Here is a 56,650-nt window from a genome sequence, read left to right on the forward strand (position 1 = left end):
GGACCAGGCCCTTCTTCCGGGCCCGGCGCGAAGCATTCCTGCCGAATTCGCTTCGTGCGGTCACCGCAATCTCGTGAACTGTGCTCATACAGTCTTCCTTTTCTTGTTTATGATTGGTTCAATGTTTTTCACATTTCATTGGCAGCTATTTTTCCGGCCGTGGGGCCGCCTCAATCCTTGGTATAGAACAGCGACGAAACCGATTTGCCCTCGTGAATCCGTTGGATCGCCTCGCCGAGCAATGGCGCGACGCTGACGACTTTGACTTTGCCGCCGAGATCGTCGTCAAACGGCACCGCATCGGTGCAGATCAGTTGCTCGATCGCCGGCGTTTCCAGAATCCGCTTTTTGCCTTCCTCGCTGAGCATGCAATGCGAAATGGCGCAATACACTTTGGCCGCGCCGTTCTGCTTCAGCAAATTGGCCGCCGCGCAAAGCGTACCGGCGGTGGAAGTCAAATCGTCGGTGATCACGCAGACTTTGTCCTTGACTTCGCCGACCAGATGCGAACTGGCGACGCTGGTGGCGCTCAAACGGCGCTTGGCGACGATGGCGAAGCCGCCGTGGAGCATGTCGCAATAGTACATCGCCATCTTGGCGCTGCCGGAGTCCGGCGCGACGACGACCGGATCCGGACCGAGGATGGTCTTCAGATACGGCACCAGCGCCGGGCGGGCATAGAGATGATCCACCGGGATATCGAAAAATCCCTGGATCTGCTGGGAATGGAAATCCATCGAGAGAACCCGGCTGGCGCCGGCAACCGTCAACAAATTGGCGACCAGCTTGGCGGTGATCGGCACTCTCGGCTTGTCTTTGCGGTCTTGGCGCGCATAGCCGAAAAACGGCAGCACGGCGGTGATCCGGGCGGCGGAAGCGCGTTTCGCCGCGTCGATCATGATCAGCAATTCCATCAGATTCTCATTCGGCGGCGAACAGGTCGGCTGAATGATGAAGACATCGGCGAGCCGGACGTTTTCACCGAACTGCACGAAAATCTCGCCATCAGGAAATTTGGTCAGATTGACTTTGCCGAGCGAAATGCCCAGGTAATCGGCAATCGCCTGCGACAACGCCGGATTGGCCGATCCGGAGTAGACGCAAATGTGTGTTGCTGCTTCCATTTTCTCTCTGTTGGTTTCAAGTTTTTAAGTGAAACCCGCCGCAACACTTTCCGGCAACGCCATCGTCCGGCTCCGGATTCGACCGGAACCGCCGTCGGCGATGCCTTGAAAACCTTGCGGGTCGCCGACCGGTCGGACGGCTGTGATCACTGCGCCAAACCGCGATGATCAAGGTTTCATTCGATCAATAAACAAATTGTCTTAAAACTCTTAAAAATACTCTCGATTCGGTTTTTTGCAAATTTTTCCGGGCCATTTTTTCATAAAATAAGTGTACAAATCCAATTTAACAGCTATATTAGATGACGCAAGCCGCCGGCTGCTGCTTTCGGGCCGCCGCCGGCAGAACCATATGTCATATAAATAACAGTACCGAAGTTATGCAGAAAATCATGTTGTCGGGCAAAATCCACACCGCGCGGCTGACCGCCTGCGAGCTGGATTATGAAGGCAGTCTTGAAATTGATCCGCTGCTGCTGGCGGAAGCCAATATCCTGCCCTATGAAAAAATCCTGGTCGTCAACCGCAACAACGGTGAACGGCTGGAAACTTACGCCATTCCCGGTCCGCCGGGCAGCCGGCGTTTTTGTTTGAACGGGCCGGCCGCCCACAAGGGCGCGGTCGGCGATGTCGTCACCATCATGGCTTTTTCGGTTTGTACGCCGGAAGAAGCCAGGGCGCTCAAGCCGCGGGTGATCATTTTGAATGACAAGAATGAGATCATCGAGCGCAAAGGCAATCTCAATTCGTAAAGGAGCCGACGCATGTGCCGTAAGTCCAATCCCCAATCCGGTCTGGCCGTTCTCGAGTACATCATCATCATCCTGGCGGTGATCGCCGTCGCTTTCGTGTTGCTGGCCTGGCTCGGGCCGCAGTTGCGTTCCGGCGCCAATCTGGCGGCCGATGCCGCGATGCCGGCGGCGGAAACGACGGTCCGCAAACCGGTGCCGACCCCGCCGGCCGCCGCCGAACCGGCTGAAGCCGAAAAAGCTGCGGAAGTTGCGGCGGACAAACCGGCGGATATCACGCCGCCGGCCGGACCGGCATCGGAAGCTGCGCAATAAACTGCCGCATTGTTTGACATTTTTTACAAAAAAAACTCACTTTTTATGCGTTAAAGTGAGTTTTTTCATATCTTATGTGATATAATTCCATTAGCAACGCTTTAATAATGGGAGATTTCATTATGGCTCGAACAATCTTACAACCGGTCAGAAGCTATTGGGAATTTTTCCGACGGGCGGGAGCCACCTTGCGAACGCATTGGCTGAAAGCATTCTTTTTTATGTTGTTCAGCGTTTTTATTTTCGGTTTGGCCTTTTCTGTATTCTGGAATCCCTTTTTTCATGGCAAATGGTTCGGCGGCGGCTTCTGGACGCTGGTCTCTCCTCTGTTGACGGTTGGCTTTTATCGTTTTTTCATCTGCCTGGACCGCGATCAGCCGGCTGGAGCCGGCAGTTTATTTTTCGGGTTCCGCCGGATCGGCACCATCCTGGGGGCTACTCTGCTTATCGGATTGATTGTGGTTATCGGCTTTATTCTGTTCATCATTCCGGGGATTGTCTTCGGCTTGAATTATGCGATGACCTTTTGCATCCTTGCCGACGACAAACCGATGACTGTTCTTCAGGCCATGCGCAAAAGCAAAGAGATGATGTACGGGCACCGCTGGCAGTTGATCGTATTAAGTGCGTTTCTGCTGTTTATTCTCCTGCTGTTTATTTTCCTGATGGCAGCCGGACTGATCCTGTTTGGGATTCTGCAGATGATTTCACTTTTTGTCTTGTTCTTCATACTGTTCTTCCTGGGAAGCATGTTGTTCTTTTATGCTTTTTCGGGGATGCTTTATGTTTCGTTCTATCATGCGATCCGGCCGGATGACCACAATCAGCCCGACGACGTTCCCTATCGCGGTATGAGAATCTTTCCGACGGTGCTGCTTTGCCTTTTGACCTTTCTGGTCGGCACAGCGCAACGGCTTGGGGTCGACGATTCTTCCGGGGTGACGAGCGTGCAGCAGTTGCGGAATGCCGAACTGGCTCGAATCAGAGACGTCATCCAGAAAGAATCATCCACTCTCCACCGTTATCCCACCGAAGCGGAATTAACCGCCTTATTCGGTCAAAACTGGCAGACCTACGATGTCACGCTGCTGCTGAGCGAACAAATTGTCTATCTGGGGGATTTAATTCCGGAAGATGCCCCGGGCGTCGCCCAAAATGCTCCCCTGCTGATCAGTTACCGAAAAATCGGCGATAAAACTCTGTTGCTGGTATTTCCCAGCGGCGGAAGGATGAGCCAATATGAATTTTCCAATGGCGGCCCCGCAGCGGTCGTCGACTGTTTGGAATATGATTTCCAGTGCACGCCGGCGATGCTCCAACGGGTTCGCGAGCAGTTGACGGGAGCTGCTGCTGCCGGCGTACCGGCCGTTCCGCCGCCATCTGAGCAGCCGGAGGAAAAGGCGCAATGAATATTCAGGAAGCTTTGATTTTCACGCTGGACCGCGGTGCTTCGGATTTGTTCATCACCGGCGGCAAACGGCCGTATGTCCGCCAGTTCGGCACGTTGCGCCCGATTGCCGAGCATCCGGTCGCCCCGGCGGAACTGGACGCTTTCCGCCGGCAGGTGCTCAGCCGGGAGGCGGAAGCGGAATTCCAGCGGACCGGCGGCGCCGACGCCGCCTGTGAGATTGACGAGCAGCATCGTTACCGGTTGAATTTCCTGACCGCCCAGGGGCAGCCCGGGTTGGTCGCCCGGCCGCTGCGCAGCGGCGACGGCCTTTATTTCGACCAACTGCATCTGCCGGCGGCGGTGCTGGAAAAACTGGCGGCGGCGCCGCGCGGCCTGATCCTGGTTTGCGGTTCCGCCGGCAGCGGCAAGTCGACGACGTTGAGTGCGCTGGTCAATTATATCAACGACCATTTCGAGCGCCATATCGTCATGATCGAAGATCCGATCGAATATCTTCACCACGACAAGACCAGCTTGATCACCCAGCGGGAGGTCAATACCGACACCAGCAGCTTCAGTGAGGCGCTGAAGCATGTCGTCCGTGAAAGTCCCGATGTCATCGTCATCGGTGAAATGCGCGACATGGCGACGATGCAGACCGCCATCTCGGCGGCGTTGACCGGCCACCTGGTGATCAGCACCATCCACACGGCAGACACGTCGTTGGCGATTGAGCGGATCATCAACTATTTTCCGGAACAGTTGCGGCAGATGGTTGCCGAAGATATCGCGCTGGCGCTGCAGGGCGTCCTGGCGCAGCGGCTGATTCCGTGCGCCGACGGCAGCGGCATGATTCCGGCGGTGGAGATTCTGCTCGGCACGCCGCTGGTGCGCCACCTGATCGCCCGGCGGGAATTCAACGATCTCGACGAGGCGCTGAAACGCGGCAAAGAGTCCGGCATGATCACCTTCAACCGGGCGATTTTCGAATTGGTCCGAGGCCGGCAGATCGCCTTGAACGAGGCGCTGCGCTTCGTGACCAACCGGGAGGAGTTCGAACTGCTGCAGCGCGGCATGGAGAGCGGCAACGACTCTTTCCGTCACAACTTCGAGGCGACGGAATTCGAAACGGCCGAACTGGATATGAAACAGCTGCTGAAAGCGGCGGTCGGCAACGGCGCCAGCGATCTGCTGCTGACGGTCGGCTCCCAGCCGATGCTGCGGGTCAACAGTTTCCTGCTGCCGCTGGATACCAACGTATTGCGCCCCTATGAAACCCAGCAGTTGCTGTACAGCATTCTGTCGCCGCGCCAGCGGGCGGAGTTCGAAGAACGGCGGGAAATCGATTTCGCGCTGACCATCAAACTGAAATCCAGCCGGGCTCCGGCCGACGCGCCGGCCGAGGCGTATCGCTTCCGGATCAACGGCTTTTTCCAGCGCGGCCATGTCGGGGCGGCGCTCCGGGTGATTCCCCGCCGGATTCCGACGCCGGAAGACCTGCTGATTCCCGCCTCGGTGGTCCGTTTCTGCGACAAGAAGAGCGGGCTGGTGCTGGTCACCGGCCCGACCGGCCACGGCAAGACCACGACGCTGGCCAGCCTCGTCGACTGCATCAATCATAAATATTCCTACCACATCGTCACCGTCGAAGATCCGATCGAATATGTCCATACCCACGACAAATCGATCATCGAGCAGCGCGAGCTGCACGCCGACACGCTCAGCTTCGCCAACGCGCTCAAATACGTGCTGCGCCAGGACCCGGATGTCATCATGGTCGGCGAAATGCGCGACGCCGAAACGATGGCGGCGGCGATCACTGCGGCGGAAACCGGCCATCTGGTGTTTGCCACGCTGCATACCAGCAATGCGCCGCAGAGCATCGACCGGATCGTCGATTCCTTTCCGCCGCATCAGCAGCCGCAAATCCGTATTCAGTTGGCCGGCACGCTGCTGGGGGTGATCGCCCAGCGGCTGATTCCGCGGCAGGACGGCAATGGCCGGGTCGCCGCTTTCGAAGTGATGGTCGGCACGCCGCCGATTGCCGCATTGATCCGCGACGGCAAGACCAGCCAGTTGGCTTCCATTCTGGAAACCAGCTTCAAGGACGGCATGATCACGATGGACAAAGCGTTGGATGAACTTTACGGCAAAGCGTTGATTAGCCGTGCCGACTACGACAGTCTGCGCCGGATTTACCGAACCGTCAAGGAGTATTGAATCATGTACCGCATCGGACAGGGGTATGATGTTCACCGGCTGGTTTCCGGCCGCAAATTGATTTTGTGCGGCGTGGAAATACCGCATGAATCCGGCTTGCTCGGCCACAGTGACGCCGATGTCGCCGCCCATGCGTTGATGGACGCGCTGCTGGGCGCGCTGGCGCTGGGCGACATCGGTAAATTTTTTCCGGACACCGATGAGCGTTACCGCGGCGCCGACAGTCTGCGTCTGCTGGCGGAGCTGTTGGCGCGGGAGCCGTTTGCGGCCTGGCAGATTGAAAATGTCGACCTTACCATCATGGCCCAGCGCCCCAAACTGGCCGGTTACATCGACGCGATGCGCCGGAAGCTGGCCGGGGTCATGCATCTGGCGCCGGACCGGGTGTCGGTCAAAGCGACGACGACGGAAAAACTCGGATTCTGCGGCCGCGAGGAAGGCATTGCCGCCAGTGCGGTTGCCTTGTTGCGGAGAAGGAGCGATCGCGACTGATGGAAAAAATGGAACCGGCGGAGCTCATTTATCGGGATGGCAGAGTGGAAGCCGCGCTGGTGCCGGCCGGCCGGGAGGAGGCGGCCGCCGAACTGGAAAAGACGGACCCGGCCAATCACCGGCGGCAGTCGGCGGCGCTTGGCGATATCGTTTATCTGCTGAAACGGCGCTTCCGCTCGGCCGGCGCGATTCGGCGGTCCTCGTTTGCCGGCCGGGAGCACACGATTGCGGTACTGAATACCCCGGTCCGGCCGGAGGTCATCAGGCGGGACGGCGCCGGCGCGCTGGTGCTTCACACGACGGAGTCGGTGATGCTGGTCAATTTGTGGTCGACGACCCAGTCGGTCTACCGGTTGCCGCTGGCGACGCTTCCGGTCAGGGTCGAAGCGGTCGGGGAATACGTTTTCATCGCCACTGCCGAACAGCTTGTCGTCTATACGCTGCCTCCGCGCCGTTTTCGATTCCTGGTTATGCTCCTGCTGTGGGGATATTATCGGGGCTGGCTGCCGGCCGGTGCCGTTCTGCGAAAAAAATTTTCCAATCGAACCGCCGGTCAGCGCAGATTGAATCCGGCTCAAACGTATGCCAAACCATTCTGGAGACTGTTCTGGATCAAATATGGCCTGCTGATCTATTTCGGCATGTTGGGCGTCGTTTTCGCCGTATATCTTCATACCGCCCGGCAGGTGACCGCTTCGCTGGCGTTCCAGCCGTACGTCCGGAACGTGGTGGAAAACCGTTTGCGGGGCACCTTCCGGACCGATGGCCGCCAACTGTTCATCACGCTCCGCAATCCCGGCGACGCGGCCGCCCAGACCCTGCTGCTGCCGCCGGACCGTTTCATCGCTCTGACCCCGCAGGCGATTGTTGCGCTGCCGCCGCCGGTGGACGCGGTGCAAACCGTTGAAATCGGGCCGGGCCGGACGATATCGTTCGTCTGCCCGCTGACCGAAAAAATTCCGGAGGATACCGAAAAACTGCTGCTCGACTTCGAGCACCAGGTCATTGCGCTGACCGCCGAATGGTAAGGCGGCCGGCTGGCGGTTACTGTCTGCCGCGCCGCAGCAGCCAGATGAAAAACGGTCCGCCCAGCAATGCGGTGATAACGCCGACCGGCAGTTCCTGGGCCGGATAGGCCAGCCGGGCCAGCGTATCGCAAAAGATCAGAAAAGCGCCGCCGCCCGCCATTCCGGCCGGAATCAGCAGACGGTGTTCGACGCCGAACAGACGGCGCAGGATGTGCGGCACGATCAAACCGATAAAACCGATGATGCCGGCCATCGCCACCGTTACCGCCGCCAGCAGCGAAGCGGCCAGCAGCAGCAGGCAACTGGCCCGGCGCGGCGGCAGGCCGAAATTATGGGCCAACTCGCTGCCGAGCGTCAGCAGGTCGACCGCCCGTCCGTACCAGGTCAGCAGCGCGGCTAAAATGATTACGGTCGTTCCGCCGAACCACAGCAGCGGCCAGTTGCCGCCCTGCAGATTGCCCAGCAGCCACCAGGTGATGCTGTTGAGTTCCCGCATGCCCAGCGTGCTGATGAAAAACATGATGCCGCTGGAGGCCAGCGAACTGACGATGACGCCGGCCAGCAGCGCGTTGTTGGAAAATTCCGGCGGTTCTCTGCCGGCAATCAGCCAGACGACCGCCAGCGCCAGCAGCGCCCCCCCCAGCGCCGCCGCCGGCAGCGCCCAGACCATCGTCAACGTCAGTCCGCTCCAGACCGCCGCCACCGCCGCCAGCCCGGCGCCGCCGGACACTCCCAGAACGAACGGTTCGGCCAGCGGATTGCGCAACACCGCCTGGTAAATCAACCCGGCCACGCTCAAAGCGCCGCCGACGATGAAGGCCGTTAGCGTCCGGCACAGCCGCAATTTCAACAGGATCGGGGCCAGCGGATTGTCCCGGTCGAAGACGGCCAGCCCTCCGGAGCCCAAACTCAAGCCGGCCGCAAACGCGACGACCGTCAGGCCCGACAACACCAGACCGATCCGGAAATTGGTCGATTTCATGACTGATTCAACCATCCGTTCCGGCCGGCGGCGCCTGTTTTTCAAATAATTCATAGATATTCAGATGGTCGGTTACACTGCCGGGCAGCAACTGCAGCGGGACCACTACGGTGGTCGGATAATCGAAATCCGGGCTGGCAACCGGCCGGTCGCGTTCACAGAACAAGGAGCCGGTCAGAAACGGCCGGGTCAGGTTGCGGACCCGCGAATTGGTCAGATGGACGCGGTGCTGCTGCGGGTAAAGTTTCCGGACCCGTAAATCCGCTTCGGACAGCATCTCGTCTTCAAAAATTACCAGCGGGACGTCACGGCAATAGCGCCGGGAACCGACTTCGTATTCAATATGGACCACCGTGTCCTTTTCCCAGTGGTTGAACAGCAGCAGGATATCCCAGTCGTCGCCGTCGTAGACCGGCGGCAGCATCGGCGGTATCAGCGCCTCGCCCCGCTCCACCGTGATCTTCAAACGGGCCGGCGGCTGGATGATCCGGGTGAGGTGGCGCATCATCGCGCCTTCGACATCGGCGGGCCGGACGACCACTTCGATCACTCCGCCGGTGATGAACGCCAGTTTGAACAGCGAAGAGGTAAACGGCGCTTCGCCGACCGCGACCGGAAAAATCCTGGCCTCGGGATGACTTTTCAGCAGCGGTTCCAGCCGGCCGCCGAACCAGTAACCGCCGTCGGTCAGGATGACGATAGAACGCCGCGCCGCCGGTAACGGCGGTATGCGATATACCGTTTCCAGCGCGCCGATCAGGTCATTGCCCCGCAGAAAGGTATGGTCCCCGACCGGAATTTGTTGCAGCAGAGCGGAGATATTATCCGGCGTCACCGGCACCGAATGCGGAAACAGCAATCTGGTTTCCCGGGCTATGCTCAGCACATTGAAGCTGTCCTGTTCGGTCAGGCTGGCAAGCATCTTATTGAGCGACTGAAACGCCAGTTGACGCCCTCTTTCGGTCATCGAACCGGATTGGTCCAGCATAAAGACAATTTCCTGCCGCCGGTTTTCCGCGACCAGCGATTCCAGCTCGATTGCCGGCCGGAAATACAACTGGGCGCGCAACTGGTCCGGCGTATTGTGAATGGCGTAGCAGAAATCCGGCATCCCGTCCCGCTTTTGCAGGCGGAGGATGAAATCCCGGTCCGGCGCACAGCGTTCCGTCAGTTCGACGACCGCTTTGTTCCCCTGGCGGGCAACCCGCAGCGCATGGGTCGTCGACTCGATCTGCAGGTCGTCGGCATTGGGCACTTCAAAACGCATCGAACAATCGTAACCGACTTTGCGGCAGAATTCGGGCGCCACCATCCTGAAATGCTCCGGCGTCACTTCGGAAGGCATATTGAACGGTACGATCGTCAGCGGCAATTGCAGCACCGAACGGCCGGAATGGTGCATCATCGCGCCGAACAGCTTGATTTCCACAATGATTTCACAACCGGGCTCCAGCCGCGAATGGCACAGCTCCCAGACATGATACGGATAACTGGTCAATTTGGCGGCCGGCCGGCCCTCTTCCAGCGCCTGCGCATACCGCCGGCCGGCTTCCAGGCGGGGCAGCAGGGACGCCTCCCGATGATCATTTGGCCGGTAAATTTTAAAATCATAGACATCCAATTGCGGGGTGCTGCGAAAAAAATAGACCATTTCATGGCTGACCCGGTCGCGGTTCACGAACGACAGCCGGACGGTGAGATCGACCGTTTTGGTCGTCAGAGTGCCGCTGAAATCGACGGAAGTCAGCAGGTGATTGAAGTCAGCCATTGCCGCCTCCCGCTTTCGCCGTCAGCAGTTGCTGGAAAAATCCGGCGATATCCAACAGTTCCGCTTCGTTGAAAAAATCCGGCGGATAATGCAGGGAAATTTCGTTGCTCAACAGCAGCCGTTCCTGGCGCAGCCTGGGCGGCAGGTCCAGTTTCGGCAGCAGGCCGGCGGCATCCTGGCCCTGTTCCACCTGGTCGAGGCAATATTTGATCCGGCTGAGCGGCACGCCTTTGCCGGCCAGTTCGACGACCAGCCGCAGGCGTTCCAGGTGATCTTCCGTATAATAGCTGCCGTTCGAACTGTTCAACGGCGGCGGCAGTACGCCGCGCTGGATATAATATCTGACGTCCCGTATCGTCGTACCGGCGGCTTCCGTCAAGGACTCCAGGTCGTACATGCCATATTTCCTTTTGTCTGTAAAAATTAGTAACCCCGAACTTAAAGTAATATTTCCGATAAAAAAAGCAATTTTAAAAACATGAATTTCCATCGTATCCGGAAAAAAATCCGCTGTGAATTTGATTTGTTCTCCGTTCTGTAAGATATTATACCGTTGTTCAATCGGGAGCGGTTTCCCGAAACCCGGTCCGAAAATACCGTGGAAAGCAGAAAAACCGCCGGACGGGTTGCGGAAAACTGCCCGTTCAATCCAACAGACAGAGGAGCATTGACCGATATGACCGCCCAACTTATTGACGGGAAACGAATCGCCGCGAAAATCAACCGGGAAACCGCCGATGCCTGCGCCCGGCTTTGTGAACATCATATCCAGCCCGGCCTGGCCGTCGTTTTGATCGGCGACGATCCGGCTTCCCGGATTTACGTCAACAGCAAGGAGAAGAGATGCCTGGAACTGGGCATTTACTCCGACAAGCGGGTGCTGCCCGCCGATGCCACGATGGACCAGGTGCTGCGCCTGATCGACGAGCTGAACCGCGATTCGCGCATCAACGGCATTCTGGTGCAATCGCCGCCGCCGCCGCAAATTGATGAGGAAGCGGTCATCGCCGCAATCCGGCCGGAAAAGGACGTCGACTGTTTCCATCCGGTCAATGTCGGCAAAATGCTGATCGGCAAAACCGACGGTTTCTTTCCCTGTACGCCGTATGGCGTCATGGTGCTGTTGCGGGAGTACGGGATTGATCCGGCCGGAAAACACGCGGTCATCCTCGGCCGTTCCAATATTGTCGGCAAACCGATGCTGGCGCTGCTGCTGCAGAAAGCGTCCGGCGCCAACGCGACGGTGACCTGCGTTCACTCCCGTACCCCGGATATCGGCAGTTTCACCCGGCAGGCTGACATCCTGATCGCCGCGATCGGCCGGCCGGAATTCGTCACCGCCGATATGGTCAAACCCGGCGCCGTGGTCGTCGACGTCGGCATCAACCGGGTCGCCGACGCCGGCGCCGCCAAAGGGTACCGGGTGGTCGGCGATGTCAAATTCGAGGCAGTTTCGCCGTTGGCGTCCTATATTACGCCGGTGCCCGGCGGCGTCGGTCCGATGACTATTGCCATGCTGATGGCCAACACCCTGAAGGCCTGCCGGCTGCAACATCGGCTCGGCGAATGATAAGATGAGCAGAAAAGATTTCATCAGCGACAACCTCGTCCACATGCGCGACCGTCTGCGGGAGCATGCGGAAGCGATGGCGGCCGCCCGCAACGCGCAAACGGAAACGGCGGCCGCTCCGGAAGAGATGGCGCCGCCGGAAGCAGTTCCTTCGCCGGAAAGTACGGGCCGGGCGGCAGATGCCGTTCAGCCGGAGGAGGAGCGATTGCCGACTTGGCCGGAACCGCCGGCGATTGAGGAACCGGTTCCTTCCCGGGCGGACGCGCCGCCGGTCGAGCCGGTTGCCGCTCCGGAAGCGGTGCCGCCCGTTCCTCCGCCGGCGGAGGAACAAAAAAAAGCGGTGCGGCAACGCATCGCCGAGATCAAACGAACCCGCCGGGACCTTCTGACCAGGCTGCACCGGGAGCATTCCGGACTGCAGACCGAACTCGAAAAACAGCGGGAGCAATACAAGGAAACCGAATTTTTCGCCGATTTTCTGACCTGCAAACTGGCGGAAATCGAAAACGGCGATTCGGAAATCACCCCGGAAAACCTGCGCAATTCGGCCAGAATGCTTGAAAATGTCCGGCTGGAATATCTGCGGGCGCTCAGCCGTTATGAACGCCTGCAAGGCCGGAACGCCGCGGCGGGCGGCGAAGCCGCCAACACCGCCGGCGTGCTGCCGGAATTGTTGTCGCTCTCTTTCGGGCAGCTGGTGCGTTTCGGGCTGGCGTTGTTCCTGCCGGTCGTCATCGCCGTTCTGCTGGGCGCCCTGCTGCTGACGCTCGGTTATTTTGCCGCAGTGCGTTGGTGAGGAAAATTATGTGGCGCCGTTTTACCGCGAAACGTCCTCGACGCAATTTAAGCCGCTATATCCATCCCGGCGGTTTTCACCGCCTGTCCGGCCGCCGGCGCGAACGGCGCGTCCGGAATTACGCCCGCAACCGGCTGATCTGGGCGGCTGTTTTCGCCGCCGTGGTGCTTGGCGGACTTTTCTTCGTGCTCTTCTGACCCGGTTTTTCTGGATAACTGAGAGGGACGGGCCGCGGTCCAGGCCGTTCCCGGCCGCGGCTGTATTTTTGATTCAGCGGCTGAAATGCAACTCGTTGAAGGAGGCGATTCCCTTGTCTGCGGCGATGCCGCCGCCCCATTCGAGGTACCCGTCGCGCACTTCGCCGTTGCTGCCGTTGACCAGCAGGGAAAAACCGAGCAGGTATTCCGGCCCGAAATGATCGGCGCCGATTGCCGTTTTATCAAGATCGATCACATACAGCCAGAGTCCGGGCGCCGGTTCCAGCAGTTGCAGTCTTGTGCCGTCATCGGCCAGGCCGGCCGGGGCGCCGATATGCCGGAACAGGTGCTCGCCGTCCTGTGACCGGGCGGCGGTGAATTCATGGTACGAGCTGTTCAGCAGCCCGCCGTGCGCTTCCCGCAACTGGACGGCAAACTGGACGGAATCGCCGTTCCAGGCGTCGCCGGCCGGGTAATTGCAACTGTGGATGCCATCTTCGACCAGCACTTGCAACTGCAGACGGTCGGCGGTGTACAATACCCGGAATTTTGCGGCGATGTTGCAGTCGATCAAACCGCCCTGCCAGCCGTGCCAGTCCACCTTGTCCAGTTCAATCCAGCCGTCGGCTGCGGCGAGCGAATCGGGATCGAACTGTTGGGTTGCCGGCGTCAGCGGCAGAATTTCGCCGCTCCGGCGTTCATTGGCGCGCAGGGAAATCGCCAGCGGCGTCGCGTTGCCGTTGCTGTCCGTCACCTGGAAATGGGTATAGGTGTTGGCGGGCAGCCGGTCGTTGATTTTGACCGTGAATTCGAAGGTCTGAGCGGCGGCGGGCGGCAGTTCGAATGGTGCCGAAGCGAAGGCGACCGCTTCGATGCCTTCCGGCAACTGCAGTGCCGGCGCAACCATGACGGAGCAGTCCGAGAAATTATTGAATTTCAGGCGGAACGTCATCGGTTTTTCGCGTACCACATCGTAGCCGTAACAGGTGTAGAACTGGCCGGCAAGTTCATAATCCGGCTGGATGACGACCGCTTTGGCCGCCCGCGGCGAGGCGTTGAAATCCTTCGCCAGCCGGTAAAGCTGCATCGCCCGGGTGTCCGGTTCGATAAAATTCCGGGCCGCCGGTTCCGACAGATAGAGGTAGGCGATGCCATCGGTCATCGGCAGCCGGTTGCCGTTCACTTCAAGCGGCCGGCCGTCGAGACCGGCGGCCCGGACGTACGGCAGACCGGCCGGCAGTATCAGGAAGTCGGTCGGGCGCTCTTTCAGACCGGTGTAAACCGCCGCGACCGTCTCTGTGCCGTCGGAAAAGACCCGGCTGCGCACCGCACCGTCCAGTTTCAGGTCGCCGATATATGCCTTGTTGCCGACTGCCCGTACCAGGTGGGTATAGGCGGCCATCGAACGCATCGGGGCGAAATTGCGGTCCATCATGCCGAAATTATTCTGGTTTTCGTCGTAATATTTATATTCGAACGCAAAATAGCGTTCAACTCCGAGGGCACGGAATTCCAGCGCCTTGCCGACGATTTCCGCCGCGCTGTGAAGGTCGTCCGGCACCAGGGCGCGATGGGTGCCGCGTTTCCACGGCATGCCGCATTCGGTGATCCAGTACGGAATGCCGGCCCGGTCCGGCGCGAGCTGCAATTCGGTTTCCCGCAGTAACGTCATCTGCCGTTCCAGCGCCGTAGTGACATTGTAGGTGTGGAAGCTGAGCACGTCGCAATCGGCGAGCAGGCCGTTTTCCAGATACAGCCGGTAAAAATTGCTCTCCTCCCGGGTGCCGGCGAACACGCCGCCGACCACCAGCGCGTCGATTTTGTCGGCGGCGAACTGCCGCGAAACCGCCTTGGTGAAAGCGGTGACGAATTCACCCGGAAAATCGTTGCCGAAAAAGATATCCGGTTCATTCCAGACCTCCAGCGCCTGCAGCGTGCCGCCCCAATGCCGGACGATCGCGCTCCAGCTGCCGGCGGCGGCGATCAGATCGCGCGGGTAACGGTTGGAGCCGTATTCTCCCGGCGCGTCGAGCCGGTTCCAGGCCGGAGTGTCGTGAAAGGTGTCCAGCGTTCGGATGCCTTCTGACGCGGCGATCCGGTGATAGAGATCGAAACGGTCGGCGAAATGGTAACGGTTTCGGGCCGGATTGATGAAATCCCAGGCGATCCGGTCGCGGTTCCAGCGGATGCCGTTCTGTTTGAGCAGGCGCAGATAGCTGCGGATCATCGCTTCATCGTCCGGCGGTCCGCCCCAGCTGAACGAGGAGTCGATGGCGAAGTAATCATCATATTCGCCGTCGAACGGCTCATCGACGACGACGCCGGACCAGATGCCCAGTTCCGGCAGCAGGAGGTCGTAATAGCCGATCTGCTGCGGCGGCGGAACCGAGATGACCTGCTGGTCGGCATCGAATTCGGCAGTGCCGCCGGCTACCGTTTTTCCGCTGTAATCGCGATAGCAATAGGCCAGCGCCGCCGTCGGCATGGCCGTCGGCGTCATCAGCAGTTGAAGTTGAATCGGTTCGCGGCTGCCGGGGGCGATAAAGTTTTTTTCCGGCGCCGGTGAACGGTAGGGCGGCGGACTGCCGGCGGCAATCTCGTCGAGCCGGACATCCGTCACTTCAAAAGTGCCGCGGTGGACGTCGAAATCGCCGCGGTGGACCACAAAACCGATTTCATTGACCGGCTGCCGCAGTTTGCCGTCGTTGTCGCCGCCCCAGTGATGTTCGGGAGAACCGGCGACCGGCACTTGAAGTTCCTGCCAGTCGTCGGCATTGCCCGACAGCGGCAGGAAATGCTGGTGGGTTTCGCCGTCGGCATCGGTGAAGCGCACCGCCAGATTGGCGGCAGCGGTCCTGACCTGAAAGCGCAGAAGGCCGAATTCCATCGTTCCCGTCCAGAACGCCGCGACATAACCGCCGCCGTTTGAAAAATCCCCGTCGACGCGCACCGCGCCGTCCCGATGCGACAGCGTTCCGGCCGCACCCGGAAATTCCGGGCCGTTCGAAAAACGCCAGCCGGCCAGCTCCGGCGTGATCCGGACTTGATAGTTCAACGTGGTGTCTTCCGCCGTCACCGGCCATATTGCCGCCAGCAAGGCCAGGCCGATCAGTAGCATCCCTGTCCGTTGTATCACTTGCGCCTCCATTGTGTTACGCCGACAGGGCCGCCCTGAGGGCGGCCCGAAACGGTTTGAATTGCCGTTGCCCGAGAGGATCTCATCAGTTACTGTAGTTCTTGATTACGCCGTCGACCACCAAAGTCGTGAAATCCATATCGCGAAAATCTCCTACCGTCTGGGCTTCGACGTGGCCGTCGCCGAAAGCGACGTTGCCGCTGTTGCCGTGATTGATGGCGGCGGCGCTGCTTTCGCCCGGCTGGTCCGGATAGAAGGAGTAAAAGCCGCTGCCCATCCACCCGCCTTCGGCGGTCAGCGTGTCGGCGAATACCGGGATTTCAGTCGGCGCTTTCATATTCGACAGAATAAAGAATTGCGCATAGTAATTCGGATTGCCGTAAATCATGAAGTTGCCCCAGGATTCTTTGTGATCGTTGTAAAAATCCTGGTTGTCCTTCATATTGAGATAACCGTAGGTGCGCCATTGCCAATCCCAGTTGTTGTCCGTATTCGGCAGCTTGACCGACGGGCAGAAAACAACGTTTCTGTCCAGGTAGCCGGCGGAGTCGCAGTGATCGGTATCGGCCAGCGGCACGCTCCACGGCCAGTTGATGCCGTTATCTTCATAATAGTAAAGCAGCAGATAATCTTTGTTGTCGCCGGCGTAAAGCTGGCCGCCCAACATCACCTGCTTGAGGTTGCTGGCGCAACTGATGGCGACCGCCTTCTGCTTCGCTTTGCCCAGGGCCGGCAGCAGCATGCTGGCAAGAATGGCGATAATCGCGATCACGACCAGCAGTTCGATCAATGTAAAACTCTTTCTCATTTTTCATCTCCTTATTAGATGAGATTGAAAATCTTTTTCTTGAGTGTTTTCCTTTCTGCCTCGATACGCTAACCGAAAGACCATTGGAAAACCGATCATGATAATATTATAGATAATTTTTCCGATTTTGACAAGCCCTTGCATTTTCAAAAATGATCGTTAAATTATCAAAATAATGGTATTTTTGGAAAAAATTGTTTCTTTTTAATCGTCAAGTGATAAAATTGTCATGCCGATTGCAATCCGGCGCGACTCGGGAAAGGGACTGTGGCCAGGAAGAAAAAATATGTGATGCACGAGAAGGTCATCCCGGCCGATTGCGATCAGCTTTTTCTGCCGATCTACTATCAGCAGAAAGCGGCGATGCTGCTGCAGGCCAACGGCGTACTGCTGGCCGGCATCAGCCATGCCACGCCGGGGTTCCGGATCCGGCGGACGCCGGATTTTCACCTGGCCTTGTTTACGCTGTCCGGTGACGGTTATCTGTGTTCCAACGGGCTGGAAGTGCGGCCGCCGCCCCGTTCGCTGATCCTGATGCCCGCTTATGTCGAGCACCTCTATTATCAGGACGGGCCCCGGCCGTGGGAATTTCTGTGGGTGCATTTGTCGACTGCCGAAAAGCGCTGGGATTTCATCAATCTGAACAAACCGGTCGTTGGCCGCGCCGATTCGCTGTCCGGCTTGGACTATGCCGCCCGGACGTTCGCCACTGAAGTATTCTCGCTGCACCAGGAGCATTTCGATGTTGCCCGTCCCAGCTATCTGTATCTGGATCTGCACAATCAGGACCAAGTCATGCGGTCGTTGAATTTGCCGGTCGGCCGGCCGAAACTCCATGCCGCCGAATTGGCCGAACATGCCGCCGAAACGCTGCTGCTGTATCTTGAGCGTGATCTGCTGCAGCTTCTGAACCACGAGCCGGCCAACTCCGAACGCAACCAGCTCGATCTGCTGTGGAATAAGATCAATCTGTCGCTCGCCGATGAGTGGACGCTCCGGGAGATGGCCAAACACGTCAATATGTCGATTCCAACTTTCATCCGGCAGGTCAAGAACATCTACCACGACACGCCCGGCGCCATCCTGCAGCATTTGCGCATCCGGCAGGCCGGCCAGTTGCTGCTGGAAACCGACATGGCGATCGGCCTGATTGCCGAACGGGTCGGCTACCGTAAGCTGGCGGCCTTTTCGGCGGCGTTCCGCGCCGGCTTCAACTGTTCGCCGCGCGAGTACCGGCGCGCCAATGCCGGCGAGTTCCGCTTTTGAGCGGTGTTTTCTGAAAACAAAACAGTATAATACCCGCGCGGATGGCCTTTGCCGCCTGGTTTTGCCGGAGCCGGAAGGCGGGCGGGCGATTGAGGGAAAAGAAGAGCGCGGGCAGAAAAGATCCTTTGCTGCCAAAGGTTTTTCTGCCCGCGCCTCAGGTTGTCCACCCTCTAGCGCAATTCGACGCCGAGGTCGCCGGCCAGTCGTTTGCGCAATTTTTCGAACGCCGCGTTGACCTCTTCGTCGGTGAGCGTCCTTGCCGCATTGCGGAAGGTCAGCTTGTACGCCATGCTCTTCCGGCCGGGACCGAGGATTTTTTCATCTTCGAAGATATCGAACAACTCGATTTTTTCCAGATTTTTCAGCCCGCTCTGCCGGATGAATTTCAAAATTTCCGCATGGGTCAGATTTTCCCGGGCGATAAACGCGACATCGCGGGTCGTCGCCGGGAATTGCGACAGCGGCTGATAATAAAGCGACCGGATTTTGCCGTTCAGGACGGCGGCGACTTCGAACACGGCGGCGAACACCGGATCGGCGGTCCGCCAGTTTTTGGTGTATTCCGGCGCCAGCTTGCCGAGGTGGCCGATCACCCGGCCGTCCAGTTTGATGGCGGCGCAGCAATGCGGCGCGAAACGGGCATCTTCGGTTGCTTCAAAGCCGTAATCGACCAGCTTGCGCTGTTCAAACAGACTTTCGAGCAGGCCTTTGAGATCATAGAAATCATAGCGCGCTTCCAGCTCGGCCGAATAGCGTTCCGGCGCTTTCCGGCCGGAAATCATGATACAGCATTCGGTGCGTTCTTCCGGAAACAGGGCGGCGTTGCCGCAGAACACCCGGCCGAATTCGAACAGACGGAACGACAGATTGCGGCGGGAGACGTTCCGCTCCACCGTCTGCAGCATCTCGCCCCACAGCGACGGCCGCAGCCAGGCCAGTTCCAGGCTCAGCGGATTGCCGATCCGGATCAGGTCCGACGCGCGGAAGCGTTTGTCGCTCAATGCCGATTCCTCCGACACCATGCTGTAATGCATGCATTCGTAGAGACCGAAATGGATCAGCTCCTCCCGCAATTGCTGGCTGGCCCAATGGGCGTCTTCCGCCAGCGTGTTGACCACTTTGGCGGCCACCGGCTTCAGCGGCACCATATCCAGGCCGTTGATCCGGGCCACTTCCTCGGCCAGATCCGCTTCCCGCTCCAGGTCCGGCCGGAAACGCGGCACCCGGACGCGGCAGGATTCCGCCGAAACATCGAATACCGTCAGGCGCAATTTCCGGAAAATATCCATCATCGCTTCGTTGTCGACTTCATAGCCGAGCAGCCGGCGGACACGGTCGAAACGGCAGAGGATCTCCTTTTCCGGCGGCACTCTTTCGCACACTTCGGCCAGTTCGGTGACCAGTTCGCCGCCGGCGGTCGCCAGAATCAATTGCACTGCCCGGTCGCTGGCGGTTTTCACCATGTCGAAATCGACGCCGCGTTCATAGCGGTAGGAAGAATCGCTGGAAATGCCCAGCTCCCGGCTGGTCGCCCGAATATTGGACGGCTGGAACAGGGCGCTCTCCAGCAGGATTTCGGTCGTCGATTCGGTCACCCCGCTGGATTCGCCGCCCATGATGCCGGCCAGCGCCATCGGTTGCCCGGCGTCGGCGATGACCAGATGGCGTTCGGCCAGTTTGACCGTTTTGCCGTCCAGCGTCGTGATCGTTTCGCCGTCGCGCGCCCGCCGGGCGACGACCCGGCCGCCGCTCAATTTGCTGCGGTCGAAGGCGTGCAGCGGCTGTCCCAGCTCCATCAGGACGAAGTTGGTGACGTCGACGACGTTGTTGATCGGCCGCAGGCCGATGCTCTGCAGCCGTTCCTTCAGCCAGTCCGGACTTTCGGCGATTTTGACATTGCGGATGACGCGGGCGGTGTACAACGGACACAGGTCCGGCGCTTCCACCGTCACCAGATTGTCGATCGTCTCCGGCCGGGCGGCGGCCGGCGCCGCGATTTCCGGCAGCCTGGCCGTCGTATTCAACAGGCAGGCGACATCGCGGGCGATTCCCCAGTGCGACAGCCAGTCCGGCCGGTTCGGCGTCACTTCCACTTCAATGCAGGCATCGCCCGGGTAAAGTCGGCCGAGCGGCGTGCCGGCCGGCAAATCGGTCGACAGCTCAAGCAAACCGTCGTCGTCGTCGTTCAGTCCGAGCTCGGCCCCGCTGCACATCATGCCGCACGATTCAACGCCGCGCAGTTTCGACTTCTTAATTTTGAATTGCCCTTCCGGCGAGACCATCACCGTGCCGACGGTGGCCAGCGGCACCCGCTTGCCGGCGTCGCAATTCGGCGCGCCGCAGACGATCTGCAGCGTTTCCCGGCCGATGGAAACCCGGCAGACCGACAACTTTTCCGCGTTCGGATGCGGCTGCCGCTCCAGGATGTCGGCGATCACCACGCCGTCGGGCACCCGTTTGCTTTCTTCGATTGCTTCCACTTCGATTCCGGCCATCGTCAGTTTCTCGCACAATTTTTCCAACCCACACGAGATATCGACGAATTCCGCCAGCCATTGATAGGATATTTTCATTGTCCAAAACCCCAGTTAGAACTGTTCGAGAAACCGCACGTCGTTTTCATACAGCAGCCGGATATCGTTGATCCGGTAGCGCATCATCGTCAACCGTTCGATGCCCATGCCGAAGGCATAACCGCTCCAGATTTCCGGATCGTAGCCGACGTTGCGCAGCACGTTCGGGTCGACCATGCCGGCGCCGGCGATTTCCAGGTAACCGGACTGTTTACAGACCGAACAACCCTTGCCGCCGCAGATGATGCAACTGAAATCGTATTCGACGCTTGGTTCGGTGAACGGGAAGAAATGCGGCCGCAAGCGGATTTTCACCCCTTTGCCGAACATTTCCCAGGCGAAGGTCTGCAGCACGCTCTTCAAATCCGCCATCGAAACGTTCCGGTCGATGGAAAGTCCCTCGATTTGATGGAAGTTCATGCTGTGGGTCGCGTCCGGCGTGTCCCGCCGGAAGCAGCGGCCCGGCGCGACGATCCGCACCGGCGGTTCCTGGCTTTCCATGACCCGGATCTGAACCGGCGAAGTCTGGGTGCGCAGCAGCCGGCCGTCCGGGAAATAAAAGGTGTCGCCCGGATCGCGCGACGGATGGTCCGCCGGCGTATTCAGCGCGTCGAAGTTATGATAAACGTCCTCCACTTCCGGCCCGCTGGCGACGATGAACCCCATCCGCCGGAAAATCGCCACACAGTCGTCGATCATCGCGGCGATCGGATGTTTGCGGCCGCTCGACCATTTCCGGCCCGGCAGCGTCAGGTCGGGCGGTTCGATTCCGGTCGTTGCGCAGCCGGCCAGCCGATTTTCCGCCGCTTCGAAGAAATTCTGAAATTCGCTTTTGGCTTCATTGAATGCCTGTCCGACCGCTTTCCGCTCTTCCGGCGGAACCGTGCTCATTTCCTTGCTCAGGGCCGGAAACAGGCCTTTGCGTCCGAAAATTTCGATCCGCAACGCTTCCAGCTCGGCGGCGTCGGCCGCCTGTTCGGCGCGGCGTCCGGCCATGGTCAACGCCGCCTGAATCTTTTCGATGATGGGGTTCATTTTCCAAACCTGTATGTTATTGAACCAGTTAAAATTTGCTGTAAATACAAAAAAAAGACAGCCTGAAAGGGGCGGGGCCACTTCCAAGCTGTCGGTGATTCGGTAAGACGAAACAAGTTAGTTGGCTTGGGTGACTTTCGCAACCAAGGCCTTAAACTCCTGAAATTCCGTCACTGCCAAATCCGCCAGAACTTTGCGGTTCAGCTCGATATTGGCCTTTTTCAGACCATTCATAAACTGACTGTAATTGGTGCCGAGCATCCGGCAGGCGGCGTTGATACGCACCGTCCACAAACGGCGGTACTGGCGTTTTTTCTGCTTCCGGCCTTCATAGGCGTGCACCAACGCCTTATCGACGGCATCGTAGGCGGTACGAATGTTTTTGCTGCTGCAGCCGTAGAATCCTTTGGCCTGCTCCAATACCCGTTTCCGGCGTTTTCTGCTGGCGACCGCACAAGTAACTCTTGCCATAGTTTTACCTCACACTTTCCGAATTACAGGCCATACGGCAATGCGACTTTGATCCGGCGCTTTTCGGCGCTGGAAACGGCACCGTCTTCTCTGAGGCGGCGGCGGCGGTTGGCGTTCTTGCCGGTCATCAGGTGACGGGCTCCCACTTTGTTGTGCCGGTACTTGCCGGTACCGGTCATCTTGAGCCGCTTGGCGGCACATTTTCTGGTCTTCAGCTTCGGCATCGTTTGTACTCCTTGTATTGTGACAAAGTTTTCGCTTTCGCCCCGGATCGGCAGATGCCATCAGCCTGATCCGGCGCCGCACCGCAATTCAGGGGCGTTTGTTCGCCTTCGGTGCGAATCCGACCGTGATGCTGCGTCCGAGCATTTTGGGCTTGCCGTCCGAATCACCGTATTCCGCCAGATCCGCCATCACGCGGTCCATCAGTTCGAATGCGATGTCCTTGTGCGCCATTTCACGGCCCCGCAACATCAACGTGAGCTTTAATCTACAGCCTTCCTGCAGAAATTCAATCCCGCGTTTCAATTTTATGTTATAATCGTTGGTGTCGATATTGACGTGGAACTTGACTTCCTTGACTTTCTGGGCCTGATTGTTCTTGCGCTGCGCCTTGAGATTCTTTTTCTGTTCAAAGACCAGCTTGCCGTAGTCCATGATACGAACCACCGGCGGCACTGCTTTCTCTGAAACCAGTACCAGATCCAGACCGGCTTCCTGCGCCAGCTCCCTGGCACGCGCATATGAAACAATGTCCAACTGCTCTCCATCCTGGCCGATCAGTCTGACCTCATCGGCGGTGAAAGTACGATCTCCGGGTTTTAACAGCTTAGCGATAAGAACATCCTCCTTTTTTGCATTCCGACTGACTTACTGTTCCGCGGTAAAGATGCTCCGGCATTGCTTCTCGCCGTACCGGAGCCAAAATCCGCTCTTTCAATAATATAGAGTCAGCAGATTTTATTATCAACCTCATTTTGCATTTTTTCTGCAACTTGCTCGATGGAAAGAGCGCCGACTTCTCCTTCACGCCGCGTCCGTACCGCGATCCGCCGTTCCGCCGCTTCCCGCTCGCCGATGACCAGCAGATAAGCGATCCGTTCATTGCGGGCGTCCTTGATGCGGCCGCCGAGTCCCATCGACCGGTCGTCCACTTCGACGCGCAATCCCTTTCGCTTCAGTTCGCGCGCCGCTTCCCAGGCGAAATCCCGCTGCTTTTCGGTGATCGGCAGGATTCTGGCCTGGATCGGCGCCAGCCACAGCGGGAAGGCGCCGGCATACTGTTCGACCAGAATGCCGAAGAAGCGTTCCAGCGAACCGAACAACGCCCGGTGGACCATGTAAGGCCGGTGTTTTTTGCCGTCTTCGCCGATATAGGACATGTCGAAACGTTCCGGCAGATTGAAGTCGAACTGAATCGTCGAGGTCTGCCATTCCCGGCCGATCGCATCCTTGATTTTCAAGTCGATCTTCGGGCCGTAGAAGGCGCCGCCGCCTTCGTCGACTTCGCATTGCAGCCCGGCTTTGCGCACGGCATTTTCCAATGAGTGCAGTGCTTGTTCCCAGCGTTCCGGTTCGCCGACCGCCTTGGCCGGCCGGGTCGCCAGATACGGCTTGATTTCAGTGAAGCCGAAGGTCTTCCAGATGTTCAGGCTGAAACGCAGCACCTCGGCGATCTCTTCCTCGATCTGTTCCGGCGTGCAGAAGATGTGCGAATCATCCTGGGTGAAGCCGCGCACCCGCAGCAGGCCGTGCAGCACGCCGGATTTTTCATAACGGTAAACCGTGCCCAGCTCCGCCCAGCGCAGCGGCAGTTCCCGGTAGGAACGCAGCCGCGATTTGTAAATTTCGATGTGAAACGGACAGTTCATCGGTTTGACGAAATACTCGGCATCGTCGATCTTGATCGGCGAATACATCGCATCCTTGTAGCATTCGAGGTGACCGCTGACCCGCCACAGGTCGCTGCGGCCGATGTGCGGCGTGTAGAGCAACTCGTAACCGTTCCGGTAATGTTCGGCCCGCCAGTAGGTTTCGAAGGCGTTGCGGATGAAGGCGCCCTTCGGATGCCACAAGACCAGGCCGGGCCCGACGTTATCGGAGAAGCTGAACAGGTCCAGCTCCTTGCCCAGTTTGCGGTGGTCGCGCTTTTTGGCCTCTTCCAGCAGCTGCAGATAGGCGTGCAGTTCCGCTTTGTCGGCAAACGCCGTGCCGTAAATACGCTGCAGCATCGGGTTCTTTTCGTCGCCGCGGAAATAGGACCCGGCGATCGACATCAGCTTGAACGCGCCGATCTGGCCGGTGTGCTCGACGTGCGGGCCGCGGCACAGGTCGGTGAAATCGCCGCACCGGTAAAAACTGATTCTTTCGCCTTCCGGAATGTCTTTCAGGCGCTCCAGCTTATAGGGCTGGTTGTTGTCGCGCAGCAACTTTTCCGCTTCCGCCCGGCTCAGTTCGAAAGATTCGAACGGCAGTTTTTTATTGCAGAGCTTGCGCATCGCCGCTTCGATCGTTTCCAGATCTTCCGGCGTCAGCCGATGCGCCATGTCGAAATCGTAATAGAAGCCGTCCCCGGTTGCCGGACCGATGTCGAATTTGACGTCGCCGAACAACTCTTTGACCGCCGCCGCCATCACATGGGAGGCGCTGTGACGAATCGTTTCCAAAGGAAATTTACTCATTGTTTATCTCCAAAATAGTATCTGAAATTAAAAAATTCCTGTATCGATATGGAAAGACAGCCGATCGCTGCCGGAGTTTGCTCATTCAACCCGGAGGATGTCGTCGGCCCGGGGCCGCATCCGGTCACACCCGCGTTGGTAACGCGGGGCAGCCTCCTGTCATTGGGCAGTAAAAATCGATTGCACATTTTCATCCTCGTTCACAGCAACGTCATCTGTTCGGCCGTCGCCAGCAGTTCCCGCACCGGCGCAAACGACCGGCGATGAATCGGCGTAACGCCCAGCCTGCGCAGCGCCGCCAGGTGCTGCGCCGTGCCGTACCCCTTGTGTTCCTCAAAACCATAACCGGGAAATTCCATCCCGTAACGGACCATCCGTTCATCCCGGTACACCTTCGCCAAAATACTGGCTGCCGCGATCGACGCCGATTTTCGATCGCCTTTGACCACCGCCAGCGCCGGGCCGGGCATCTGCCGCACCGGCCGGCCGTCGATCAGCAGAAAATCGGCCCGCCGCAGTTTGCCGACCGCCAGCCGCATCGCCAGATGGGTCGCCTGCAGGATATTGAGCCGATCGACCTCTTCGACCGAAACCTCGGCTATCCCGTAATCGACGCCGGGCAGTTCCCGGATGGCGGCCGCCAGTTCCCGCCGCCTGGCTTCCGACAACAATTTGGAGTCGTTGACCGCCGGCAACGGCGTGTCGCGCGGCAGCACCACCGCGGCGGCCACCACCGGTCCGGCCAGCGGACCGCGCCCCACTTCGTCGATGCCGGCCACAAAAGAAAACCCCTCTGCCCACTTCGATCGCTCGAGGCAGAGGAGTTCCGTTTCTGTCGCCAGAAATTTCATGGCCAGACTGACTGCATGATCGGTCTTGTCAGTTGACGCGCAGCTCCTTGACGCGGGCCGCCTTGCCGATCTTGTTGCGCAGATAAAACAGTTTGGCGCGCCGCACGCTGCCGCGGCGGACTACCTCGATGTGGTCGATGCGCGGGCTGTTGATCGGGAATACCCGTTCGACACCCTGGCCGGAAACCACCCGGCGCACCGTAAAGGTCGCTTCGATGCCGCTGCCGCGGCGGGCGATGACCGTACCGGCAAACACCTGAATGCGTTCCGTGTTGCCTTCGACGATTTTCACGAAAACCTTGACGTTGTCGCCGATATTGAAATCCGCGACATTCTCCTTCAAACCTTCGTTGCGGATCTTGTCCAATATGTTCATTTCAACTTGCCTCCAAGTTTATTTATTTTGTCCATTCCAACTTTCTCCGGAAGAATCCGATTCTTCACTCCGCTGCGCCCGGTAACGTTCCCACAAATCCGGCCGCAATTCCCGTGTCAGCGTTTCCGAACAGGCCCGCCGCCAGGCGGCTATCCTGCCGTGATCGCCGGACAACAGAATCTCCGGCACTTTCATGCCGCGGTATTCCGGCGGCCGCGTATACTGCGGATACTCCAGCAGTCCCTGCGAGAAGGATTCCTCCTGACTGGACTCGTCCTTGCCGAGCACCCCCGGCAACAGCCGCGAGATCGCATCCGCCATCACCATCGCCGCCAGGTTGCCGCTGGTCAGGATGTAATCGCCGATCGAAATTTCCCGGTCGATCACTCCAGTCCGCACCCGCTCGTCGACGCCCTCATAATGGCCGCAGACGATCACCAGATGCTCCAGCCCTGCCAGCTCCGCCGCCATTTCCTGGTCGAATTTCCGGCCGCGCGGTGAAGTCATCACCACCAGCGTTTCCGCTTCGCGCAACGCTTCGACGCATTCGAACAGCGGTTCCACTTTCATCAGCATCCCCGGCCCGCCGCCGTACGGCTTGTCATCCACCGTTCCGCGCTGGTCGTGGGAGAACTCCCGCAGATCAACCGCTCTGATCTCAAGCAGGCCGTTCTTCACCGCCCGCCCGATGATGCTGCTGCCCAGCGGGCCCGGATAAATTTCCGGGAAGAGCGTTACCACATCGATGCGCACTTTTCAGTCAACAACCTCGACTGTCACCCGTTTCTGCAAGCGTCCGGCCGCACCGCTGACCAGCGAACGAATCGCCATGATGGTTTTGCCGCGCCGGCCGACAATCTTGCCGATGTCTTCTTTCTTGCAGTCGATTTTAATAACATAAGCTTCTTCCGTCGATTCCGAACTGATCCGGACCGCATCGGGCGCATCCACCAGCGCGCGCACCACATAGTCGACAAAATGTTCGAGATCCTGCAGGCCGCCTTCGCTTTTGACTTTGACTGCCGCCGCGCCGTCGGATGACGCGCCATTGTCGCCGATCAGAAGCTTTAAGATTGCTTTTAACACTTTACTGTTTCCTTATCCGCGGCTAGGCCGCAAACCGTTCTTATCGTCAGGCTTCCGGAGCAGCGGCTGCGGCTGCTTCCGCTTCCGCTTTTGCCTTGGCTTCCGCCTCGGCCTTCGCTTTGGCCTGGGCCTTCTTGGACAATGCCTGCGGTTTGACCTTGTCTTTCAGGGATTTGCCATTTTTCGCCCGGTCGATGATCGCCGCCACCGTCTCGCTGACCGCCGCGCCGACTCCCGTCCAGTATTCCACCCGGTCCAGCGCCACTTTTTCCTGTTTGCCGCGCGGGTCGTAGAAGCCCAACTCTTCGATCGCCCGGCCGTCACGGGCGGAGCGCACATCCATCACGACGATCCGGAAGCAGCTCTTGTTGCGCGTCCCGGTTCTCTTCAACCTGATTTTTACAGCCATTTTCTTTCCTTTTGTTTGAAACTGTTCGTTTCTCAACCGGTTCGTCCGACCCAACCGGACCCAAACGAACATTCGCCTGAGTCGATCGAACTACTTCCGATTCTTTGGCCGGGCCAGGCATCCACCTGACGACTGGCCCGGAGAAATCATAATATATCATCACTAAATGATTCTGCAAGAGGATTTTTCGAAAGGCGAAGGAAAATCGGAAAAAATATCCGGCGCTGTCTCGGGGGCAACGGTGAAAAAATTGCCCGTCGATCCGGGTTAAAGGTTCAAATGATTCAGCTCCAGCAGCAGCCGCCCGGTCGGCAGGCCGATGACATTTTCGCGGTCGCCGTCGATTTGCTGGATGAGCAGTTCGCCGTGGTCCTGGATGGCGTAGGCGCCCGCTTTGTCCAGCACCGGCACCGCCTGGAGATATTGATCGATCACCGCTGCGGAGACCGCCTTGAACCGGACTCGGGTGGTGACGGCGAATTGCCGCTCCAGCCGCAGTTCGGCACAGCAGATCGCTACCGCGGTGATCACTTCATGAACGTTGCCGGCCAGTTTGTGCAAGATTGCCGCCGCCTCGGCCAGGTCGCGCGGTTTGCCGATGATTTCATCCCGGTACAGAATAACCGTATCGGCGCCGATGACCACGGCCGCCGGGTACAGCTTGCCCACCTGTTCCGCTTTGCGCAACGCATTGATTTCCGGGACCCGGCGTGGTTCCGGGGCGCTGCTGATTTCCGGCGTCTCTGCCGTCACGACGGTGAAATCGACGCCGTGTTGCCGCAGCAGTTCCTGCCGGCGCGGCGATTTAGAGGCCAGCAGCAGGCGGCGGTTCATGAAACGCATGTTCAGTGGTTTTCGGCAATGCTTCGTCGTGGCCGACATTGCCGACTTCCAGGCGGATGTCCCGGATGGCGTCGATGCCCAGCTGCTGCAGCAGAACTTCCTGGATCCGCTGTTTGAAGGCGGCCGAATAATCCGGCAGCCGGCCGCCCCGGGCGTCGAAATCGAAACCGACCCGCAATGAAAAGACGCTGCGGCGTTCGTACAGCCGTACCCGGTTGATGGCGATGTATGGAAATTCGCTCTGCAAGGCGCCGAGCGCCGAGCGGATCGCTGCCCGGGATACGAACAGTTCGCCATTTTCCTGCGGCAGCACGATGCCGGGCGTGTTCCGGTAGCGGAAGCTCGACACAATCAAAGTCCGCAACACCAGCAAGCCGATCAGACAGAGCACCGTCACCGCCACGCCGGTCAGATAGCCCCGGTTGAATTCGCCGGTCAACAGCGTTCGCCAGTCGGTCAACTGCATCCAAAAATCCGACATCGTTCACCCTCTTAATTTGAAAGATACCCGAAATACAGCTCGTTCCGGCCGGTTTCATGCCGCCGGCCGGAACCTTGCCGCGGCGTTATTCCGCTTCCGTTTCCGGCGTTTCTTCCGGGAGTTCTTCGATTTCCTGCACCAGCACGTTGACTTCCGTCACCGTCGTCCCGGTGGTGGCTTCGACCTGCTCGATGACGGCGCGCTGCACCGCTTCGGCGACGACCGGAACCTTGAACCCGATTTTGATGTTCAATTTGACTTCGACGGCGACTTTCGGCGCCCCTTCTTCCTGCTTGATGATCGTGATGGCGCGGTCCTGGATTTTCCGGCTGCCGACGATTTCGGCGATGTTGTCGACAAAGGTGCTGCCGGCCAGCCGGGAGACACCTTCGACGTTCAATGCGGCCCGGCGCACCAGCGAAGAAATGACATTGTCATGAATCTGGACACTGCCGAGTTCCGAAGTCTGTTCCACCACTGCGGTCGGACTTTTGGCCGGACGTTTTGCTTCCTGAGCCTCTTTCATAGTGCACACTCCTGAATTTGTTTGCGCGTACAATTACGCTTTTTCTTCCTGGTTGATTTCCACTTTTCCGATATCCTGCATCATCCGTTCGATAAAGCCGGTATCGAATTTCCCGGCTTTGAAATCCTTGTTGGCCAGGATTTTCTGGGTGAACGGGATGGTGGTCTTGACTCCTTCGACGACGAATTCGCTCAACGCCCGCTGGCAGCGGGCCAGCGCCTGCGTCCGGTCCGCGCCGCGAATGATCAGTTTGGCGATCATGCTGTCGTAATACGGCGGTATCCGGTATCCGGCGAAAACATGGGAATCCAGCCGCACGCCGATGCCGCCGGCCGGGATGAATTTTTCCACCAGGCCGGGGGAGGGGGTGAAATTGCGGTCGGGGTTTTCGGCGTTGATCCGGCATTCGATGACATGGCCGGTAAATTTGATATCCCGCTGGCGGAACGGGAGCCGTTCGCCGGCGGCGATGCGGATCTGCTCCTTGATGATGTCGATGCCGGTCAGCTCCTCGGTCACCGGATGTTCCACCTGGACGCGGGTATTCATCTCCATGAAATAAAACTCGCCGCTGTCGGTCAACAGAAATTCAATGGTGCCGGCATTGGTGTAGTTGGCCGCCTTGGCCGCTTTGACCGCCGCGGTGCCCATCTTCTCCCGCAGGCGCGGATTCAGCGCCGGCGACGGCGACTCTTCGATCAATTTCTGCTGGCGGCGCTGAATGCTGCAGTCGCGTTCGCCCAGATGAACCACATTGCCGTAGTTGTCGGCCAGAATCTGAAATTCGATGTGGCGCGGGTTGATCAGGAATTTTTCCATATACATCGCGCCGTCGCCGAAGGCATTTTCCGCTTCGGTTTTGGCGGCGTGGTAGCCCTGGATCAAACTGGCGTCGTTGTGGGCGATCCGCATGCCGCGTCCGCCGCCGCCGGCCGATGCTTTGATGATGACCGGATACTTCAGCGTGTGCGCCGTTTTCAACGCGTCGCTTTCGCTCAAAATCAGGCCCTCGCTGCCCGGCGTGGTCGGCACGCCGGCTTTTTTCATCGTATCGCGGGCCACCGCTTTGTCGCCCAGCGCCCGCATCGCTTCCGGCGTCGGGCCGATGAAAGTGATCTTGTGCTTGCGGCACGCTTCGGCAAAATAGGCGTTCTCAGCCAGAAAACCGTAACCGGGATGCACCGCTTCGACGTCGCTGATCGCCGCCACGCTCAGAATACGGTCGATCAACAGGTAACTGGCGCCGGGCGCCGCCGGGCCGATGCAGTAGGCTTCATCGGCCATTTGAACCGGCAGGCTGTCCCGGTCCGCCTGGGAATAAACCAGGACCGACTGGATGCCCAGCTCCTTGCAGGCGCGGATGATGCGCAGCGCAATCTCACCCCGGTTGGCAATTAAAATCTTGTTAAACATCAAGTAATTTCCTGAACAATATTTACTTATTCGATGACGAACAACGGCTGGCCGTATTCCACCGCCTGGCCGTTCTCGACCAGGACGTCTTTGATCACACCGGCTTTTTCCGCCTTGATTTCATTCATCACTTTCATCGCCTCGATGATCGCCACCGTCGTTTCCGCCGTCACCTTGTCGCCGATCTGGATGAACGGCTTGGCATCCGGCGAACCGGCGCGGTAGAAGGTGCCGACCAGCGGCGCATCGATCGTATTCAAAGGCGCATTGTTCTGCTCCGCAGTTGGAACGGTGACCGGCACCGGGACTGCCGCCGGAGCCGGCAGCGTGGCGGAAACCAGCGGCACGGCTGGTGCCGGTGCCGAAATGGCGACCTGGGTGCCGCCGCGTTTGATGCAAAGATTGTATTCTTCCGCTTCGATCTTGAATTCGGTCAAATCATTTTCCGACATCAATTTGACGATCGTCTTGATTTCTTCGATTTTCATAATTATCAATTTCCTTTTTTCTCTGCTTTTTCAATTAGATGATGGTACAACGCCGCAAAGGCCAGTTCGTAGCTGTAGGCGCCGAAACCGGCAATGATGCCGAGGCATCCCGCGGCGGTAATGGATTGATGGCGAAAGGCCTCGCGGCCGGTGATGTTGCTCAGGTGGATTTCGACGGCCGGCAGCCGGACCGCTTTCAGCGCATCGAGGATGGCGATGCTGGTGTGGGTGTAGGCCGCCGGATTGAGCAGAATGCCGTCGACGCCTTCCGCCGGGGCGCGGCCGATGGCGTCGACGATGGCGCCCTCGTGATTGGATTGGAAACAGACGACTTCAACTGATCGGTCCGCACCGAGCCGTTGTAAACGGCCGTTGATGCCGTCCATCGTCGTATTCCCGTAAATTTCCGGTTCACGACGGCCGAGCAACTGCAAATTAGGTCCGTGTATGACTAAAATTTTCATGAAAGTTAATATAATACAATTTCAACCGTTTTTCCAATAGCAATCGTTTTTTATGGTTTTTTTTCGAATTATCAATCGGTTACAGCAAGACCGCCCCGGCGGGAATACAGGCAAAAAATTGCGGAACGGCCCCGGCCGTTCCGCAATAACACGTCGCAAAGTTGTTCTGCCGGTCACTCGACCAGCTGGGTCGCGATCGGCGTTTCCGCCGGCACGTCCTGCAGCACGCTGAAATCGGCGAACCAGACATAAATCGCCGCGACGACAACCAGCAGCAGCACGCCGATGTGCACCGCGTATTTCCACGGCGTCATATCGACCGCCCTGGCTTCATATTGCACCCAGGCTTCCTTCAATGGGCGGACGGCGCCATAGAGGTACATGCCGGCGACCAGCAGTACGAAAACGACGCTGATGAAATGGTATTTCTGCATCTGAACGACATATTCTTTGATGCCCGGCATGAAGTAGCCGATGGCGATGACGGCGACACCGGCGACCAATGCGACGTTGGCGGCGATGGCCGGCACCCGCTTCGACAGCATGCCGACGACGACGACCGCCAGAATCGGAATGAAATAGATGGCGTTCATCTCCTGCAGATACTGGAAGATGTTCTGCATGTTATCCAGCATCGGCGCGATGACGATGGCGACGATGGTGATGATCCAGCCGAACCAGCGTCCGGATTTGACCACTTCGGCGTCGGTGCCGTCCGGCCTGAGCAGGCGTTTGTACAAGCCCAGGCTGAACAGCGTGCAGGTGCTGTTCAGCGCCGAGTTGAAGCTGGACAGAATGGCGCCGAGCATCGCCGCGGCGAAAAATCCGGCCAGGTAGTTCGGCAGCACCAGTTGCACCAGTTTGCCGTAAGCCTGATTGGAGGCGGTGACTTCATTTTTCAGCAGCGCGTAGGCGATGATGCCGGGCAGCACCAGGAACAGCGGGCCGACCAGCTTGAACGCCCCGGTCAGCAGGACGCCTTTCTGGCCTTCCGCCAGCGAGCTGGCGCCGAAAGTGCGCTGAATGATCTGCTGGTTGGTGCACCAGTAAAAAACGTTGATCAGCAGGATGCCGGTGAACAGCGTGAAGAATGGCGCCGTCGTATGCGGGCCGCCGATCGAATTGAACGCATTGGGTTTTACTTCCTGCGGCAGAACATCCAGGCCGGTCATGAAACTGCCGTTGCCGAGTTTGACCAGCGCAAAATAGGTGATCAGCAGGCCGCCGATGTACAGCCCGATGCCGTTCAGCGTATCGGAAAAAGCCACTGATTTCAAGCCGCCCCACAGCGCGTAAACCGAGCCGATCAGCGCCACGACGATGACGATCAGATAAAGCAGGGTGCGGCGGTCGTGGATGCCGGTCAGCTCCGGCACGTTCAGGATGTCGAGCAGTCCGGTTGCGCCGGTGTAGAGGATGATCGGCAGCAGGATGACCGCGTAGGCGGCCAGAAAGATCAGGTTGGTGAGCACCTGGGTGGTTTTGTCGAACCGCATTTCCAGGAATTCCGGCACGGTGGTCACGCCGCTTTTCAGAAAGCGCGGCAGGAAGAACAGCGCCATCGCCACCAGCGCGACGACCGCCACCACCTCCCAGGCCATGACGCACAAGCCGTGGGTGAAGGCGTCGCCGTTCAATCCGACCATCTGTTCGGTCGACAAATTGGTCAGCAGCAGCGAGCCGGCGATAAACGGAAAGGTCAGACTGCGCCCGGCCAGAAAAAAGCCCACTCCGGTGTGATGGTCGGCTTTGCGGGTGAAAACCCAGGTCAACACCGCTACCAGTGCCGTGAAGAACACAAATGTTACAAGTGTCACAATAGCCCCCTGTCGGTTGATTAAAAAATTGTTTGAAAATGAAAAGCCATGATTTTACATTAAAGTAACATACGAATCATAATGTTTACAAATTTGTTTCCGATCTTTTCCGTAAAAAAATCTTCCTCCGCCGCCGGGCGGCCATTTGCTTAACGGGTCCTGCGGCGTTAAATTATTTCTTAATATGAATATGGACCAATACCGCGGGATGCGGTAAAAAACCGACGATTGGAGGATCGAATCATGAATGAATTGAACCAGGGCGCCATCGGCGTGCTGACTTCCGGCGGCGACGCCCAGGGCATGAATGCCGCTATCCGGGCGGTGGTCCGCAGCGCGATTGCGGCCGGATTCGAAGTGTTCGGCGTCTATGAGGGCTATCAGGGCCTGGTGGATGACCGGATTGAGGCGATGGGATGGGAGTCGGTGAGCGGCGTCATGGAGTTCGGCGGTACTTTTCTCGGCACTGCCCGCAGCATGGAATTCAAAACGCATGCCGGGCTTTTGAAAGCGGTGGCCAATCTGCTGAAACACCGGATCGACAAACTGGTGGTCATCGGCGGCGACGGCAGTCTGGCCGGCGCGGATGAGTTGCGGGCGAAATGGCCGGAACTGGTCCGGGAGCTGGTTCAGGACAACCGGGCGCCGGCCGGCGCCATCGAAGCGTTTCCGCAACTGAAAATCGTCGGCATGGTCGGCTCCATCGACAATGACATGGCCGAGACCGAAATGACCATCGGCGCCGATACGGCCCTGCATCGCATCTGCGAGGCAGTCGATGCGTTGAGCAGCACGGCCTTCAGCCATCAGCGCACCTTCATCGTCGAGGTGATGGGCCGCAACTGCGGTTATCTGGCGCTGATGAGCGCGATCGCCGCCGGCGCCAGCATCGTGTTCATCCCGGAAGCGCCGCCGGTGGAAAATTGGGAGCGTTCGATCTGCACGCTGCTCGAGGCCAGCCGCAAAGCCGGCCGCCACGATCACATCATCATCGTCGCCGAGGGGGCCCGCGACCGCAGCGGCAAACTGATCACTTCGGCTTATATCCAGGAAGTGCTGGACAAGCGGCTGCACATCGAATCGCGTATCACCATCCTCGGTCACGTTCAACGCGGCGGCGCGCCGAGCGCGTTCGACCGTTATATGAGTACCGCTTTCGGTTGTGTCGCGGTCGAATCCTTCACCAAGGATACCAGCAACGAATCGCGGCTGGTCGCGCTGCGCGGCAACCGGGTCTGCACCGTTCCGCTGATGGACGCGGTCGCCAAAACCCGGGCGACTGCCGCCGCGATTGCCGCCGGTGAATACGCCAGGGCCGATGAATTGCGCGGCAGCGACTGGTGCAAAATGGGCGATATCTACCGGACGCTGGCGCTGGCGGTGCCGTCGCTGCGTGAACCCGGGTCGGTTCGCCGCCGCCTCAGGATCGGCATGATCACCAGCGGCTGGCCGGCGCCGGGCATGAACAGCGCGCTGCGCACCATCAGCCGCCTCAGCCAGGAAGCCGGACATCAGGTCATCGGCATCGTCGACGGCGCGGACGGCCTGATCCAGAACCGCACCCGGGAATTTTCCTGGATGGAGGTGGAAAACTGGAATTCGAAGGGCGGCTCCAAGCTTGGCGCCAACCGCCATCTGCCCGGCGACCGTGATTTCTATGCCGTCGCCCGGACGCTGGAACAGTTGAAGCTCGACGGACTCGTCATGGTCGGCGGCTGGTCCGGTTACCTGTTGACCGATTTGCTCAACGAGCGCCGCAAGGAATTCCCGTCGTTCCGGCTGCCGATCGTCTGCGTGCCGGCCAGCATCAACAACAATCTGCCGGGCGCCGAATTGGCGATCGGGCCGGATACCGCCTTGAATACCATCGTCGAAGCGATCGACAAGATCAAGCATTCCGCCGACAGCGCCCGGAGGGTGTTCATCGTCGAAGTGATGGGGCGTTACTGCGGTTATCTGGCGATGATGAGCGGACTGGCCTGCGGCGGCGAATATGTCTATTTGCACGAAGACGGTTTGAAGCTGGCGCGGCTGCAGCACGATATCGAAGAACTCAAGCGGCAGTTCAGCAGCGCCGAACGGCACATGGCGTTGATCATCCGCAACGAACTGGTCAATCCGACCTATACGACGGATTTCATCGAGCAGTTGTTCTCCGAGGAGAGCGACGGCTGGTTCGATGTCCGCAAAACGATCCTCGGGCCGATGCAGCAGGGCGGGACGCCGAGTCCGTTCGACCGCATCCAGGGCGTCCGGCTCGGCCATCTCGGCCTGACCGCCTTGATCGACCGCATCACCCGGGATTCTTCCTGCTGCGCGTTCGTCGGCCAGAGCGAAGGCAAGCTACGGGTGTTCGACTGGCACGAATTGCGGGCGATGGTATCCAGCCGCCTCCAGCGGCCGCAGGAGCAGTGGTGGCTCGGCCTGAAGCAGATGGCCGAAATGCTGAACCGCCGTCCGATTGCCGCCGGCGAAAAGGCGTAAGCGCCGATGGAGTTGAAGGGCAAACGCATCCTGATCACCGGCGGCGCCGTCCGGGTCGGCGCCGCGATTGCCGGGATGCTGGCCGATGCCGGTGCCCGAGTGGTCATCCATTGCCGCCGTTCGCAGCAGGCGGCCGGACAGTTGCTGGCGGCGCTGCCGGGGGAGGGACATGCGCTGGCGGTGGCCGATTGGAACGAACCCGGCGCCGTCGAGGCGCTGCTGCCGTCGATCGGCCGGGTGGATGGCCTGGTCAACAATGCTTCGGTGTTTCATCCGGGAACGCTGGCGGAAGACAATCCGGAGGCGGATGCGGATCACTGGCGGGTGAATTACCTGGCGCCGCTGGCGCTGATGCGGGCCTTGAACAACCAGGCCGGTTTGACGGAGGGGGTCATCCTCAATCTGCTCGATCAGGAGGTGGCGCAGAGTGCCGCCTGGGGCGGGATTTACGGCTTGTCCAAGCGGGCGCTGCGAGACGCGACGCTGGCGGCGGCGCTGGAATGGGCGCCGCGCATCCGGGTGAACGGTCTGGCGCCCGGTCCGGTACTGGCGCCACCCGGCCTGGAACATCTCAGGATGCGGAAAACGCTGCGGCAGGTGCCGATGCAACGGCCGGTGGCGATGGCGGACTTGCTGGCCGGCTGCCGTTTCCTGCTGGAAAATGATTCGGTGACCGGCCAGATCCTTTACGTCGATGGCGGCCAGCACCTGCGGCAGCGGGCGGCTGCCGCTTCGGTTTTGCCGTGTGATTGAAGGCCGGCAGCTGCGCGGATGGCCTGACGGCGGGCCGAAAGACTTGTCCCCGGCGTTTGCTGGTTGTTTTTGTGCGAAATAAGATCAATTCCAATTGTATGGATCGTTTTCTTCGCGATACTGGCCGGGCGTCAGGTTGGTTGCCCGTTTGAAGGCCCGATAGAACACTTCAAGATTTTCGAAGCCGCAGATGGCGGCGATCTCTTTGATGCTCGCCGTATTGTCGGCCAGCAGTTGGCGGGCCCGGTTCAAACGCAGGTCGGACAGATATTTGTAAGGGCTCAGGCCCAGTTGCGTTTTGAACAGTTCGAACAGATACGGCCGGCTGATCCGGACATTGGCCGCCAGGTCGCCGACCGAGATGTTTTCGGCCAGATGCTGTTCCAGGTAGTTCATCGCCTTGCGCAGTTTCGGTGATAATTCGCCGCTGCCGCCGGGATGATCGAAACGATTGCTCTGCCACAGGAGCGTATGGTAGCAGTAAGCGGCCAGTTGCTCGACGTCGCAGCGTTCGTGGTGAAAGGCTTTGCCGACTTCATTGGCGAAGCCGTCCAGCGTGGCGGTGTCCCGCCAGAAACTGACCCGCGGCGCCGGGCGTTCCGCCGATTGATTGACGTTGAAGTGAAAGACCAGGCAGCGGTAAGGGGTCTCCGGCGGCATCCGGCAGATGGTCGGTTCCCCGGCGACATGCCAGAAAATCGTTCCCCGTTCGTACAGGCGGTCCCTGCCGTCCTGTTCGAACCAGACTTTGCCGCCGGTTAAAATCTCGATGGTTTCATGGCCCGGCGGCGAAATGAACGGCTTGAGCTCCTTGACGCCGGCCGGCGCGGAGAAAAAGCTGATGATTTCCAGAGTTTTCAGGTGATTGGCGTAGATTGCGCGCATCGTCTCTTACCGGATTGCGATTTTTCATTAACATAGCCCGGTTGGCCGCGTTCGGCAACCGCCGAAGAATGTGAAACCGGAATTTTCGGGTAAATAAGTTCCGGCGGTTCCGGAATTTTGGCCGCGCCGGTTGTAAAAACCGTGAAACCGTTGTAAATTCCACTCCGAATGGAAAGACCGTACGCAATTATATTATTTCAATGGCAAAGGAGCAATTTTCATGGTTACGATTCACACCAATCTGGGCGATATTCAGTTGGAGTTGTTCGAAAAGGAAGCGCCGGAGACGGTGAAGAACTTTCTGGCCTATGTCGATGCCGGCCACTACGACAACACGCTGTTCCACCGGGTGATTGACAATTTCATGGTGCAGGGCGGCGGTTTCGACGCCGATTTCAAACAGAAGCCGACCGGCAAGCCGATTCGCAATGAGGCGGACAACCAGCTCAGCAATAAAATCGGCACCATCGCGATGGCGCGGACCAGCGAGCCGCACAGCGCGACCAGCCAGTTCTTCATCAATGTCGCCGACAACGATTTTCTGGATTTCAAGGCGCCGACGGCGCAGCACTACGGTTATTGCGTGTTCGGCAAGGTCACTTCCGGAATGGACGTGCTCGACAAAATCCGCAAAGTGAAAACCGGCCGTCGCGGCATGCACAGCGATGTGCCGGTCGAGGATGTCGTCATAACCGCCGTCACCCGCGACTGAAATTCGCAGGTTAAGCTCGTCGCCGGTTTCGCGGCTGAATGCGGCCGGGGCGGCCGCCGGGATTATTTTCCGGAAAATTCCGGCGTCATTTTCCGGTCGTAGAGCTGCTGGTATTCCCGTTCGAGGATATCGCCCATGCGATGCCAGTCGAAATACTCTTTCACCAGCGCCTGCCCGTTGCTGCCAAGCTCCGCGGCCAGCCTTGGCGAGGCCAGCAGCTCCAGCGTCCGCTCCGTTACTTCGTCGACGCTTTCCGGCGTGACGCAATAGCCGGTTTGCCCGTCGAGCAGCACTTCCGGCGTTCCGTCCAGCCGGTAGCCGATTGCCGGTTTGCCGGCCGCCAGCGCCTGGACGACCGACCGGGGCAGGCCTTCGCGCAGCGACAGGTGCCAGAGAAGGTCCATCTGGGCGATATAGCCGCCCACCTGGTCCGGCGGCACCAGTCCGGCGAAGTGAAAGCGGCCGGTCAAACCCAGCCGGGCGATCTCCCGGTCCATCCACTCCCGCAGGATACCGTTGCCGACGATCAGAAAATGGACATCCGGCTGAACGGCGGCCACCTGGGCTGCCGCTTTTAAGAAGTGGTCGTAGCCTTTCAGCGGAAACAACCGGGCGACGGAACCGATGACCCGGGCCGCCGCCGGGATGCCCAGTTGCTCGCGCCGGGCCGGGTCCCGTTGGGCGTTCAGAAACGCTTCGAGGCGCATGCCGCTGTAGACGACCATATATTTCTCCCGCGGCGCGACGCCGGCGCGGACGCAGTCGTCGATCATCGCCTGAGCGACGGCGAAAATTTTATCGCAGCGTCTGGCGGCGAATTTCTCCAATTGGATGTAAAGAGTGTTTTTCCACGGTTTTTCGTAACGGTGGAATGCCTGGCCGTGAACGGTATGGACGACGACCGGGACCCGGCTGCTCCAGGCGGCGGCCCGGCCGACGACCCCGGCTTTGGAACTGTGGGTGTGGACGACGTCGAATTGGCGGCGCCGGAACAACTGTTGCAGCTTCCGGCAGGCCTGCCAGTCGGCGAGCGGATTGATGGCGCGGACCAGCGACGGTATTTCGATGATTTCGAAGTCGGGCAAATCGACCTCTTTCAGCAATTCTCCTTCGGGCCCGGGGGAGGGACCGGTGACCAGCGTGACCCGGTGGCCTTTCTGCCGGTGGTCGGCGATGGTCAGCAGGGTATTTTCCTGGGCGCCGCCGACGATCATCCGGGTGATGACATGGCAGATGTTCAACTTCCGTTTCTCAGAATTCATAAGTATAGGCTTCCAAAAGGTTGACGCAGCCGACTTGCCGTTCGAACACCGTGCTGCCGTTCCGTTCTATACGCCACCGGCATTGTCCGTCCGGATCGTCGTATAAATACAGCTTAATATTTTCGCCGAAGGGGTGATATGCAAGCGCCAAGCGGCGATTTTCCCGGATTATCTCTCCGTTGGCGATCGACAGGACGGTTGCCGTTTCGCCGGCGGGCTGTGCGGTCTGAAGCGGCAGAACGCAGTTGCGCAGCAGTTCTTCCAGCGGTTTGCTGCGGCTTTTGTCCGTATTGAGCCGGGCGAGCTGTTGCAGCCGGCTGCGCCGCAGCAATTCCGGCAAACCGTCGAGGTTGCCGATCCGGTTGTCGGAAAAGGCCAGCAGTTCCAGGCGGCGGATGCCCTGCCGGTCCAGCAGAGTGCCGACGCTCCGCGCCGCTTCGTAGCTCGGCAGATTGATGGCGGCGGCGTAATTGCGGGCCGGATCGCACAGCAGCACGCCCGGCAACTGGCTGTCGCCGCCGCGGAACACGGTCAACTGAATCGTCTGCCACTCCCGGCCGAGGTGCCAGCCGAGCAGCACGGCGAGCAGCAGCGCCAGGCCGCAATACAGCCGGTGCAGCCGGCAATGATGGCCGACCAGCAAGGTCAGGCCGAGAAAATAGAGCGCCAGACTCCAGAGCGGCGGCCGGATTGCCGACGTTGCTTCGGCTTCCGCCGCGCAAAAGCCGACGATCCGGCTGATCAGTCCGGCTAAGAAATCCAGCAGCCTGGCGCTCCATTCCGCCGGCAGGAATTGCAGCAATGTCAATTTCAGGCCGACCGCCAGAAACAGCAAATTGACCAGAGGCAGCAATATCAGATTGGCCGGAATGCTGCCCGGCACCAGGTAACCCTGATGATACAGCGAAATTGCCGCGGCGGCCAGGAAGGCCGTCAGGCAACCGCCGCAACCGCTCCACAATTTCAAGCCGATCGCCTCGTAATCGAGTTGAAAACGGTGGCGGACGCCGGGCGGCAGCCAGCGGCGTTTTTCCAGCCACAGTTGCCGCAGCCGGCGGGCGCCGGACGCGCCGAGCAGCAGAAAACCGGTGACGATGAACGTGTATTGAAAACCGAGGTCGAACCGGTTGGCTGGCTGCAGCACCAGCAGTACCGCCGCCGTCACCAGGATGATGTTCAGGCCGGGAACCTGCCGCAGCGAAGCCCGGCAAACGCACCAGATACCGAGCAGCAGCAGTGCCCGGAGGGCCGGAATTTGCATTCCGGTCATCATCACGTACAGGATCAGGGCCAGCAGCGTCAGCCAGTAACGCCAGCGGTATGGCACCGGACGCAGCAGCAGCAGCGCCAGCATCGCCACGATGCCGACGTGCAAACCGCTGACGGTCAGTAGATGGATGGTGCCGCTGACGATATATTCCTGCCTGGTGGCCGGAGGAATGCCTTGGCGGCAGCCGAACAGCATGGCGGCCAGCAGTTGCCGGGTTGCCGGCGCCGTGCCGGCGATCGTCCGGTTCAGCAGCGCGTCGCGCCAGGTCAGCAGGGTGCCGGTCACACCCGGATGGGGCGGCGCGGTGATTTGCAGAACCGTTTGAGCCAGGAAAGTGGCGGCGACGTCGCGCGCCGCCAGGTAATCGGCGTAACGGAACCCGGGCAGAGGCGTGACAGTTCCCGCCGGATTGTCCGATGAAAACCGGTACCAGCGGGGCGGTGGCGACGGTTGAAAAAAGATCCCCTGCAGAACCAGGCGGTCGCCATAATTGACCGGCGGCGCTTCCGCAGGCAAACGAATGAGCGTAACGCCGTTGCAGCGGACCGCCGCCGGCATCGCCGTCGCCTGGAAAGAACGGACCGCCGCCCGGCATTGGGCCGGCCGGCCGATGTCCGGCGGCAGCGCGGCGCTGCAATTGTAATCGATGATTTCGACGGTCAGAATGCCGGCTTGATTGCGGCCGTTCAGCAGTTGCGCATAATTTCCCTGCGGAATGTCACTCTGGCGCCAAGCGCCGAGCCAGCCGGCCAACAGGCCGATGATAAGCCACGGCAACGGCTGGCGCCGGACCGGCCGGGCGGCCAGGAGCGGCGGAAAAAGAAAAACTCCCCACCGCAACGGGGTGAAAAATACGGCGATACCGGATAACACGCCGATCAGCAGCATTGCCGGCGCCGCCGCCGGCAGTTGCAACAATCGAGTCAGTTCCGCCGGCCGGCAATGCCGGCGGTCAGACATGGCGCGCTCTCCACCGGCCGCCGGTCGACAAAGCGATTCGAAAAGCCTGGCACGACATTTTCAGCGAAAGATCATGCCGCGGCCGGCTCAGGGAAAAATCGGCCTGGCCAGCCGTTTGGCCATCAGAGGCGAACAATTCGGCGGCGGCGAGGTGACCACCTGAACGCCCTTCGGCCAGTCCGGCGCTTTCCAGAAAAAAATCAGCATCATCTGATCGGATTTGGTCAGAATTTTCGGCTCTTCGGCCAGAATGAAATCGGCTTCTTCGTCGCTCAGGATCAGTTGCTCCTGCGCGTAAGAACGCACTTCCGGCAGATGGGCGCGCGGGTCTTTCTTGGCTTCCATTTCGGCCCGCATTTCCTCGTAGCGCTGCCGGGCCTCCTCGTCGCGTTGCGCCGCTTCCTTGTCCAGGCAGCCGGAAACCAGCAGCGGCAGCAGTCCGGCGGTCAGCACTGCCAGCGAAAGGTTCAGAAAAGATGTTTTCATGGGAATCTCCCTGATTGAGTTATGCGCTAATATAACGCGTCTGTTGCCGTTCTACAAGTTTTGCCAGCAGTCCGGCGTCCACCGCCAGGTTGCCGTACCCGCAGCCGAGCGCGATTTCCGGATGGCGGCTGCCGTGGTAATCGCTGCCGCCGGTTACCGCCAGTTGGAATTCTTCTGCCAGTTGCAGGAGAATTCGGGTCTGCTCCGGCGCGAACGAAGTGTAATACGCCTCGACCCCGTCCAGACCGGCCGGCACCAGGTGACGCAGCACCCGTCTGGCCCAGGAGCGCTCCCGCGACTCCCGGTAGATCGGATGGGCCCAGATCGCCATGCCGCCGCAGGCATGAATTTCCTGGATGACTTTCAACGGATCGGGCAGCCTCCGGGCGACGTAGGCCGGCGCGCCGCGTTTCAACAGCGTGTCGAAAACTTCGGCAACCGTGGTAAATTGATAATTCTCCACCAGCATCGTCGCAAAATGCGGCCGGCCGACCGCGTCACCGTTCGGGCCGGAGAACAGGGTTTCGACATCGAGCGGATAACCCAGCGAAGCCAGGCGGACCGCCATCGTCCGGGCCCGTTCCAGTCTCTCCTGCCGCAACTGATCGAGGAAGGCCAGCAGCCGGGGGGAAGTGTAATTGATGAACAGCCCGAGGATGTGCAGTTCCCGGGCGCCGTAGCGCGAGGAAATTTCAACGCCCGGCACGGCGGTGAAATTTTCCAGCCCGGCGCTTGCTGCGATGAATTCCGCCAGGCCGTTGATGGTGTCGTGGTCGGTCAGAGCGAGGGCCGTCAGCCCGGCTTGCCGGGCGAGTTTCACCAGTTCCGCCGGCCGGTCGGTGCCGTCGGAGCAGCAACTGTGAACGTGCAGATCAATTTTTCCAATGATGCTCAAATTCCTGTTATCCCATTCCCGGTAAACGATCGCCGCCGAGGCAAACGACAGCGAATATTTTTTCTTAAAAAGCAAATCTAACCTCCTTTCAGGGAATTGGCAATTTGATTTCTTGAAAAAAATCGAAATAATGCTATATTTGATATCCGATGTTAAAGCAGTAGACAAAAATTGCGTTTTTTTTCAACGTTTTGGGTGAGCCGGCACTTCAGGAGAAGCGCAGCGGACCGAACCATCGGAGGCGGCTGGTGAAAAATGCGAACCCATATCACATGAGGTGTGGATGATGGCAAACTTGAATTACAAAGACATTCCGAAGTTCGAGGGCAAGCAGAAAGAATATTTCGATGCTCTGATGCAATATCGCGATGCCGTGCTGGGCCGCATGAAGCAGTATCGCGAAGACGCTTTGGATGCCAACAATGCCGACAAGCGCGGCGTTACCACGCACATGGCCGATCTCGGCAGCGACAATTCCCGCCATGAGATGGAGTTGCAGCGGTTGACCGAGGAAGGCGACGTGCTCGAGTTGATCGAAGATGCCATCAAGCGGCTGATTGACGGCGATTTCGGCAAATGTCAGGACTGCGGCGGCGATATTCCGCCGGCCCGCCTCGCGGTGCGCCCCTATGCCATTTATTGTACCAAATGCAAGAGCATCCGCGAGCAGAACAATGGACACAACCCCTTCGTCAAATAGGCCGCGCGGCCGGGTTGTTTTTCACAGCGCCAGAGAGTACCGGGTGCTCTCCGGCGCTGTCGCGTTATGTATCGGCCTGCTGTTGCTGGATCAGGCGACCAAACTGCTGGTGGAGCGGTACTTTACGCTCGGCCGCAGTCTGGAGATCATTCCGGGCTTCTTTTCGCTGACCTATGTGACCAACCGGGGGGCGGCCTGGGGTATTCTGACCGGACATGGCTGGCTGCTGCTGCTGATCGCCGTGGTGGTGGCGGCGGCGATGCTGTATTTTCTCCGCCATCTGACCGAAGGCTGGCCGGAGCGTTATTATGCGCTGTTCGTCGTATTGAGCGGCGTGCTGGGCAATTCGATCGACCGGATCTGGCGTCATGCGGTGGTCGACTTCTTCGATTTTTATCTGGCGAATTATCATTGGCCGGTGTTCAATATTGCCGATTGCGCGATTACCGTCGGCATTGCGGTCTATCTGATTTCCGTCTTATTGCGTCCGGCCAAGAAATCTGCCGGCGAGGCATCGCCGGCCGTTGCGGAACATGACGAGGGGGCCTGATTCGCCGCTGGTGGTGATCATGGGGCCGACGGCCAGCGGCAAGAGCGCCCTGGCGCTGGCGGCGGCCCGGCGCTGGCGCGGCGAGATCATTTCCGCCGATTCGATGCAGTTCTACCGCGGGTTGAATATCGGCACGGCGAAACCGACTGCGGCGGAACAGGCCGAAATTCCGCATCATCTGATCGACTGCCTGGACTTTGCCGAACGAATGGATGTCTACGAGTTCGTCCGGGCGGCGGAAACGGCGGTCCGGGCGATCCGCCGCCGCGGCCGCCTGCCGATTGTCGCCGGCGGTTCCGGGATGTATTTGAAAGCGTTGTTGTATGGTTTGGATCCGTTGCCGGGCGACGAGAAATTGCGCCGGGAGCTGGATGAAGCATACGATCATGATGCCGGTTTTGATGCGTTGAAAGCGCGGATGGCCGAACTGGATCCGGCGGCCCTGGCCCGCTGGCGGCAGCACCGCCGGAAATTGATTCGGGCGTTGGAGGTCCGGTTGCTGACCGGGCGCTCCATCCTGGCGCTTCAATCCGGACAGCGGTCAACACTGCGTTTCGCGGTGTCGGCCTGGCGGCTGGAATGGGAGCCGGCGGTGCTGAAAGAGCGGATTGCCGCCCGGACGCGTGAAATGCTGGCGGCCGGTTGGATTCCGGAGGCGGAAGCGGCGATCCGGAACGGTTTGCTGGAGTCGCCGACTGCCCGGCAGGCGTTGGGATACCGGCTGATCGGCGACTATTTGGCCGGCAGCTTGAACTACGATGAACTGACCGCGCGGATTGTCACAGCCACCTGGCAACTGGCCCGCCGGCAGCAAACCTGGTTTCGCCATCAGCATCCGGAAGCTGCCGTGTTGAACTTGCCGGCCGAAGAACCGCTTTTCTGGGAACGTCGGCCGCCAGACTCTTGAAAAATAACCTGAAGTGTACCCGAAAAATTGGAGGCGGCCTCTGGGACGCACTTCAGGCTGCTTTCAGCCTTCTCCTCTCGTTTCCGTTCCGCCAGAAACATTTTTCCTTGTGGCCACACTGAACGTCACGCCTTGGCGTCTGCTCAGCGTCGTTTGAATGATGCAAGCCGGTAACGGTGATAATATATGGATATTTTTCTGTTGTCGTAAGATTGGCAGTCAGACCAGAAGGCTGCCGGTGATTCAACCGCCCACATGAACGCAAAGACCGGGAAACTTGACGAGATGGCGTTTTCACGCTTTTCATCGGCTGGTTGCCGAATCCAACTGTTCTCCCGCGCTGCGCCAGATCTCCGCAACGGTGTCCTTTTCCTCCCCAAAGGACACCGTTGCGGACCAATGCCGGGAATAATAGACAAAAACTTGCAGATGGTATCTATTATTCAATAATGCCATTCACTCCGAAAGCATTTCCCCATGGTTTCACTTCTTGAATTCTCGAGGTGGTAATTAGTTCGATCAACCCGTCTCGATATGCATTGAAGTCTCGGGGATCGAGTGAATAGGTACGTAAATCTTTTACCAGGGAATCCGGTACTTCAAGCAGGTTGCCGGCTTTGGCAAGCCATACTTGTTGTTCAACAGTGGGATTATTGAGTTTTTTATGTTCTTCAAACATTGCCTGTGCAATGCAATAATAGGCATAATCATCCAGCCCATCTCGAATATTTTCCAACCGTATGCTCGGAACCAACTTTCCATCGGAGGTCGGATAAACCAACAAGCCGTCTCCGTGGTATGCAATCTCATCGTCGGTATGGCCCTGCCAACTGACACCATTCCAGTCGGTAAACGGCCCATCCGCCAGGTAGGTGTTGCCCCACCATTGGCACATGCTGTAATAAAGGAATCCGTCCGGCTTGAATTTGATGGTTTGCGGCCCCATCAGACTTCGCGCTGAAGCCGGAGTATTTTCAAAAAAGAAATTGGCGTAGGGCTCGAAGGGCATACAACAAACATACCACCATACTTTTTTGCCGTTTGCCCGGGCCTTTTCCGCCATTGCCGGATCGTACTGCGGAGTCAACGGACACCAGGCGTCAACACTCTTAACAATACTGTCGGTACCGAAAGAATGATCGTATGCAGTGGTCATCGTCGTTACTTCGGGAAATTCCTGTTTGAGACGTGCCATAACTTTTTCCAGCTGGGCGAACAATTCCGGGGGACGTTCGTCAAAACCGTAAATATAGGCATAATCCAGAAGGCCGCGTCTTTTTATCTCTTCATAGCAAGGGCGGATTCGTTCCACCAGGTCTTCCAGATCCTGATCCGCTACTTCTGAATTCACGTTGTTGTAAACATTAAAAAGATTAAAGGTAACCAACCTCCCGGCCTCGGCAAGTTCGCTGAGAATATCATATTCAGGGGCTTCCATTCGGTAAATTGAATCAAAATCGATATAATATTCAGCAAGGAATCTTGCATATTCAAAACTTTGGCTGGCCCAGTTTTTTTCGACTTGTTGACGCTTTAAGAATGTAAACGCGGTCGGAATTGGCGAATGCGGCGGCATGGTGAACGGTAAAACTGTAACAGAAAGATTGAACTTGTGCAAAATCTGATCTCCGGCGCTGACGGTGATCAGGCCGGAATATTCGCCGGGAGTCTGGTCGGATGGGGCTTTCATTCTGACAAAGAAACTCTGGAGGATTCCCGGTTCGATTGCGCAACTGGTCATATACTCAAGAATTGGGTCTGCATACCATCCTGTGTAGTCGGTTACAAAGCTGGTACGTTCCTTTACTTCGACAAACCCTATTACCGGTGTTTGAATATTTTCCGGTGGGAAAATGACTCCATCGGCGGATTTCAGTTCTCCAACTGTAACTTTTACATTTTCAAGTTTACTCTCCAACGGCAGAACTGCCACCTGGAATGATTCATATTCCCTTCTGGCGATTTTTACGGAAATATCGTCGGAAACAGTGAGGTTATACGAGGCGGTGTCAGGGCTCAATTGAGAAGACGCAGGAGCGAATCCGACTGCCGCAACAGGGCTTTCGGCTTGCGATTCATGATAATTGTCAATAAAAGTAATATCGGAAACTAGCCGACGGAGCTTTGCCGGGAGGTTGTAGAATGCCAGTTGAGCCGCTTTATAATCTTCATAACTGCATTCTGTGTTCATTTTTGCCAGCAATTCGGCATATTCTTCTTTTATTTTATTAAATTCACCGATAAATTCTTGCGCATATTTGGTCGTTTTGCAGAATTCAATGGTTTTTATTCCGTTCGCAAGTTCCTTTTTAATTTGCGAATCCCGTTCTTTCATCAATGGCCACAGATTTTTTACATCCTGATTTGAAAGCAAAGGCAATTCCTCGCCTGGTTTCAGCAAGCGAAAACCGGAAAAAAAGACATCGACCCCTTCCCGTATTTCAGAGGAATAAAGGTGCATTACGTTGATGTCGCTGAGATCTATTGTTTCAGCGACTTTTTTTAAATCGATGATTCCACGTGTCAATGCGGCATTTTCCAAATGCAGAAAGGTCCGGAAACCCTGCCTAACCGGTTTTTTGCTGTCGGAAATGGCAAGTCCCATCACAAAGGAAGTCGCAGGATTGGGATTTACCGAGTAAACGACCAATCTGTCGTATTCCGACCAATCTCCGAGCGGGCCATTGTATTCAAAAGACGGCCAGCGTTCCATCCCGTCAATAAATTCAGGGCTGAGAAAATGAATTGATTTGTCACTATGAACCGCATATTCATTTGAAATGCCCAATATATTACTGCGCTGGTTGTTGCTCCAGTTTTTCAGCGCATCTTTTGAGGAAAAGTCGAAAAGCTCCTCTGCTGCTCCCATCATCGTTGTACATATTAATGCTCCAGCGAAGAGGCAGAATTTCATGCCCGGCAAACTTCTCATATTGGATTCATCCTTCTAATTTTCTAATCACAAAACGGTGCGGCCTCGCGTACAAACGCAGGTCTGTGGCCGACACTCTCTGGCGTATTGTAATAATTACATCGCCCGCTTGGCAAACGGTAAGTCATCTTCATTTTACAAGTGATATCAATTGCCGATACCATAGGAACAGTTCAGTCAACTGCCACCATTTGTCAATGGTGGCAGCTCAATCATATTCACGCAGAATCCTGCATCTTTTGGGGCGGAATAACTGTTATGATTATCGGCATTAGGCGTCTCCATGACCGGAAGTGTTTTGGTATTGACTCCTTCTTGATTTCCGCCATCTTCCACACCGCATGATCCTTCAGCGAATCATTCCTCGTAATACCACTTATTGTCATTCTGATATGGACGAAAATATTTGGTAACATCAATGCGGCACTGCATGCGCTTCAGCCCCAATGCGCTGCCGTCCATGAGCGCCAAATTGGCTGAATTGGAATGCGGAGTATGCAGCGGATAAGCGGCCATGAGGCCAGAGGACGCGTCGAATAAACCATCTTCATTCTCACTCCTGATGGACGCCCCGCTGATCATATAGCCGTTGGCGCGCCAATTGTTGGGCGCCATAAGTTCCGACACCGAACAACCGAATACCGCCGGATTCTCCCCGTTCGTGCATAGATTGGCAAGGGTTGTCAATTTAACCGGTTTCTGGGCTGAACCGTGAGAGTAACCAAATGTAGCCATATTTTGCCCGATCGTTATGCCCCTTTCGAACAGTACCCCGGCGTTACGTCCTTTATATTGGCCTTCGGCTGCCGCACATAAAAAAACATCTCCCGAAATACCGTACAACAACTCATACATTAACGGCCACGAGGTCCACGCGTTGTTATTCGTACTGTCCCGTATTTCTGCAGAAGTGGAGTAATCATCATGATCCAGTGCGTACATCGTAAAAACCAGAGCGAGCTGCTTCATATTGCTTCGACATTTTATTGCGAGCGCTTTTGCCTTCGCTTTACCCAGGGCCGGCAGCAACATGCTGGCAAGAATCGCAATAATAGCGATGACCACGAGCAATTCTATCAGTGTGAATCTTTTAACCATTTTTTTTTGAACCTTCATTGAAATATTATTTTCTTTGTTGATAACATTTTTGCATACAGTAAAGTAATTTTTACAACGCATCCTGTTCAATTTACATATTAAATCTCCTTTGCAATTTTTCAAATTGTCTTGTGTCAAATTTTAACAGTTTTGGTGCGCATTTGCCAATTGGCAATCACTAAAAATCCATCGTCACGAAATAGTGATCACTGGGAAACATGCCGTTGACACTGTCTTTGATAATCGTCGCATCTTTGGGGCTGATTCCACCTCGATAAAAGATGAAATCCATTTTGCCGAAAACGGAATTGTCAAACGCCGGTCCGATAAAATCGTGATAGGTAAAGCCGGGTTCTTCCACTTTATGTACCACTTGATAGCTCTCCTTCCAGCCTCCTCCCACCAGACGCTGCATCGCCGGATTGATGATATCGCAGTTCATATCACCGGAAAGAATATGCGGCAGGGTTGCCGGATATTGAGAGATTTCGCGATTAATCACTTCCGCCTGCTTCTCGCGGGCCAATTGGCTGATATGATCCAAATGCGTATTGACAAAACGGAAACAATCTCCGGTAATTTGATCTTCCAGCAATATCGCGTTGGCGAACCGAACGCAATCGCTGGCCCAGGATTTACTGCCCAGGACATCAGGTGTTTCCGAAAGCCAGTAACTTTTGCCTTCGACTAAACGGTAACGGTCATTACGATAAAAAATCTGATTCAGCGGATGACCATTCTCTTCGTCAATCGTTCCAAAGGTGGCATATTCCGGAAAAGCCGTATGCAAATCACGGAATTGTTCTATTCGCATCTCTTGAAATCCAATCAGGTCAGGCGCATATCGATGAATTACATCAATACAGGCAGCACGGCGATTGTTCCAGCAATAGTGGGTATCCGGTGCGCTGCACACCCGGATATTAGATGTCATGATTTTGGGCATAGCATATCTTCCGTTGAGATGTTGTCCTTATGATTAGTTGATTTGGAATTTTAAATCGATAAAATATTTGATTTGGCGAGTAATCATCTTCAATATTCCAATCCTTCTTTGCTATGAAACTAAATTACATTCTTTAATTTATTCCGGATTTAAACAACTTTTATGCAATTTCAATAAGATTTTGTGAGTATCATGCTTTCTGTAAAGACCTTTTCCAGGTAAAATTCATCATGATTCCTGCTCTGCTATATTCGATTTACCGGTGAATCATCAATAAGTATAGTTAATTTTGACGAGAAAGTCAATAGTCGGGACGGATTTTTTTCAAAAAAAATCGCAAAAAGAAAGAAAATCACTGAAAAGAAAGATTCCGACATTGCATTTGGGAAAAAAATTGTCACTTTAAAAAAGTGATTCGGAAAGCAGGGTTGTCAAAATTTCAGGAGTTTTCAAGTGATGGAGAATGGGGATTCGACCAAACGTTCCAGCCGCGGCAAGGTGCGGCTGCAGGATATTGCCGAGCTGGCTGGGGTGAGCCGGATCACCGTTTCCCATATCCTCAATCCGCGGGCCGGCTCGGTGCGGGTTTCCCGGCAGACCAGGGAGCGGGTGCTGCAGCTTGCCGCCGAGCTGGACTACCATCCGAACCTGATCGCCCGGCAGTTGACCGGCGGCCGCAGCGGCATTGTCGGTTACATCATCGACAGTTGTGCCTTTCCCAACTGGATTACCTGCATGGCGCATGCCGAGGAGGTGCTTTCCGCCGCCGACTACCGCATGCAGGTCGGGCTGCTGCACGACCGGGTCGATCTTTTGGAAAAGCATCTGGACGACTTTTACAGCCGCGGCGTTGAAGGGGTGATCTGCAGCAGCCATACCTACTTGAATTTCAAGCCGGAAACCGCCCGGCTTTTCCGGCGATTCAACAATCTGGTACTGATTCAGGAGCCGGTGACGCGGGGAGACAGTTCCTTCATCGGCCAGGACCAGGAATACGGCGTCCGGCTGTTGTGCGAACATCTCTTTTCCCGCGGCCGGCGCCGCCCTCTGCTGGTCAATTTGAAGGTGATCGACTGGACGCAATACAAGCGGATCAGTTCATTCGTCGAGACATTGCGGGAATTCGGCGTGGAATCGCCGGAGGAACTGCTGGTACTCGACGATATCCCCGCCGAACACCGGCAGTTCCATCGCGGGTTTACCGAAAAATTGCTGCGCCGCGAGCCGGATTCCTTGATCGTTTTCAGCGATTACACCGCGTTGTGGCTGATGCGGGAACTGCAAGAGCGCGGCATCCGGGTGCCGGAAGACATTGCCATTGTCAGCAACCGCCATGAGAAATACGGGGAAGTGACTCGCCCGGCCATTACCGGGTTGGATTATCATTTCGACCGGATCGGCCGCATGGCGGCGGAGTTGCTGGTCAATTATATGCAGCAGCCGGCTGCTCAAAAGCGGGAGCTGCGGGAAGTGCTGGTTAAGCCCACGCTGATTCAGGGCGAATCATCCTGAGCGGACGGTGTTTACTGAACTTTAAATTTTTTCTCGTTGTTTTTGATTTTTTCCTCTTGCTTTTTCTTCAAAGGTTTGCTATATTCAATTAGATTTCCCGGTAAATCAAAAAATGGTCTGTTACGGAATGCCGTCCGATAACCTCGGCGCCGCCGGAACAGAGGAGTATGAACAGGAGTGAAGCGAATTAATTTTTTTATTGAAAAAGATATTTTCTGAAGGCGATGTAAAGATAAAAAAATCCGGGAAAATCCTTAATTTTCTTGGATTTTGAGGGTTATAATTTGGAAGTGATTTTGATGTTGGTCGCGCCAAACGTTGCAACATCATTGGCACTTGTCTTCATTTCAGGGGGCTGGAAATGGCTTGTCAATAGCTCAATTCCTTTTTCAGAAAGCAGCAGAAGAAATGAAAAACAATCAGACAGAGGTGAATTTCCAGGAGGTGGCTGTTCCCGGCCGTTATACCTGTGGCACGTTGAATTACACTTTGCGCTCCCTGGCGGCGGTATTCATCTGGCTGATGGTTGGCGGAATGACGTTGAGCGTATTCACGATGCTTCCCGGCTGCATGTTGCCGGTCAAGCTTCAGGAGCTCGGCGCTTCCGATTTCCAGAATTCGATTATTCTGGCGGTGATCGGTGGCACTTTGAACATCATCATCTGCCCGATGGTTGGCTTCAAGAGCGACCGCTACCGTAGCCGGTGGGGACGGCGCATTCCGTTTATTCTGATGTCGCTGCCGTTCATTTCGCTGTCGTTGATTCTGTTTGGTTTCGGCGATCGGATCGGCAGCTGGCTAGCTGCCGCCACTGCTGGCTGGGTCGATATCGCGCCGGTCACGATGACCATCGTGGTCATCGCCTTGGTGATGTTCATGTTCCAGTTTGCCAATATGTATGTCAATTCGGTTTTCTGGTACATTTTCAACGATGTCATTCCGGCCCAGTTTTTCGGCCGGGTGATGGGAGCGTTTCAGGTGGCGTCGAATGCGGGTATTGCCGCTTTCAATTTCTTCGTCTTCAAATATGCTGCACCGTGGTATACCGAGATCTTCGTCGTTTCCGGCATTTTATACGCAGTCGGCATGGGACTGATGTGCGTGATGATTAAAGAAGGCGAATATCCGCCGGTGGCCGGTGAAGAAGCGGAAGGAGAAAAGACCTGGTATCACACTCTGTGGCTGTTCTGCCGAGAGAGCTGCTGTAGCCGTTTCTATCTCCTGCGCTATGTGCTTACCACATTGGTGGCAATCAGCGGTGGAGCGTATATTTTCAGTTATTTTTTCAACCGGGAAATGGGATTGGATGACGACCTGATCGGCAAAATGGTCGGCATCGGCGGCATGGTTTCCTTCGGTGCCACACTCTTGGTCACGTTGGGAGCCGGGGTGCTGATCGACCGCTGGCATCCGATGCGGATTTATATTTACGGCATCCTGTTCGGCGTATGCGGCAGCGCCTATGCTTGGAAATGGTTGTTCGGCATCCTGCCCGGCGGCTCCTACTGGATAGTCGGGATTTTCATCACTGCCGGCGGGGCTCTTTTGACGGCGACCTGTTCCATTGCCAGTCTGCCGATGCAAATGCTGACCTTTCCTAAATCCCGCTTCGGGTCTTTCTGTTCGGCGCAGGCTTTGATTCGGTCGCTGGTCTGTACGCTTTTCAGCCTCTTTATCGGCGTATTGTTCGACTGGCTGCGGATCTGGTTTCCGGTCAGCCAGACCTACAATTACCGCTTTGTGCCGATCTGGCAACTGGTCTGGCTGGTTCCGACGGCGGCGGTCGCCTATATCATGTACCGGGAGTGGGGGCGGCTGGGCGGCTACCGGAATTATCAGGCGCCGGCCAACTGGGTACCAGGCGGCCGGGAGCCGCTTCCCCAGCCGGAAACCCTGCCGCCGAATGCTGGATTGCTGCGGCTGGCAATTTACTGCTTCGACCTTCTGGTCCTGCTGACGCTGGCGACCGTGATTGTTCTAGGCTGTTGGGCATGGCAACGGGAGCTGACCGTCCTGTCGCGGCAGCTTTTTGCCTGGGCGTTGCCATGCCAGACCGGCATTCTCATCGTCTGGATCTGGGTCCGCCGGGGAATCCGGCGGGATATCGACCGGGTTCTTGTCGGAGAAATGCCGCGGAACGGCATCCCGCATCATGGATTGCTGCTGTTGGTGGCACTGCGGCAATTGGTGCTGGTCGGAGTGGGAATCTATCAGGTAATGCTGTTGGGCGGGAACGGCGGGTTTGCTTTCATGATGGCGGAAGTTTCCAACAGCGGCGTGATGGTATTGAGCGTTTATATCGTCGCCCGAATGGAACGCGGCATTGTCACCGAAGCAATGCCAGGCCGCGGCTTCCGTGACCTGTTTCGCCGTCGGCGGAATGCCTGATGCGCGGTCCGCTGCGGGCCGTCGGAGCGATGATGGTCATGGATTCGATCGACGGCCGTTTTCCCAGCGACCATTATTTCGTCATGTCCGATTTCGATTTGATTCCGTCGGCCGCTTCAACCGGCCAACCGGAGGAAGAAGAACGGCTTGAGCGGGAAGCAGCCGTCGTTTAAAAGGCGGCGCCGGTTGCTTTTCTATTGCCACAAAAAAAACCTCCCCTGGAAAAATTTCCCGGGGAGGTTCGTAATTACCGGAACAAGTTCGATCAATTTTCCGGAATCGGAATCAGGATCAGGCTTTTGGCTTTCAACTGGCCGTCGGACGGCAGATCCGGATTGACCCGGTAAAGGTCTTCCGCCTTGATATTGTAATCTTTCGCCAGCGCTTCAACGGTCGTATCCCGTTCGACATCGACCGGAATGATCGTCTCGTTGGTGATCACCGGATCGGTCGGGACTTCCGCGCCGGTACTCGGCGTTTCCGTCGTCGGAGTTACCGGTGTCGAAGGCGTGGACACTGCCGGCGCGGCGGTCCCGCCGGTGGCCCCGCCCAGAATGTCGCCCACATTGGACGAATCGGTCGGCTGAGGCGTTATTTTCGGCGTATTGGCGGTCGTCGTTGTCGTACCGGCCGGCGCGTTCGGCATTTTCAGTTTCTGGCCGATCTGCAACACCGGATTGGCCGGCAGATTGTTCAATTTGATGATCTCGGCGCTGGAAATCTGGAACCGCTTGGCGATCAGCCACACCGAATCATTTTTCTTGACGACGTAAACGCCGTCGGCCGGCAACGGTTCGGCTTTGTGGGAAGGAGCGCTGCCGGAGGATTCTTTCTGCGGTTTGGTCGGCTTCGACGCATCGCCGGTCGGCGCCGCTTGGGTGACGATCTTGGCACCGGCAGCCGGAATCTGCAACGTCTGCCCGACGCGGAGAACCGATTTTTCCGAAAGATTGTTGCAGGCGGCCAAATTGGCGACGGTGACGCCGTGCGCCTTGGCGATTTTCCACAACGAATCATTTTTCTTGACAGTATAACTGCCGCCGTTTGACGACGCGGCAACCGGCGAAGTCTTGGCCGTCACCGCCGGGGTTGCCGGCGCTTCTTTGATGGTACTGGGGTCGAAGGCCGGATATTTTTTGCCCGCCGGTTTTTCCTGGGTGGTCACCTCCGCCGGAATCGTGGTATCGGGTTCTTCCGCCGGGAGGGCAGCCGATTGGAACGCCGTTTCGGCCGGCATGTTCGGCGGCGGCACGGTGGTGATCGCCGTGTCGTCATACCGGTAGGAGTCGGAAACCGGTTCCGGCACATAACGCCGTTCACCCATGACCGAGGAGCGACAACCGCCGGTCAAAACGAGACCGGACAGCAGTACCAGTTGCGATACGGTGAAGCCGGTGATGAATTTCAAATTGCGCTGCACGATAGAACCTCCGTTAAGCTGATAAAATTTTTATGGTTTTGCAACCTGTTCTTTTGAATCGAATACCTGTCTATGAAAATATACGAATTTACCGGAAAAATGCAACGGACAATTAAAAATATCGCGAGGAAAATTTCCACTTCCCTCCGATACGGTCCCGGAGGCCCGGCCCTTCGGTCATTTCAATTCATTCGGCGGTAACGCATGATGATTTCGCCTTCGCGGCACAAACCGAATTTTTCGCGGGCCACTTTTTCCACCGCCTGCGGGGAGTTTTCCAGTTCATGCACCTGGCGGTTGAGCTTGATGCATTCGGCGGTGCGCCCGGCCACATAGGCCCGGAGGTCATTCAAGGCAGCCTGCTGCTTTTCATATTGCCGGTGAACCGGCCAGATCAGGACGGCGGCGGATACGATCAGAGACAGTGCCACCACATAGAAGAAGCACAGCAAAATTTTCTTCTTTTTCTCGTCCATCTGTCCGCCGCCCATATTTTCCGGAATTGTCCCGCCGGCATTTTTTATTGACAATGCCGGCGGAAGAGCTATACGCTAATTTTCAACAATATAGACCGGAAACGCCGGTTGTCAAACCTGCATGGTCAACAAAAACTCAATATTTGTCGGAATTTTTTTCAGCTTGCCGATCAGCAGTTCCATCGCCTCATTGGCCGGCACGCCGTTCATCGCCCGGCGCAGTGTCCAGAGTTTCTGCAACTCATCCGGATGCAGCAGCAACTCTTCCTTGCGGGTGCCGCTCTTTTCGATATTGATGGCCGGATAAATGCGCTTGTCGGCCAGGTTGCGGTCCAGATGCAGTTCCATGTTGCCGGTGCCCTTGAATTCTTCGAAAATAACTTCATCCATCCGGCTGCCGGTGTCGATCAGCGCGGTGGCGATGATGGTCAGGCTGCCGTGGTTCTCGATATTGCGGGCCGCGCCGAAGAAACGTTTCGGCTTGTGCAGCGCATTGGCGTCGACGCCGCCGGAAAGAATTTTGCCGCTGTGCGGCTGCAGCGTGTTGTAGGCGCGGGCCAGGCGGGTGATGCTGTCCAGCAGAATGACGACGTCGTGTTTGTATTCCACCAGCCGCTTGGCTTTTTCGATGACCATTTCGGCGACCTGGACATGCCGCT

General features: G+C 57.6%; 56 protein-coding genes (2 of these 56 only partly in view). 19 read left to right on the top strand and 37 right to left on the bottom strand.

Going from position 1 to position 56,650, the window contains the following annotated elements; all coding sequences use genetic code 11:
* Positions 1-88: the 5' end (the start) of a 50S ribosomal protein L25 gene (locus tag HWX74_RS09230; RefSeq protein ID WP_176013261.1), read on the bottom strand. 524 nt of this gene lie to the left of the window's left edge; only the first 88 of its 612 coding nucleotides appear in the window; the start codon lies at positions 86-88; its stop codon lies off the left edge, out of view.
* An 82-nt stretch (positions 89-170) separates the two neighbouring features.
* Complete coding sequence (locus HWX74_RS09235; protein ID WP_176013262.1) at positions 171-1,124, bottom strand: ribose-phosphate pyrophosphokinase; 954 nt, start codon at positions 1,122-1,124, stop codon at positions 171-173.
* A 380-nt stretch (positions 1,125-1,504) separates the two neighbouring features.
* Between HWX74_RS09235 and panD the strand changes: the two genes are divergently transcribed.
* From panD to HWX74_RS09265, 6 genes are all read left to right on the top strand, one after another.
* Complete coding sequence (panD, locus tag HWX74_RS09240; RefSeq protein ID WP_176013263.1) at positions 1,505-1,876, top strand: aspartate 1-decarboxylase; 372 nt, start codon at positions 1,505-1,507, stop codon at positions 1,874-1,876.
* A 12-nt stretch (positions 1,877-1,888) separates the two neighbouring features.
* A complete protein-coding gene (locus HWX74_RS09245) occupies positions 1,889-2,188 on the top strand; it encodes a hypothetical protein (RefSeq protein ID WP_176013264.1) in 300 nt (99 codons plus the stop codon).
* Positions 2,189-2,310: 122 nt separating this feature from the next.
* Complete coding sequence (locus HWX74_RS09250; RefSeq protein ID WP_176013265.1) at positions 2,311-3,597, top strand: DUF975 family protein; 1,287 nt, start codon at positions 2,311-2,313, stop codon at positions 3,595-3,597.
* Positions 3,594-5,798 carry a type IV pilus twitching motility protein PilT gene (locus HWX74_RS09255; RefSeq protein WP_176013266.1) on the top strand — a complete coding sequence of 735 codons (2,205 nt, stop codon included), beginning with the start codon at positions 3,594-3,596 and terminating at the stop codon, positions 5,796-5,798. Before HWX74_RS09250 ends, HWX74_RS09255 begins: the two co-directional genes overlap by 4 nt.
* Before the next feature lie 3 nt (positions 5,799-5,801).
* Positions 5,802-6,290, top strand: a complete 489-nt coding sequence (gene ispF / locus HWX74_RS09260; RefSeq protein ID WP_176013267.1) for a 2-C-methyl-D-erythritol 2,4-cyclodiphosphate synthase — start codon at positions 5,802-5,804, stop codon at positions 6,288-6,290.
* Complete coding sequence (locus HWX74_RS09265) at positions 6,290-7,318, top strand: hypothetical protein (RefSeq protein ID WP_176013268.1); 1,029 nt, start codon at positions 6,290-6,292, stop codon at positions 7,316-7,318. Before ispF ends, HWX74_RS09265 begins: the two co-directional genes overlap by 1 nt.
* Positions 7,319-7,334: 16 nt before the next feature.
* On the opposite strand, the gene HWX74_RS09270 is transcribed toward HWX74_RS09265, so the two are convergent.
* The 3 genes from HWX74_RS09270 to HWX74_RS09280 are packed head-to-tail and all read right to left on the bottom strand — an operon-like array spanning position 7,335 to position 10,465.
* A complete protein-coding gene (locus HWX74_RS09270; protein WP_176013269.1) occupies positions 7,335-8,300 on the bottom strand; it encodes an iron ABC transporter permease in 966 nt (321 codons plus the stop codon).
* Positions 8,301-8,307: 7 nt separating this feature from the next.
* Positions 8,308-10,068 carry a VWA domain-containing protein gene (locus tag HWX74_RS09275; protein ID WP_176013270.1) on the bottom strand — a complete coding sequence of 587 codons (1,761 nt, stop codon included), beginning with the start codon at positions 10,066-10,068 and terminating at the stop codon, positions 8,308-8,310.
* Positions 10,061-10,465, bottom strand: a complete 405-nt coding sequence (locus tag HWX74_RS09280) for a MerR family transcriptional regulator (RefSeq protein WP_176013271.1) — start codon at positions 10,463-10,465, stop codon at positions 10,061-10,063. Before HWX74_RS09280 ends, HWX74_RS09275 begins: the two co-directional genes overlap by 8 nt.
* Positions 10,466-10,744: 279 nt before the next feature.
* Here HWX74_RS09280 and folD point away from each other — a divergent pair, with 279 nt between their 5' ends.
* From folD to HWX74_RS09295, 3 genes are read left to right on the top strand one after another with little or no spacing between them, the layout of a single operon-like run.
* Positions 10,745-11,638 (top strand): bifunctional methylenetetrahydrofolate dehydrogenase/methenyltetrahydrofolate cyclohydrolase FolD, encoded by an 894-nt coding sequence (gene folD, locus HWX74_RS09285; protein WP_176013272.1) that lies wholly within the window; start codon positions 10,745-10,747, stop codon positions 11,636-11,638.
* Positions 11,639-11,642: 4 nt separating this feature from the next.
* Positions 11,643-12,434, top strand: coding sequence for a hypothetical protein (locus HWX74_RS09290; RefSeq protein ID WP_176013273.1), 792 nt, complete (start codon positions 11,643-11,645; stop codon positions 12,432-12,434).
* 8 nt (positions 12,435-12,442) lie between these two features.
* Positions 12,443-12,631, top strand: a complete 189-nt coding sequence (locus HWX74_RS09295) for a hypothetical protein (RefSeq protein WP_176013274.1) — start codon at positions 12,443-12,445, stop codon at positions 12,629-12,631.
* A gap of 73 nt (positions 12,632-12,704) precedes the next feature.
* On the opposite strand, the gene HWX74_RS09300 is transcribed toward HWX74_RS09295, so the two are convergent.
* Positions 12,705-15,767 (bottom strand): hypothetical protein, encoded by a 3,063-nt coding sequence (locus tag HWX74_RS09300; protein ID WP_176013275.1) that lies wholly within the window; start codon positions 15,765-15,767, stop codon positions 12,705-12,707.
* Between the two features lie 85 nt (positions 15,768-15,852).
* Complete coding sequence (locus HWX74_RS09305; RefSeq protein ID WP_176013276.1) at positions 15,853-16,575, bottom strand: prepilin-type N-terminal cleavage/methylation domain-containing protein; 723 nt, start codon at positions 16,573-16,575, stop codon at positions 15,853-15,855.
* Between the two features lie 291 nt (positions 16,576-16,866).
* Between HWX74_RS09305 and HWX74_RS09310 the strand changes: the two genes are divergently transcribed.
* Positions 16,867-17,841 carry an AraC family transcriptional regulator gene (locus HWX74_RS09310; RefSeq protein WP_254872341.1) on the top strand — a complete coding sequence of 325 codons (975 nt, stop codon included), beginning with the start codon at positions 16,867-16,869 and terminating at the stop codon, positions 17,839-17,841.
* Positions 17,842-18,011: 170 nt separating this feature from the next.
* Here the strand turns inward: HWX74_RS09310 and pheT are convergent, their stop codons facing one another.
* From pheT to HWX74_RS09400, 18 genes are all read right to left on the bottom strand, one after another.
* Entirely contained in the window at positions 18,012-20,414 is a 2,403-nt protein-coding gene (gene pheT, locus HWX74_RS09315; protein ID WP_176013278.1) for a phenylalanine--tRNA ligase subunit beta, read from the bottom strand.
* Between the two features lie 15 nt (positions 20,415-20,429).
* Entirely contained in the window at positions 20,430-21,449 is a 1,020-nt protein-coding gene (pheS, locus tag HWX74_RS09320; protein WP_176013279.1) for a phenylalanine--tRNA ligase subunit alpha, read from the bottom strand.
* A gap of 117 nt (positions 21,450-21,566) precedes the next feature.
* A complete protein-coding gene (gene rplT / locus HWX74_RS09325; RefSeq protein WP_176013280.1) occupies positions 21,567-21,920 on the bottom strand; it encodes a 50S ribosomal protein L20 in 354 nt (117 codons plus the stop codon).
* Positions 21,921-21,943: 23 nt separating this feature from the next.
* The gene (rpmI, locus tag HWX74_RS09330; RefSeq protein ID WP_176013281.1) at positions 21,944-22,144 is read right to left on the bottom strand and encodes a 50S ribosomal protein L35; all 201 of its coding nucleotides are present in this window, start codon (positions 22,142-22,144) and stop codon (positions 21,944-21,946) included.
* A gap of 88 nt (positions 22,145-22,232) precedes the next feature.
* Positions 22,233-22,757, bottom strand: coding sequence for a translation initiation factor IF-3 (gene infC, locus HWX74_RS09335; protein ID WP_176014576.1), 525 nt, complete (start codon positions 22,755-22,757; stop codon positions 22,233-22,235).
* 113 nt (positions 22,758-22,870) lie between these two features.
* Positions 22,871-24,601 carry a threonine--tRNA ligase gene (thrS, locus tag HWX74_RS09340; RefSeq protein ID WP_176013282.1) on the bottom strand — a complete coding sequence of 577 codons (1,731 nt, stop codon included), beginning with the start codon at positions 24,599-24,601 and terminating at the stop codon, positions 22,871-22,873.
* A 200-nt stretch (positions 24,602-24,801) separates the two neighbouring features.
* Complete coding sequence (locus HWX74_RS09345; protein ID WP_176013283.1) at positions 24,802-25,452, bottom strand: ribonuclease HII; 651 nt, start codon at positions 25,450-25,452, stop codon at positions 24,802-24,804.
* Between the two features lie 28 nt (positions 25,453-25,480).
* Positions 25,481-25,828: a 50S ribosomal protein L19 gene (gene rplS / locus HWX74_RS09350; RefSeq protein ID WP_176013284.1), complete on the bottom strand. Its 348-nt coding sequence runs from the start codon at positions 25,826-25,828 to the stop codon at positions 25,481-25,483.
* 18 nt (positions 25,829-25,846) lie between these two features.
* Entirely contained in the window at positions 25,847-26,581 is a 735-nt protein-coding gene (trmD, locus tag HWX74_RS09355; protein WP_176013285.1) for a tRNA (guanosine(37)-N1)-methyltransferase TrmD, read from the bottom strand.
* Between the two features lie 3 nt (positions 26,582-26,584).
* Positions 26,585-26,914, bottom strand: a complete 330-nt coding sequence (locus HWX74_RS09360; RefSeq protein WP_176013286.1) for a KH domain-containing protein — start codon at positions 26,912-26,914, stop codon at positions 26,585-26,587.
* 46 nt (positions 26,915-26,960) lie between these two features.
* Complete coding sequence (gene rpsP, locus HWX74_RS09365; protein ID WP_176013287.1) at positions 26,961-27,323, bottom strand: 30S ribosomal protein S16; 363 nt, start codon at positions 27,321-27,323, stop codon at positions 26,961-26,963.
* 267 nt (positions 27,324-27,590) lie between these two features.
* Complete coding sequence (locus HWX74_RS09370) at positions 27,591-28,166, bottom strand: nucleoside triphosphate pyrophosphatase (protein ID WP_176013288.1); 576 nt, start codon at positions 28,164-28,166, stop codon at positions 27,591-27,593.
* On the bottom strand, positions 28,129-28,647 hold the full coding sequence (locus HWX74_RS09375; RefSeq protein WP_176013289.1) for a hypothetical protein: 519 nt from the start codon (positions 28,645-28,647) through the stop codon (positions 28,129-28,131). The genes HWX74_RS09370 and HWX74_RS09375 overlap by 38 nt, the downstream gene beginning before the upstream one ends.
* 85 nt (positions 28,648-28,732) lie before the next feature.
* Complete coding sequence (locus tag HWX74_RS09380; protein WP_176013290.1) at positions 28,733-29,173, bottom strand: Asp23/Gls24 family envelope stress response protein; 441 nt, start codon at positions 29,171-29,173, stop codon at positions 28,733-28,735.
* Between the two features lie 33 nt (positions 29,174-29,206).
* Positions 29,207-30,586: an acetyl-CoA carboxylase biotin carboxylase subunit gene (gene accC, locus HWX74_RS09385; RefSeq protein ID WP_176013291.1), complete on the bottom strand. Its 1,380-nt coding sequence runs from the start codon at positions 30,584-30,586 to the stop codon at positions 29,207-29,209.
* A 26-nt stretch (positions 30,587-30,612) separates the two neighbouring features.
* Positions 30,613-31,074: an acetyl-CoA carboxylase biotin carboxyl carrier protein gene (accB, locus tag HWX74_RS09390; RefSeq protein ID WP_217704911.1), complete on the bottom strand. Its 462-nt coding sequence runs from the start codon at positions 31,072-31,074 to the stop codon at positions 30,613-30,615.
* Between the two features lie 5 nt (positions 31,075-31,079).
* A complete protein-coding gene (aroQ, locus tag HWX74_RS09395; RefSeq protein WP_176013292.1) occupies positions 31,080-31,538 on the bottom strand; it encodes a type II 3-dehydroquinate dehydratase in 459 nt (152 codons plus the stop codon).
* 173 nt (positions 31,539-31,711) lie between these two features.
* Positions 31,712-33,355: a solute:sodium symporter family transporter gene (locus HWX74_RS09400; RefSeq protein WP_217704912.1), complete on the bottom strand. Its 1,644-nt coding sequence runs from the start codon at positions 33,353-33,355 to the stop codon at positions 31,712-31,714.
* A 243-nt stretch (positions 33,356-33,598) separates the two neighbouring features.
* Between HWX74_RS09400 and HWX74_RS09405 the strand changes: the two genes are divergently transcribed.
* Together HWX74_RS09405 and HWX74_RS09410 are read left to right on the top strand one after the other, a co-directional pair.
* On the top strand, positions 33,599-35,839 hold the full coding sequence (locus HWX74_RS09405; protein ID WP_176013293.1) for a 6-phosphofructokinase: 2,241 nt from the start codon (positions 33,599-33,601) through the stop codon (positions 35,837-35,839).
* A gap of 6 nt (positions 35,840-35,845) precedes the next feature.
* Positions 35,846-36,592, top strand: a complete 747-nt coding sequence (locus HWX74_RS09410) for an SDR family oxidoreductase (RefSeq protein ID WP_176013294.1) — start codon at positions 35,846-35,848, stop codon at positions 36,590-36,592.
* Positions 36,593-36,676: 84 nt separating this feature from the next.
* On the opposite strand, the gene HWX74_RS09415 is transcribed toward HWX74_RS09410, so the two are convergent.
* On the bottom strand, positions 36,677-37,477 hold the full coding sequence (locus tag HWX74_RS09415) for an AraC family transcriptional regulator (RefSeq protein ID WP_176013295.1): 801 nt from the start codon (positions 37,475-37,477) through the stop codon (positions 36,677-36,679).
* Positions 37,478-37,697: 220 nt separating this feature from the next.
* Between HWX74_RS09415 and HWX74_RS09420 the strand changes: the two genes are divergently transcribed.
* The gene (locus tag HWX74_RS09420) at positions 37,698-38,189 is read left to right on the top strand and encodes a peptidylprolyl isomerase (RefSeq protein ID WP_176013296.1); all 492 of its coding nucleotides are present in this window, start codon (positions 37,698-37,700) and stop codon (positions 38,187-38,189) included.
* A 62-nt stretch (positions 38,190-38,251) separates the two neighbouring features.
* Here the strand turns inward: HWX74_RS09420 and HWX74_RS09425 are convergent, their stop codons facing one another.
* From HWX74_RS09425 to HWX74_RS09440, 4 genes are all read right to left on the bottom strand, one after another.
* Entirely contained in the window at positions 38,252-39,451 is a 1,200-nt protein-coding gene (locus tag HWX74_RS09425) for a glycosyltransferase family 4 protein (RefSeq protein WP_176013297.1), read from the bottom strand.
* Complete coding sequence (locus tag HWX74_RS09430; protein ID WP_176013298.1) at positions 39,441-41,681, bottom strand: ComEC/Rec2 family competence protein; 2,241 nt, start codon at positions 41,679-41,681, stop codon at positions 39,441-39,443. The genes HWX74_RS09425 and HWX74_RS09430 overlap by 11 nt, the downstream gene beginning before the upstream one ends.
* Before the next feature lie 87 nt (positions 41,682-41,768).
* On the bottom strand, positions 41,769-42,167 hold the full coding sequence (locus tag HWX74_RS09435; RefSeq protein ID WP_176013299.1) for a hypothetical protein: 399 nt from the start codon (positions 42,165-42,167) through the stop codon (positions 41,769-41,771).
* 19 nt (positions 42,168-42,186) lie between these two features.
* Complete coding sequence (locus tag HWX74_RS09440) at positions 42,187-43,137, bottom strand: PHP domain-containing protein (protein ID WP_176013300.1); 951 nt, start codon at positions 43,135-43,137, stop codon at positions 42,187-42,189.
* Positions 43,138-43,345: 208 nt separating this feature from the next.
* Here HWX74_RS09440 and HWX74_RS09445 point away from each other — a divergent pair, with 208 nt between their 5' ends.
* From HWX74_RS09445 to miaA, 3 genes are read left to right on the top strand one after another with little or no spacing between them, the layout of a single operon-like run.
* Positions 43,346-43,762, top strand: a complete 417-nt coding sequence (locus HWX74_RS09445) for a TraR/DksA family transcriptional regulator (RefSeq protein ID WP_176013301.1) — start codon at positions 43,346-43,348, stop codon at positions 43,760-43,762.
* Complete coding sequence (lspA, locus tag HWX74_RS09450; RefSeq protein ID WP_176013302.1) at positions 43,737-44,312, top strand: signal peptidase II; 576 nt, start codon at positions 43,737-43,739, stop codon at positions 44,310-44,312. Before HWX74_RS09445 ends, lspA begins: the two co-directional genes overlap by 26 nt.
* Positions 44,296-45,219, top strand: a complete 924-nt coding sequence (miaA, locus tag HWX74_RS09455) for a tRNA (adenosine(37)-N6)-dimethylallyltransferase MiaA (protein WP_176013303.1) — start codon at positions 44,296-44,298, stop codon at positions 45,217-45,219. The genes lspA and miaA overlap by 17 nt, the downstream gene beginning before the upstream one ends.
* Positions 45,220-45,658: 439 nt before the next feature.
* On the opposite strand, the gene HWX74_RS09460 is transcribed toward miaA, so the two are convergent.
* The 4 genes from HWX74_RS09460 to HWX74_RS09470 form a co-directional block, all read right to left on the bottom strand.
* A complete protein-coding gene (locus HWX74_RS09460) occupies positions 45,659-48,151 on the bottom strand; it encodes a DUF4091 domain-containing protein (RefSeq protein ID WP_176013304.1) in 2,493 nt (830 codons plus the stop codon).
* Between the two features lie 177 nt (positions 48,152-48,328).
* Positions 48,329-48,487 carry a hypothetical protein gene (locus tag HWX74_RS20000; RefSeq protein WP_217704913.1) on the bottom strand — a complete coding sequence of 53 codons (159 nt, stop codon included), beginning with the start codon at positions 48,485-48,487 and terminating at the stop codon, positions 48,329-48,331.
* A gap of 21 nt (positions 48,488-48,508) precedes the next feature.
* On the bottom strand, positions 48,509-49,267 hold the full coding sequence (locus HWX74_RS09465) for a prepilin-type N-terminal cleavage/methylation domain-containing protein (protein ID WP_176014579.1): 759 nt from the start codon (positions 49,265-49,267) through the stop codon (positions 48,509-48,511).
* A gap of 160 nt (positions 49,268-49,427) precedes the next feature.
* Positions 49,428-50,195, bottom strand: coding sequence for an endonuclease/exonuclease/phosphatase family protein (locus HWX74_RS09470; RefSeq protein ID WP_176013305.1), 768 nt, complete (start codon positions 50,193-50,195; stop codon positions 49,428-49,430).
* Between the two features lie 456 nt (positions 50,196-50,651).
* On the opposite strand from HWX74_RS09470, the gene HWX74_RS09475 reads away from it, so the two are divergent.
* From HWX74_RS09475 to HWX74_RS09485, 3 genes are all read left to right on the top strand, one after another.
* Positions 50,652-51,707: a LacI family DNA-binding transcriptional regulator gene (locus HWX74_RS09475; RefSeq protein WP_254872342.1), complete on the top strand. Its 1,056-nt coding sequence runs from the start codon at positions 50,652-50,654 to the stop codon at positions 51,705-51,707.
* 408 nt (positions 51,708-52,115) lie between these two features.
* Positions 52,116-54,095, top strand: a complete 1,980-nt coding sequence (locus tag HWX74_RS09480; protein WP_176013307.1) for a hypothetical protein — start codon at positions 52,116-52,118, stop codon at positions 54,093-54,095.
* Positions 54,095-54,268 (top strand): hypothetical protein, encoded by a 174-nt coding sequence (locus HWX74_RS09485; protein WP_176013308.1) that lies wholly within the window; start codon positions 54,095-54,097, stop codon positions 54,266-54,268. The genes HWX74_RS09480 and HWX74_RS09485 overlap by 1 nt, the downstream gene beginning before the upstream one ends.
* Before the next feature lie 92 nt (positions 54,269-54,360).
* Here the strand turns inward: HWX74_RS09485 and HWX74_RS09490 are convergent, their stop codons facing one another.
* The 3 genes from HWX74_RS09490 to rho all read right to left on the bottom strand — a co-directional run.
* Positions 54,361-55,515: a LysM peptidoglycan-binding domain-containing protein gene (locus tag HWX74_RS09490; protein ID WP_176013309.1), complete on the bottom strand. Its 1,155-nt coding sequence runs from the start codon at positions 55,513-55,515 to the stop codon at positions 54,361-54,363.
* A 182-nt stretch (positions 55,516-55,697) separates the two neighbouring features.
* A complete protein-coding gene (locus HWX74_RS09495) occupies positions 55,698-55,991 on the bottom strand; it encodes a septum formation initiator family protein (RefSeq protein WP_176013310.1) in 294 nt (97 codons plus the stop codon).
* Positions 55,992-56,102: 111 nt separating this feature from the next.
* Positions 56,103-56,650: the final stretch of a transcription termination factor Rho gene (gene rho / locus HWX74_RS20670; RefSeq protein WP_176013311.1), read on the bottom strand. 1,375 nt of this gene lie beyond the right edge of the window; the window shows 548 of its 1,923 coding nt (coding positions 1,376-1,923); the start codon falls outside the window, past its right edge; its stop codon occupies positions 56,103-56,105.

It is taken from the genome of Victivallis sp. Marseille-Q1083 (assembly GCF_903645315.1).
Lineage (GTDB): Bacteria > Verrucomicrobiota > Lentisphaeria > Victivallales > Victivallaceae > UMGS1518.

Excerpts from the sequence above, each read along its gene's own strand:
- HWX74_RS09235 (WP_176013262.1), bottom strand. The coding sequence starts at position 1,124 with ATGGAAGCAGCAACACACATTTGCGTCTACTCCGGATCGGCCAATCCG.
- panD (WP_176013263.1), top strand. The coding sequence starts at position 1,505 with ATGCAGAAAATCATGTTGTCGGGCAAAATCCACACCGCGCGGCTGACC.
- HWX74_RS09245 (WP_176013264.1), top strand. The coding sequence starts at position 1,889 with ATGTGCCGTAAGTCCAATCCCCAATCCGGTCTGGCCGTTCTCGAGTAC.
- HWX74_RS09250 (WP_176013265.1), top strand. The coding sequence starts at position 2,311 with ATGGCTCGAACAATCTTACAACCGGTCAGAAGCTATTGGGAATTTTTC.
- HWX74_RS09255 (WP_176013266.1), top strand. The coding sequence starts at position 3,594 with ATGAATATTCAGGAAGCTTTGATTTTCACGCTGGACCGCGGTGCTTCG.
- ispF (WP_176013267.1), top strand. The coding sequence starts at position 5,802 with ATGTACCGCATCGGACAGGGGTATGATGTTCACCGGCTGGTTTCCGGC.
- HWX74_RS09265 (WP_176013268.1), top strand. The coding sequence starts at position 6,290 with ATGGAAAAAATGGAACCGGCGGAGCTCATTTATCGGGATGGCAGAGTG.
- HWX74_RS09270 (WP_176013269.1), bottom strand. The coding sequence starts at position 8,300 with ATGAAATCGACCAATTTCCGGATCGGTCTGGTGTTGTCGGGCCTGACG.
- HWX74_RS09275 (WP_176013270.1), bottom strand. The coding sequence starts at position 10,068 with ATGGCTGACTTCAATCACCTGCTGACTTCCGTCGATTTCAGCGGCACT.
- HWX74_RS09280 (WP_176013271.1), bottom strand. The coding sequence starts at position 10,465 with ATGTACGACCTGGAGTCCTTGACGGAAGCCGCCGGTACGACGATACGG.
- folD (WP_176013272.1), top strand. The coding sequence starts at position 10,745 with ATGACCGCCCAACTTATTGACGGGAAACGAATCGCCGCGAAAATCAAC.
- HWX74_RS09290 (WP_176013273.1), top strand. The coding sequence starts at position 11,643 with ATGAGCAGAAAAGATTTCATCAGCGACAACCTCGTCCACATGCGCGAC.
- HWX74_RS09295 (WP_176013274.1), top strand. The coding sequence starts at position 12,443 with ATGTGGCGCCGTTTTACCGCGAAACGTCCTCGACGCAATTTAAGCCGC.
- HWX74_RS09305 (WP_176013276.1), bottom strand. The coding sequence starts at position 16,575 with ATGAGAAAGAGTTTTACATTGATCGAACTGCTGGTCGTGATCGCGATT.
- HWX74_RS09310 (WP_254872341.1), top strand. The coding sequence starts at position 16,867 with ATGCACGAGAAGGTCATCCCGGCCGATTGCGATCAGCTTTTTCTGCCG.
- pheT (WP_176013278.1), bottom strand. The coding sequence starts at position 20,414 with ATGAAAATATCCTATCAATGGCTGGCGGAATTCGTCGATATCTCGTGT.
- pheS (WP_176013279.1), bottom strand. The coding sequence starts at position 21,449 with ATGAACCCCATCATCGAAAAGATTCAGGCGGCGTTGACCATGGCCGGA.
- rplT (WP_176013280.1), bottom strand. The coding sequence starts at position 21,920 with ATGGCAAGAGTTACTTGTGCGGTCGCCAGCAGAAAACGCCGGAAACGG.
- rpmI (WP_176013281.1), bottom strand. The coding sequence starts at position 22,144 with ATGCCGAAGCTGAAGACCAGAAAATGTGCCGCCAAGCGGCTCAAGATG.
- thrS (WP_176013282.1), bottom strand. The coding sequence starts at position 24,601 with ATGAGTAAATTTCCTTTGGAAACGATTCGTCACAGCGCCTCCCATGTG.
- HWX74_RS09345 (WP_176013283.1), bottom strand. The coding sequence starts at position 25,452 with ATGAAATTTCTGGCGACAGAAACGGAACTCCTCTGCCTCGAGCGATCG.
- rplS (WP_176013284.1), bottom strand. The coding sequence starts at position 25,828 with ATGAACATATTGGACAAGATCCGCAACGAAGGTTTGAAGGAGAATGTC.
- rpsP (WP_176013287.1), bottom strand. The coding sequence starts at position 27,323 with ATGGCTGTAAAAATCAGGTTGAAGAGAACCGGGACGCGCAACAAGAGC.
- HWX74_RS09370 (WP_176013288.1), bottom strand. The coding sequence starts at position 28,166 with ATGCGTTTCATGAACCGCCGCCTGCTGCTGGCCTCTAAATCGCCGCGC.
- HWX74_RS09375 (WP_176013289.1), bottom strand. The coding sequence starts at position 28,647 with ATGTCGGATTTTTGGATGCAGTTGACCGACTGGCGAACGCTGTTGACC.
- HWX74_RS09380 (WP_176013290.1), bottom strand. The coding sequence starts at position 29,173 with ATGAAAGAGGCTCAGGAAGCAAAACGTCCGGCCAAAAGTCCGACCGCA.
- accC (WP_176013291.1), bottom strand. The coding sequence starts at position 30,586 with ATGTTTAACAAGATTTTAATTGCCAACCGGGGTGAGATTGCGCTGCGC.
- accB (WP_217704911.1), bottom strand. The coding sequence starts at position 31,074 with ATGAAAATCGAAGAAATCAAGACGATCGTCAAATTGATGTCGGAAAAT.
- aroQ (WP_176013292.1), bottom strand. The coding sequence starts at position 31,538 with ATGAAAATTTTAGTCATACACGGACCTAATTTGCAGTTGCTCGGCCGT.
- HWX74_RS09405 (WP_176013293.1), top strand. The coding sequence starts at position 33,599 with ATGAATGAATTGAACCAGGGCGCCATCGGCGTGCTGACTTCCGGCGGC.
- HWX74_RS09410 (WP_176013294.1), top strand. The coding sequence starts at position 35,846 with ATGGAGTTGAAGGGCAAACGCATCCTGATCACCGGCGGCGCCGTCCGG.
- HWX74_RS09415 (WP_176013295.1), bottom strand. The coding sequence starts at position 37,477 with ATGCGCGCAATCTACGCCAATCACCTGAAAACTCTGGAAATCATCAGC.
- HWX74_RS09420 (WP_176013296.1), top strand. The coding sequence starts at position 37,698 with ATGGTTACGATTCACACCAATCTGGGCGATATTCAGTTGGAGTTGTTC.
- HWX74_RS09425 (WP_176013297.1), bottom strand. The coding sequence starts at position 39,451 with ATGAATTCTGAGAAACGGAAGTTGAACATCTGCCATGTCATCACCCGG.
- HWX74_RS09430 (WP_176013298.1), bottom strand. The coding sequence starts at position 41,681 with ATGTCTGACCGCCGGCATTGCCGGCCGGCGGAACTGACTCGATTGTTG.
- HWX74_RS09435 (WP_176013299.1), bottom strand. The coding sequence starts at position 42,167 with ATGAAAACATCTTTTCTGAACCTTTCGCTGGCAGTGCTGACCGCCGGA.
- HWX74_RS09445 (WP_176013301.1), top strand. The coding sequence starts at position 43,346 with ATGATGGCAAACTTGAATTACAAAGACATTCCGAAGTTCGAGGGCAAG.
- lspA (WP_176013302.1), top strand. The coding sequence starts at position 43,737 with ATGGACACAACCCCTTCGTCAAATAGGCCGCGCGGCCGGGTTGTTTTT.
- miaA (WP_176013303.1), top strand. The coding sequence starts at position 44,296 with ATGACGAGGGGGCCTGATTCGCCGCTGGTGGTGATCATGGGGCCGACG.
- HWX74_RS09460 (WP_176013304.1), bottom strand. The coding sequence starts at position 48,151 with ATGAGAAGTTTGCCGGGCATGAAATTCTGCCTCTTCGCTGGAGCATTA.
- HWX74_RS09465 (WP_176014579.1), bottom strand. The coding sequence starts at position 49,267 with ATGAAGGTTCAAAAAAAAATGGTTAAAAGATTCACACTGATAGAATTG.
- HWX74_RS09470 (WP_176013305.1), bottom strand. The coding sequence starts at position 50,195 with ATGCCCAAAATCATGACATCTAATATCCGGGTGTGCAGCGCACCGGAT.
- HWX74_RS09475 (WP_254872342.1), top strand. The coding sequence starts at position 50,652 with ATGGAGAATGGGGATTCGACCAAACGTTCCAGCCGCGGCAAGGTGCGG.
- HWX74_RS09480 (WP_176013307.1), top strand. The coding sequence starts at position 52,116 with ATGAAAAACAATCAGACAGAGGTGAATTTCCAGGAGGTGGCTGTTCCC.
- HWX74_RS09485 (WP_176013308.1), top strand. The coding sequence starts at position 54,095 with ATGCGCGGTCCGCTGCGGGCCGTCGGAGCGATGATGGTCATGGATTCG.
- HWX74_RS09495 (WP_176013310.1), bottom strand. The coding sequence starts at position 55,991 with ATGGACGAGAAAAAGAAGAAAATTTTGCTGTGCTTCTTCTATGTGGTG.